The 57,671-nt window shown below is 62.9% G+C and carries 51 protein-coding genes and 1 riboswitch (1 of these 52 only partly in view); of the genes, 29 read left to right on the top strand and 22 right to left on the bottom strand.

The window, feature by feature from the left end; translation table 11 throughout:
* Both EOB36_RS02520 and EOB36_RS02515 read right to left on the bottom strand, forming a co-directional pair.
* Positions 1–1,071 carry the 5' portion of an efflux RND transporter periplasmic adaptor subunit gene (locus tag EOB36_RS02520; protein WP_164897429.1) on the bottom strand. It extends 90 nt beyond the left edge of the window, so the window shows 1,071 of its 1,161 coding nt (coding positions 1–1,071); the start codon lies at positions 1,069–1,071; its stop codon lies beyond the left edge, outside the window.
* Between the two features lie 53 nt (positions 1,072–1,124).
* Positions 1,125–1,733 carry a TetR family transcriptional regulator gene (locus tag EOB36_RS02515; protein WP_095483877.1) on the bottom strand — a complete coding sequence of 203 codons (609 nt, stop codon included), beginning with the start codon at positions 1,731–1,733 and terminating at the stop codon, positions 1,125–1,127.
* Positions 1,734–1,974: 241 nt separating this feature from the next.
* On the opposite strand from EOB36_RS02515, the gene EOB36_RS02510 reads away from it, so the two are divergent.
* On the top strand, positions 1,975–2,328 hold the full coding sequence (locus tag EOB36_RS02510) for a VOC family protein (RefSeq protein ID WP_128284221.1): 354 nt from the start codon (positions 1,975–1,977) through the stop codon (positions 2,326–2,328).
* A 25-nt stretch (positions 2,329–2,353) separates the two neighbouring features.
* Positions 2,354–3,250: a PhzF family phenazine biosynthesis protein gene (locus EOB36_RS02505; RefSeq protein WP_128284220.1), complete on the top strand. Its 897-nt coding sequence runs from the start codon at positions 2,354–2,356 to the stop codon at positions 3,248–3,250.
* 30 nt (positions 3,251–3,280) lie between these two features.
* On the opposite strand, the gene EOB36_RS02500 is transcribed toward EOB36_RS02505, so the two are convergent.
* From EOB36_RS02500 to EOB36_RS02490, 3 genes are all read right to left on the bottom strand, one after another.
* On the bottom strand, positions 3,281–3,799 hold the full coding sequence (locus tag EOB36_RS02500; protein ID WP_128284219.1) for a DUF417 family protein: 519 nt from the start codon (positions 3,797–3,799) through the stop codon (positions 3,281–3,283).
* A gap of 111 nt (positions 3,800–3,910) precedes the next feature.
* A complete protein-coding gene (locus EOB36_RS02495) occupies positions 3,911–4,321 on the bottom strand; it encodes a nuclear transport factor 2 family protein (protein WP_206072922.1) in 411 nt (136 codons plus the stop codon).
* A 108-nt stretch (positions 4,322–4,429) separates the two neighbouring features.
* The gene (locus tag EOB36_RS02490) at positions 4,430–6,070 is read right to left on the bottom strand and encodes an acyl-CoA synthetase (RefSeq protein ID WP_128284227.1); all 1,641 of its coding nucleotides are present in this window, start codon (positions 6,068–6,070) and stop codon (positions 4,430–4,432) included.
* Between the two features lie 190 nt (positions 6,071–6,260).
* Here EOB36_RS02490 and EOB36_RS02485 point away from each other — a divergent pair, with 190 nt between their 5' ends.
* Together EOB36_RS02485 and EOB36_RS02480 are read left to right on the top strand one after the other, a co-directional pair.
* Positions 6,261–7,226, top strand: a complete 966-nt coding sequence (locus EOB36_RS02485; RefSeq protein WP_128284218.1) for a sugar-binding transcriptional regulator — start codon at positions 6,261–6,263, stop codon at positions 7,224–7,226.
* An 88-nt stretch (positions 7,227–7,314) separates the two neighbouring features.
* Positions 7,315–9,369, top strand: a complete 2,055-nt coding sequence (locus tag EOB36_RS02480) for a bifunctional aldolase/short-chain dehydrogenase (protein WP_128284217.1) — start codon at positions 7,315–7,317, stop codon at positions 9,367–9,369.
* A 70-nt stretch (positions 9,370–9,439) separates the two neighbouring features.
* Here EOB36_RS02480 and EOB36_RS02475 read toward each other — a convergent pair whose 3' ends face one another.
* The 3 genes from EOB36_RS02475 to EOB36_RS02465 form a co-directional block, all read right to left on the bottom strand.
* On the bottom strand, positions 9,440–10,495 hold the full coding sequence (locus tag EOB36_RS02475; RefSeq protein WP_128284216.1) for a substrate-binding domain-containing protein: 1,056 nt from the start codon (positions 10,493–10,495) through the stop codon (positions 9,440–9,442).
* A gap of 61 nt (positions 10,496–10,556) precedes the next feature.
* Entirely contained in the window at positions 10,557–11,576 is a 1,020-nt protein-coding gene (locus tag EOB36_RS02470) for an ABC transporter permease (RefSeq protein WP_245461494.1), read from the bottom strand.
* 36 nt (positions 11,577–11,612) lie between these two features.
* The gene (locus EOB36_RS02465) at positions 11,613–13,139 is read right to left on the bottom strand and encodes a sugar ABC transporter ATP-binding protein (RefSeq protein ID WP_127289637.1); all 1,527 of its coding nucleotides are present in this window, start codon (positions 13,137–13,139) and stop codon (positions 11,613–11,615) included.
* 138 nt (positions 13,140–13,277) lie between these two features.
* Between EOB36_RS02465 and mtnK the strand changes: the two genes are divergently transcribed.
* From mtnK to EOB36_RS02420, 9 genes are all read left to right on the top strand, one after another.
* The gene (mtnK, locus tag EOB36_RS02460; protein ID WP_128284215.1) at positions 13,278–14,549 is read left to right on the top strand and encodes an S-methyl-5-thioribose kinase; all 1,272 of its coding nucleotides are present in this window, start codon (positions 13,278–13,280) and stop codon (positions 14,547–14,549) included.
* Positions 14,546–15,637 (top strand): S-methyl-5-thioribose-1-phosphate isomerase, encoded by a 1,092-nt coding sequence (gene mtnA, locus EOB36_RS02455; protein WP_128284214.1) that lies wholly within the window; start codon positions 14,546–14,548, stop codon positions 15,635–15,637. Before mtnK ends, mtnA begins: the two co-directional genes overlap by 4 nt.
* A gap of 350 nt (positions 15,638–15,987) precedes the next feature.
* Positions 15,988–16,815: a phosphogluconate dehydrogenase C-terminal domain-containing protein gene (locus EOB36_RS02450; RefSeq protein WP_127289631.1), complete on the top strand. Its 828-nt coding sequence runs from the start codon at positions 15,988–15,990 to the stop codon at positions 16,813–16,815.
* A gap of 300 nt (positions 16,816–17,115) precedes the next feature.
* A complete protein-coding gene (locus tag EOB36_RS02445) occupies positions 17,116–18,057 on the top strand; it encodes a D-ribose ABC transporter substrate-binding protein (RefSeq protein WP_095483864.1) in 942 nt (313 codons plus the stop codon).
* A 76-nt stretch (positions 18,058–18,133) separates the two neighbouring features.
* Positions 18,134–18,793, top strand: a complete 660-nt coding sequence (locus EOB36_RS02440) for a DUF2291 family protein (RefSeq protein WP_095483863.1) — start codon at positions 18,134–18,136, stop codon at positions 18,791–18,793.
* Positions 18,790–20,346, top strand: coding sequence for a sugar ABC transporter ATP-binding protein (locus EOB36_RS02435; RefSeq protein ID WP_128284213.1), 1,557 nt, complete (start codon positions 18,790–18,792; stop codon positions 20,344–20,346). Before EOB36_RS02440 ends, EOB36_RS02435 begins: the two co-directional genes overlap by 4 nt.
* Positions 20,339–21,403 carry an ABC transporter permease gene (locus EOB36_RS02430; protein ID WP_128284212.1) on the top strand — a complete coding sequence of 355 codons (1,065 nt, stop codon included), beginning with the start codon at positions 20,339–20,341 and terminating at the stop codon, positions 21,401–21,403. The genes EOB36_RS02435 and EOB36_RS02430 overlap by 8 nt, the downstream gene beginning before the upstream one ends.
* Positions 21,404–21,405: 2 nt before the next feature.
* Positions 21,406–22,440 (top strand): Gfo/Idh/MocA family oxidoreductase, encoded by a 1,035-nt coding sequence (locus EOB36_RS02425; RefSeq protein WP_128284211.1) that lies wholly within the window; start codon positions 21,406–21,408, stop codon positions 22,438–22,440.
* Positions 22,437–24,275, top strand: a complete 1,839-nt coding sequence (locus EOB36_RS02420) for a hypothetical protein (protein ID WP_128284210.1) — start codon at positions 22,437–22,439, stop codon at positions 24,273–24,275. The genes EOB36_RS02425 and EOB36_RS02420 overlap by 4 nt, the downstream gene beginning before the upstream one ends.
* On the opposite strand, the gene EOB36_RS02415 is transcribed toward EOB36_RS02420, so the two are convergent.
* Positions 24,276–24,989, bottom strand: a complete 714-nt coding sequence (locus tag EOB36_RS02415) for a transcriptional regulator NanR (protein WP_128284209.1) — start codon at positions 24,987–24,989, stop codon at positions 24,276–24,278.
* A gap of 141 nt (positions 24,990–25,130) precedes the next feature.
* On the opposite strand from EOB36_RS02415, the gene oiaX reads away from it, so the two are divergent.
* The 9 genes from oiaX (at position 25,131) to dhaL (ending at position 35,365) form a co-directional block, all read left to right on the top strand.
* Positions 25,131–26,381, top strand: coding sequence for a 3-oxo-isoapionate-4-phosphate decarboxylase OiaX (gene oiaX / locus EOB36_RS02410; RefSeq protein ID WP_095483857.1), 1,251 nt, complete (start codon positions 25,131–25,133; stop codon positions 26,379–26,381).
* A gap of 11 nt (positions 26,382–26,392) precedes the next feature.
* Complete coding sequence (locus tag EOB36_RS02405; protein WP_128284208.1) at positions 26,393–27,727, top strand: four-carbon acid sugar kinase family protein; 1,335 nt, start codon at positions 26,393–26,395, stop codon at positions 27,725–27,727.
* Positions 27,728–27,896: 169 nt separating this feature from the next.
* The gene (locus tag EOB36_RS02400; RefSeq protein WP_128284207.1) at positions 27,897–28,781 is read left to right on the top strand and encodes an AraC family transcriptional regulator; all 885 of its coding nucleotides are present in this window, start codon (positions 27,897–27,899) and stop codon (positions 28,779–28,781) included.
* Positions 28,782–28,871: 90 nt separating this feature from the next.
* Entirely contained in the window at positions 28,872–29,531 is a 660-nt protein-coding gene (locus tag EOB36_RS02395) for a 2Fe-2S iron-sulfur cluster-binding protein (RefSeq protein ID WP_128284206.1), read from the top strand.
* A 3-nt stretch (positions 29,532–29,534) separates the two neighbouring features.
* Positions 29,535–30,521, top strand: a complete 987-nt coding sequence (locus EOB36_RS02390; RefSeq protein ID WP_095483853.1) for a xanthine dehydrogenase family protein subunit M — start codon at positions 29,535–29,537, stop codon at positions 30,519–30,521.
* A gap of 9 nt (positions 30,522–30,530) precedes the next feature.
* Positions 30,531–32,819, top strand: a complete 2,289-nt coding sequence (locus tag EOB36_RS02385) for a xanthine dehydrogenase family protein molybdopterin-binding subunit (RefSeq protein ID WP_128284205.1) — start codon at positions 30,531–30,533, stop codon at positions 32,817–32,819.
* A 117-nt stretch (positions 32,820–32,936) separates the two neighbouring features.
* Positions 32,937–33,083: riboswitch (FMN riboswitch) on the top strand.
* A 75-nt stretch (positions 33,084–33,158) separates the two neighbouring features.
* The gene (locus EOB36_RS02380; protein ID WP_095483851.1) at positions 33,159–33,632 is read left to right on the top strand and encodes a 6,7-dimethyl-8-ribityllumazine synthase; all 474 of its coding nucleotides are present in this window, start codon (positions 33,159–33,161) and stop codon (positions 33,630–33,632) included.
* 75 nt (positions 33,633–33,707) lie between these two features.
* A complete protein-coding gene (locus EOB36_RS02375) occupies positions 33,708–34,715 on the top strand; it encodes a dihydroxyacetone kinase subunit DhaK (protein WP_128284204.1) in 1,008 nt (335 codons plus the stop codon).
* Positions 34,716–34,726: 11 nt separating this feature from the next.
* A complete protein-coding gene (gene dhaL, locus EOB36_RS02370) occupies positions 34,727–35,365 on the top strand; it encodes a dihydroxyacetone kinase subunit DhaL (RefSeq protein ID WP_128284203.1) in 639 nt (212 codons plus the stop codon).
* Between the two features lie 98 nt (positions 35,366–35,463).
* Here dhaL and EOB36_RS02365 read toward each other — a convergent pair whose 3' ends face one another.
* From EOB36_RS02365 to EOB36_RS02350, 3 genes are all read right to left on the bottom strand, one after another.
* Entirely contained in the window at positions 35,464–35,907 is a 444-nt protein-coding gene (locus EOB36_RS02365; protein ID WP_095483850.1) for an RpiB/LacA/LacB family sugar-phosphate isomerase, read from the bottom strand.
* A 38-nt stretch (positions 35,908–35,945) separates the two neighbouring features.
* On the bottom strand, positions 35,946–36,704 hold the full coding sequence (locus EOB36_RS02360) for a triose-phosphate isomerase (RefSeq protein ID WP_127203681.1): 759 nt from the start codon (positions 36,702–36,704) through the stop codon (positions 35,946–35,948).
* Positions 36,705–36,813: 109 nt separating this feature from the next.
* On the bottom strand, positions 36,814–37,581 hold the full coding sequence (locus EOB36_RS02350; RefSeq protein WP_127203680.1) for a DeoR/GlpR family DNA-binding transcription regulator: 768 nt from the start codon (positions 37,579–37,581) through the stop codon (positions 36,814–36,816).
* A gap of 291 nt (positions 37,582–37,872) precedes the next feature.
* On the opposite strand from EOB36_RS02350, the gene fba reads away from it, so the two are divergent.
* A complete protein-coding gene (fba, locus tag EOB36_RS02345; RefSeq protein WP_095483847.1) occupies positions 37,873–38,937 on the top strand; it encodes a class II fructose-bisphosphate aldolase in 1,065 nt (354 codons plus the stop codon).
* 43 nt (positions 38,938–38,980) lie between these two features.
* Here the strand turns inward: fba and EOB36_RS02340 are convergent, their stop codons facing one another.
* The 10 genes from EOB36_RS02340 to EOB36_RS02295 form a co-directional block, all read right to left on the bottom strand.
* Positions 38,981–39,922 carry a TIM barrel protein gene (locus tag EOB36_RS02340; RefSeq protein ID WP_127203679.1) on the bottom strand — a complete coding sequence of 314 codons (942 nt, stop codon included), beginning with the start codon at positions 39,920–39,922 and terminating at the stop codon, positions 38,981–38,983.
* Positions 39,922–41,439 carry a glycerol-3-phosphate dehydrogenase gene (locus EOB36_RS02335; RefSeq protein WP_127203678.1) on the bottom strand — a complete coding sequence of 506 codons (1,518 nt, stop codon included), beginning with the start codon at positions 41,437–41,439 and terminating at the stop codon, positions 39,922–39,924. The genes EOB36_RS02340 and EOB36_RS02335 overlap by 1 nt, the downstream gene beginning before the upstream one ends.
* A gap of 48 nt (positions 41,440–41,487) precedes the next feature.
* The gene (locus EOB36_RS02330) at positions 41,488–42,528 is read right to left on the bottom strand and encodes a 2-hydroxyacid dehydrogenase (protein WP_128284202.1); all 1,041 of its coding nucleotides are present in this window, start codon (positions 42,526–42,528) and stop codon (positions 41,488–41,490) included.
* A 10-nt stretch (positions 42,529–42,538) separates the two neighbouring features.
* Entirely contained in the window at positions 42,539–44,092 is a 1,554-nt protein-coding gene (locus EOB36_RS02325) for an FGGY-family carbohydrate kinase (RefSeq protein WP_128284201.1), read from the bottom strand.
* Complete coding sequence (locus EOB36_RS02320) at positions 44,092–45,216, bottom strand: ABC transporter ATP-binding protein (protein WP_126103398.1); 1,125 nt, start codon at positions 45,214–45,216, stop codon at positions 44,092–44,094. The genes EOB36_RS02325 and EOB36_RS02320 overlap by 1 nt, the downstream gene beginning before the upstream one ends.
* Positions 45,213–46,331 (bottom strand): ABC transporter ATP-binding protein, encoded by a 1,119-nt coding sequence (locus tag EOB36_RS02315; RefSeq protein WP_128284200.1) that lies wholly within the window; start codon positions 46,329–46,331, stop codon positions 45,213–45,215. Before EOB36_RS02315 ends, EOB36_RS02320 begins: the two co-directional genes overlap by 4 nt.
* Positions 46,332–46,336: 5 nt before the next feature.
* The gene (locus EOB36_RS02310; RefSeq protein WP_127203673.1) at positions 46,337–47,194 is read right to left on the bottom strand and encodes a carbohydrate ABC transporter permease; all 858 of its coding nucleotides are present in this window, start codon (positions 47,192–47,194) and stop codon (positions 46,337–46,339) included.
* Between the two features lie 9 nt (positions 47,195–47,203).
* Positions 47,204–48,127, bottom strand: a complete 924-nt coding sequence (locus tag EOB36_RS02305; RefSeq protein ID WP_126103401.1) for a sugar ABC transporter permease — start codon at positions 48,125–48,127, stop codon at positions 47,204–47,206.
* Between the two features lie 205 nt (positions 48,128–48,332).
* Positions 48,333–49,778: an extracellular solute-binding protein gene (locus EOB36_RS02300; RefSeq protein ID WP_126103402.1), complete on the bottom strand. Its 1,446-nt coding sequence runs from the start codon at positions 49,776–49,778 to the stop codon at positions 48,333–48,335.
* A gap of 44 nt (positions 49,779–49,822) precedes the next feature.
* Positions 49,823–50,797, bottom strand: coding sequence for a sugar-binding transcriptional regulator (locus EOB36_RS02295; protein ID WP_128284199.1), 975 nt, complete (start codon positions 50,795–50,797; stop codon positions 49,823–49,825).
* 218 nt (positions 50,798–51,015) lie between these two features.
* On the opposite strand from EOB36_RS02295, the gene EOB36_RS02290 reads away from it, so the two are divergent.
* The 6 genes from EOB36_RS02290 (at position 51,016) to EOB36_RS02265 (ending at position 57,539) form a co-directional block, all read left to right on the top strand.
* A complete protein-coding gene (locus EOB36_RS02290; protein ID WP_128284198.1) occupies positions 51,016–52,074 on the top strand; it encodes a substrate-binding domain-containing protein in 1,059 nt (352 codons plus the stop codon).
* A gap of 37 nt (positions 52,075–52,111) precedes the next feature.
* On the top strand, positions 52,112–53,377 hold the full coding sequence (locus EOB36_RS02285) for an ABC transporter substrate-binding protein (RefSeq protein WP_128284197.1): 1,266 nt from the start codon (positions 52,112–52,114) through the stop codon (positions 53,375–53,377).
* Between the two features lie 75 nt (positions 53,378–53,452).
* The gene (locus EOB36_RS02280; RefSeq protein WP_126103405.1) at positions 53,453–54,298 is read left to right on the top strand and encodes a sugar ABC transporter permease; all 846 of its coding nucleotides are present in this window, start codon (positions 53,453–53,455) and stop codon (positions 54,296–54,298) included.
* Positions 54,295–55,137, top strand: coding sequence for a carbohydrate ABC transporter permease (locus tag EOB36_RS02275; protein ID WP_126103406.1), 843 nt, complete (start codon positions 54,295–54,297; stop codon positions 55,135–55,137). The genes EOB36_RS02280 and EOB36_RS02275 overlap by 4 nt, the downstream gene beginning before the upstream one ends.
* A gap of 21 nt (positions 55,138–55,158) precedes the next feature.
* Positions 55,159–56,199: an ABC transporter ATP-binding protein gene (locus tag EOB36_RS02270; protein WP_128284196.1), complete on the top strand. Its 1,041-nt coding sequence runs from the start codon at positions 55,159–55,161 to the stop codon at positions 56,197–56,199.
* Positions 56,200–56,258: 59 nt separating this feature from the next.
* The gene (locus EOB36_RS02265; protein WP_128284195.1) at positions 56,259–57,539 is read left to right on the top strand and encodes a trehalase family glycosidase; all 1,281 of its coding nucleotides are present in this window, start codon (positions 56,259–56,261) and stop codon (positions 57,537–57,539) included.
* Positions 57,540–57,671: the final 132 nt, after the last annotated feature.

The raw sequence follows: 57,671 nt of genomic DNA, 5'->3' as shown, positions 1-57,671 counted from the left end.
GGTCATGAATTGTGTGCCCGCCGCAACGACGACGTCGCCGGGTTTCAATCCTTCGGCAACATGCACGCCGTCGGCGGTGAACTCGGCGACCTTGACCGGACGCGCGTGGACGGTCTCGCCGTTGCGATCCACGGTCCAGACGATCTGCTGGCCATCCTTTTGCGCCAGCGCGCTCAACGGGACCGATACGCTTTGTGGGCGGTTGTTGGCCGCCGAAGCTTCGATGTTCGCGGTCATGCCGAGAAGCACGCGCGGATCGTTGGGCAGGCTGACGCGGACGGCAAAGGTACGCGACTGCTGATCGGCGCTGCCGGCGACTTCGCGGACCTTGCCGTCGAGCGTCAGCGCATCGTCCGACCAGAAGCCTGCCTTGACGTCCTTGCCCGGCTTGAACTGGGCGATATCCATTTCCGGAACGGCGATCAGCACTTCCTTTTCGCCATCGACGGCAACGGTCACAACCGGTGTGCCGGAGCCGACCACCTGACCGACATCGGCGGCGACTGATGTGACGATGCCGTTCCTGTCCGCCTTGAGGTCGGTGTAGAGGACCTGGTTTTTCGCCTGGTCAAGCGTTGAGCGGGCGGAATTCCGGGTGGCGACCGCCTGGTCATAGCTGAGCGTTGCCTGTTCGAGCTGCGATTTCGACGCGAAGTTCTTGGCAAACAACTGTTCGGCACGACGACGGGCAAGGCCTGTTGTCTCGACCTGCCGCTCGGCGGCCTCGAGGCTGGCCTCGGCGCTGTTGACCGAAAGGTCATAGTCGGCGGGATCGATGCGGGCCAGAACGTCGCCCGGCTTCACGCGCTGGCCGATGTCGACCAGGCGCTCGGTGATCTTGCCGTTGATGCGGAACCCGAGATTCATCTCGGTGCGGGCGCGCACCGATCCGGAGTAGGAAAGCTCACGGGTATCGTTGGCCTTGGCGATCTCGACGACCTTGACCGGCCGAATGATGTCCTTGACTTCCACTTTTTCTTGCGAGCAGCCGGCGAGCCCGAACGCCGCGACGACGACCAGAGCCGGACCGACGGCCGACAGCCTGTTCATGATGGATTTGGACAAAGGCACTTGCGTACTCCCGAACTGAAGATGAATTGTCGAGGACCGACGGACGCCGCCGGTCATTTCTTCAAGGCCCTGATCGCAAACTCGATAAGATCGTCCGGCATTGCCCGGTTCTCTTTGGCAAGGCACTGGGCGACCATCTGCGGGTGACAGAGGGTGATGATAGCTGCGCCGAAGCACCGCGAAGCGACTTCCGGATCCTGGTCGGCAAACTCGCCGGCTGCGATCCCGTCGCTGATCACCTCCGCCACCAGGCTGCGGATCCGGTCGATGTGCTTCTCGATGACATGCCAATCGCGTTCGATGGCAACGACGACCATCTCGTGCACCTTCTCCTGGTCGAGCATGGTGTCGCGGGTCCACTGATAGTGAGTTTGCGCGTAGCGGCGAAGCTTTTCGCTGGCGGTTCCGGGACTATGGCAGGCGTCGTAGGTCAGTTGGTAGCAGGTAGCGAGCATACGGCCGCAAACGGCTTGGTGAATCTCGACCTTGGAGGCGAAGAAGCGGTAGATATTGGCCGTCGACATGCCGAGTTCACGCGCTATGTCGGCGACATTGGTCTTGCCGTAGCCGTAGTGGCGGAAAAGTCGCTCTGCGCAATCGAGGATGCGCGCGACATTCTCCTGTCGGACCAGGTCGGCCGTCGTATCGAGAGTATCATACATCTTGTTTCATCAGCTCATTACGAATGACGAATTTTGAATTTCGTCACTCGTAATTCGAAATCAACCGGATGTCAACACGTGACATTATCCGTCTTGGGCGACTGGTGACATCTGTTGACACCACTCGGCGTGAACAGCGTTAATGAAGCCTGCTGCGGGCAGTGCACGGGCCCCTCGCCATCTATGCTGAGCCCGCGGAACTATGCATTGTCATCCGATGCCGCGGAAAGGAGATCATGGGATGACCGTACTGCGCATCGTCACGAATATCGCAACAGACAGCATTCCGGATGTTCGGAAGTTCTATTCCGACCTGTTCGGGCTCGACGCCGTCATGGATCACGGGTGGCTGGTCACGCTGGCGTCCCGCGAAACAACCATCCCTCAGGTCAGCATCGCCAGCGAGGGCGGCTCAGGCACCCCCGTGCCCGATCTGTCGATCGAGGTCGACAATGTGGACGAGGTGTATCTTCGCGCAAAAGAGATCGGTTGCAGAGTGGTCTACGATTTGACCGACGAACCGTGGGGCGTGAGACGTTTCTTCATTGCCGACCCGACCGGAAAGCTGCTCAACGTGCTCACGCATCTTCGCTAGCCCAATTGCGGTCATCGGAGGAAACATGAGCAGAACAATCCCATTTCATTTCGTCGATGTCTTCGCGGTAGAGCCGCTGACGGGCAATTCACTGGCGGTGGTTGACGGCGGCGCCGAGTTGGCGCTTGAGCTCATGCAGAACATTGCACGTGAGTTCAACCAGTCCGAGACCACCTTTGTCTTACCGGCGACCCGGGCGAACGCCGACTGGAGGTTGCGCTCTTTCACGCCGAAGGGCGTAGAGGTTTTTGGTGCAGGCGGCCACAACACGTTAGGGGCTTGGTGGTGGCTCGCTGCAGCAGGGCGGCTCGATCTGGGCGATGGCCCAACATGGTTCCACCAACAGATCGGCGACTTGGTATATCCGTTGGCGATCTGGCAGAGCCAAGGACGGCTCGAAAAGATCATTATGCAGCAAGAGGCCCCACTGGCCGGCCGGCAGCTCTCAAACCTTGGCGCTCTTGCCACCGCACTCGGCCTTCGTACCGAAGAAATAGTGGCTGATATCGTGCCTTGCCAGATGATCTCGACTGGAGCCGCCCATCTCCTGGTGCCAATCCGCGATCGCGAAGCCGTCGACCGGATTTTGCCTGATGCTAAACAGCTTTTCGACCTGCTCGACGAGGTCGGCGGGGAAGGCTGCTACGTCTTCTCGCTCGATCCGCTACAACCCGGAACCACGGCGTATGCACGCTTTTTCAACCCGACCGTCGGCATTTCTGAGGATCCGGCAACCGGTACGGCGGCTGGTCCGCTCGCCGCACATCTCGTTGCACACGGTCTTGCACAGCCCGGTGTAGTCAAGATCGAGCAAGGCACGGCTCTCGGACGTACCAGCATCATTGAGGTCGATGTAGATGCCGGCTCAGTGAGCATTTCTGGGCGCGGCATTGTAGTGGCGAGCGGGGCATTTTCGATCTAGTCGACGCCACTCGTCTTCGACTGGATTCGCTTAGGTAGCCGATCTGTTTAATCTGTTCAGGCTTTCGCCCAGTATGACAAGCGCGATGCCGAGCAGCGCAATGTCCTTGATCAGGAACTGACCGGCGGGACCGAGCGCGGGAAAGCCCAGCGTAGGCTCCCAGATCGGCAGGGCAACCATGATCGAACAGGTGACCAGGAAAATCAGGGCGGCCAATGCCCCGCCGGCCACACCGGCGCGCACCGACCAGGGGGACGCAATCAGCAGAAGCGCGGTCGCAATCTCGACGACGCCAAGCACGTAAGAAGCACCGGCTTCACCAAATACCGGATACATCCAGGCGAGCCAAGGCGTGCCGCCGATCAGCGGCCTCAACGCCTCGATCTCAACAGCCGTGAACTTCATCCCGCCGATCATGAGAAGCGGCAGTATGACCCCGATGAGGGCGACGATCCGCCCGGCTGTCCTGACCGCGGCGGCTTTTCGCGCCCATGGTCGAGAAAGGGTCCCGTCTTGACCTTCAGGCTCTGATGTTCTGAGAACCGGCATGAGTTTCCTCCTCCAACTGCCAATTGCACCGCCCGCGTCGTAAATTTATCCCTTGCCCCTAGCGGCTGGCCAATCGCCGCTGTCACGGTCGCTCGATTAATCGATGCGCTGTCAGTCCGGCTTGTAAGGGTATGAGTGATGCTCGTGAGCGATGATCCAAAGGTCACCTTCCTTCCGCAGTCCGACGGTAAGCCGGAGGCGGGTTGCCGGGTCCCTTTCAAGCTCTTCCCTGGTGCCGCACCGCAGCAATGCGGTCGCAAAAGCGACCCGGTCTCCCGCCGTGACATCCAGCCACTCGATCGCGAAAACGCCGCCCTGCTTGAAGTGCTCGAAGAATGGACCCCAACTATCGCGGTAGGCCTCAATTCCACTGAGTTCGTTCGGCGGTGGGACATCGAACATCAGAAGGTCCGTCGCGTGGTCCGCAACGATTGTCTCCAGGTCTTGCTGCTGCACGGCGTTCGCCCAACGCTCGATCAGCGCCCGGATATATGCCTCGGCGTCACGCTCCATGTTCTCCATTAGAATTCTCCTCCTGCCAGATCCTCTTCTGTCGAGTTGGTTCTGTATCGAGGACGATCGGGAGGCACTCGATCCGACACTGAGTGATGTTTTTTGCTCTTCGCGTGGCTAGGCTCCCTTGGCCATCTCCCTCAGCCGGAACTTCTGGATCTTGCCGGTCGAGGTCTTCGGGATTTCGGCGAAGATCACCGCTTTCGGGATCTTGAAGCGGGCGAGCAGCGCGCGGCAGTGATCGATGATCTCGGCCCCGGTCGCCATTTCGCCCGGCTTCAGCTCGACATAGGCGACCGGCACCTCGCCCCATTTGTCGTCGGGCCTGGCAACGACGCCGCAGGAGGCGACGGCAGGGTGCTTGTAGAGCGCCTCCTCGACCTCGATAGAGGAGATGTTCTCGCCGCCGGAAATGATGATGTCCTTGGAGCGGTCCTTGAGCTGGATATAGCCGTCGGGCTGCATGACACCGAGGTCGCCCGAGTGGAACCAACCGCCGGCGAAGGCCTCGTCGCTCGCCTTGCGGTTCTTGAGATAGCCCTTCATGACGATGTTGCCGCGGAACATGACCTCGCCGATCGTCTCGCCGTCGGCCGGCGTCTCCTCCATCGTCTCGGGGTCCATCACCGTCAGGCCTTCGAGCGCGGCATAGCGCACGCCTTGCCTGGCCTTCCTCGCCGCCCTGAGACCCTTTTCGAGCCCGTCCCACTCGCCATGCCATTCGTTGACGACGGCCGGGCCATAGGTCTCGGTCAGGCCATATAGGTGGACGACCGCAAAGCCCGCATCAGCCATGCCCGACAGCACCGATTCCGGCGGTGGTGCCGCGGCCGTGTTGAAGGTGACCGTCTGCGGAAATTGCCGCTTGTCCTCCTCCCCAGCATTGATCAGCACCGACATGACGACCGGCGCGCCGCACAGATGAGTGACGCCGTGATCGGCGATGGCGTCGTAGATCGGCTTTGGCCGCACCCAGCGCAGGCAGACATGGGTGCCGGCCTGCAAGGCCAGCGTCCATGGAAAGCACCAGCCATTGCAGTGGAACATCGGCAGCGTCCAAAGATACACCGCATGCTTGCCCATGCCGGCATGGATGGTGTTGGCGTAGGCCATCAGTGCTGCACCGCGATGGTGATAGACGACGCCCTTCGGATTGCCTGTCGTGCCGGACGTGTAGTTGAGCGCAATAGCGTCCCATTCGTCGTCTGGCATCGACCAGGCGAAATCCTCGTCGCCGCCCGCGACAAAGTCCTCGTAGTCGAGCGTGCCGATCCGCTCGCCCTTGGGATAGGGGGCGTCAGTGGCGTATTCGGGATCGTCGTAGTCGATGACCAGCGGCTTTACCTTGGCCAGCGCCAGCGCCTCGCTGACGACGTTTGCGAATTCGCGATCGACGAAAAGCACCTTGGTTTCGGCATGATCGAGCTGAAAGGCGATGACCGCGGCATCGAGGCGGGTGTTGAGCGAATGCAGCACCGCCTTGGTCATCGGCACGCCGAAATGCGCTTCCAGCATCGCCGGCGTGTTGGACAGCATGACGGTGACGGTGTCGCCCTTGCCGATGCCGCGCTTGGCGAGCGCCGAGGCAAGTTTCAGCGACCGCCGCCAGAAATCGCGATAGGTCGTGCGCTGGCGGCCATGGATGATGGCGACATGGTCGGGAAAGGTCTTTGCCGCCCGCTCCAGATAGGTCAGCGGCGTCAGCGGCTGGTGGTTGGCCGGATTCTTGTCGAGATCCTGTTCGTAGGGATTGCCCATCCCGTCCTCCCGTAACGTCGTCATCGAGATCTTCTATCCATAGGCTTCCGCCCCGTCACCACCAACGATGCCATGATAGAGCGCATTTGGCACAAGGATGATCTAGATAAAGCAAACGAAAGAGCATCGTTTGCCCTTGCTCAATTTGACTTTTGTCGAGAGCCGTGAATAATGTCAGCAAGGAGATGGCATGGCGATCCGACCGGCAGAACAGCTTATTCACAAGGCCGCCTGGCTTTACTATGCCCACGGCCTGCGCCAGGACCAGGTGGCGAGCCAACTCAAGATTTCCCGGGCCTCGGTCGCCATGTATCTGCGCAAGGCGCGCGAGACCGGCATCGTCAACATCTCGACCTCGACCCAGCTTTTCACTGACGACGTCCTGGCACGCAAACTTGAAGACGCGTTGAAGCTCGATGCCGTCTGGATTGCGCCGGAAAACGGCCATGTCGCCGATCCTTCGACCGACATCGCTGTGCTGGCGGCGAGCGTCTTTCTCGAGCTGGTCAAGAAGGGTGACCGGATCGGCGTCGCCTGGGGGCGGACCGTCTATACGATCGCCGACATCATGTCATATGCCGATCTGCAGGATGTCACGGTGGTGCAGCTCTGCGGCAATCTTGGCGCCCCCTATTCCTACCGGCCCGACCAATGCACCATGGAAATCGCGCGCCGGCTCAACGCCCAGGGGCTCAACTTCTATGCGCCGCTGGTGCTGACCACGGAAGAACTGGCGCGGGGCCTGCGCGCCGAGCCGGTGATCCGCGAGCAATTGTCGGGCATCAGTGAATGCGACCTGGCGCTGTACTCGGTCGGCACCGTCGATGCCGACAGCCATGTCGTCAAATGCGGCGCGCTGACTGCCAGCGAAATGGACGTGCTGCGCCGTGCCGGCGCTGCCGGCGTCATCGCCGGACAGATCATCGACGCGCAAGGCAAGGCGCTCGACTGCAGCTACAACCGGCGGGTCATTTCGGCAGAGCTGTCATCGCTGCGCAAGATTGAAAAGCGCCTCGTGGTGGTGCAGGAGGACAGCAAGTTCGGACCGCTGATGGCGGCGATCGCGGGTGGGCTGTGCACGCATCTGGTGGTCGGCGCGCGGATGGCGCGACGGCTGCTCGACGATGCCGGATCGGCAGCGGAAAAGGTCGCCTAGATACGCAAAACTCCGCCGCGGGCGCATTGTCATCAAAGCGTCGCGGCGTTCCTGTTCACAACAAAAAGAGAAATCGGACGAAGCGAACATGAAGAACCTATGGAATGACGGCGACGCGGAGAAGCTGGTTGCCGACTATGCAAAGAAGGGTGTAGCCCGCGACCTGGCGCTGCGCGTCTATACGACCAGGCTTCTGGGCGGCGAACCGCGGCTTGTCCTGCATGGCGGCGGCAACACCTCCTGCAAGACAAAGGCCACCGACCTCGTCGGCGACGAATGGGACGTGCTCTGCGTCAAGGGCAGCGGCTGGGACATGGGCGTGATCGAGCCGCAGGGCCTGCCGGCGGTCAAGCTCGGCGCCCTGCTCAAGGCGCGGTCGCTCAAAAAGCTCTCCGACGAAGACATGGTCGCGCTGCAGCGGGCGAACCTCATCGATCCGTCTTCGCCGAACCCTTCGGTCGAGACACTGCTGCACGCCTTCCTGCCGCACAAATTCGTCGACCACACGCACTCGACCGCCATTCTGGCCATCGTCGACCAGGACGACAGCAAGGCGCTGAGCAAGAAGGTCTTTGGCAGCAAGATGGGTTACGTGCCCTATATCATGCCGGGCTTTGATCTGGCGAAGGCGGCTGCCGATGTCTTCGACGCCGACCCGACTGTCGAAGGCCTGATCCTCGACAAGCATGGCATTTTCACTTTCGGCGACGATGCCAAACAGGCCTACGACCGGATGATCCATTATGTGAACGTCGCCGAGGATTTCATCGCCAGGAATGGCAAGCCGCCTGCCGAAAAATCGGCCTTGCCAGCCAGGCTGGCCAAGCCCGCGGACATTGCGCCGATGCTGCGCGGCGCGGTGGCCGTAGCGCGCGGCGAAGGCCGCTTCGACCGCATGATCAGCGACTTCCGCACCTCGGACGCGATCGTCGATTTCATCAATTCGGCCAGGATTGCCGACTATGCCGGGCGCGGCGTATCGACACCCGACCTGTCGATCCGCATCAAGACCGGACCGATGGCGCTGCCGGCACCCGACGCGGACAAGATCAGCGACTACAAATCCGCCATCCGCCAGCATGTCGAAAAATTCGCCAAGGACTATCGCGCCTACTTCGAAACCAACGACGCGCTCGACGATGTGAAGCGCACGATGCTCGACCAGATGCCGCGGCTGACGCTGGTGCCGGGCCTCGGCATGTTCGGCCACGGTCGCACGCTGAAGGATGCGAAGATTGCATCCGACGTCGGCGAGATGTGGATCGAGGCGGTGCGTGGAGCCGAAGCAGTCGGCGATTTCCGTCCACTGTCCAAAGCCGACCTGTTCCCGCTCGAATACTGGTCGCTGGAACAGGCCAAACTCGCCTCCAACAAGCCGAAGCCGCTGACCGGCCAAGTTATGCTGGTCACCGGCGGCGCCGGCGCGATCGGCGCCGCCACCGCAAAGCTGTTCGCCGATAATGGCGCCCATGCCGTCGTCGTCGATCTCGACGCGTCAAGGGCTACTGAGGCGGCAAAAAAGGCCGGCAACAGTTCTATCGGCATCGGCGCCGACATCACCGATCCGGCACAGATGCGCGCTGCGTTCGACAAGGCGGTCGCCGTCTTCGGCGGCCTCGACATCCTGGTTTCCAACGCGGGTGCTGCTTGGGAAGGCAGGATCGGCGAGCTCGACGACGCCACTTTGCGCAAGAGCTTCGAGCTCAATTTCTTCGCCCATCAGTCGGCGGCCCAGAACGCAGTGCGCATCATGCTCGAACAGGGCACCGGCGGCGTGCTCCTGTTCAACACCTCCAAGCAGGCGATCAATCCGGGTCCGAAGTTCGGCGCCTATGGCATCCCCAAGGCGGCGACGCTTTTCCTCTCCAGGCAATATGCGCTCGACTACGGCGCGCATGGCATCCGCTCCAATGCCGTCAATGCCGATCGTATTCGTTCGGGGTTGCTGACCGACGCCATGATCGCCAGCCGCTCGGGCGCGCGCGGCGTATCGGAGAAGGAGTACATGGCGGGCAACCTGCTTGGGCAGGAAGTGACGGCCGAAGACGTGGCCCAAGCGTTCCTGCATCATGCGTTGGCCGAGCGAACCACCGCCGATGTGACGACGGTGGATGGCGGCAACATCGCGGCGGCGTTGAGGTAGGCTCAAGAACAGTCCAGACGCAAAAAGAGCGGCCCGAAAGCCGCTCTTTTCTTTTGCCTGCGATAAAAAGCTACTTGGCGTTCGGGTTCGGCATCCAGGCCGGCATCGCGACATCGGCATGGGCGAACTGCGGCAGCTTGGCCGAAAGGTCTTCCATGTTCTTGATGTCCTTGTCGATCAGCTCCTTTTGGGTGATCAGTGTCGGCGGCACGATGACATTATGGCCGGGGTCTTCGCCGGCCAAAAGCTGCGCCAGCGCGCGCACCGAAACCTGGCCGACGACGGCCGGATTGGTGGCGGCGGTTGCCGCCCAGGCGCTGTCGGGCTCGCGCATCGCGGCGATGTCGGAGGTCGAGATGTCGGCCGAATAGATCTTGATGTCCTTGTTGAATCCCGCCTCGTCGACGGCGATCTTCACGCCCTTGGCGAATTCATCATAGGGCGCAAACATCACCTTGATGTCGGGGTTGGCCGACAGCACCGAGCGAGCCTGGTTGGCGACGGAATTCGCGATCGGATTGTCGAGCGTGCCGAACATCGCCGCCTCGTTGATGCCCGCATATTTCTTCTTGAAATCGAGCCAGGTCTCGTTGCGGCGGTCGAGCGGCGCGATGCCGGCGACATAGACGTAGCCGGCCTTCCAGCTCTCGCCATTGTCCTTGATCGCCTGTTCGAGCGCGAGGCGCGCCAGATCGCGGTCGGACTGCTCGATCTGCGGGATTTTGGGGTTTTCGACATTGACGTCGAACGCGACCACCTTGATGCCTGCATCGACCGCGCGCTGGGCGGCTTCCTTCATCGATTCCGTCAGTCCGTGCTGGATGATGATGCCCTGGACGCCCAGCGCAATGGCCTGGTCGACCATGTCTGCCTGAAGGGCGGCATCCTGACGGCTGTCGAGGACGCGCAGATCGACGCCAAGCGCCTTGGCTTGCGATTCGACACCGGACAGATAGGCCTGGAAGAAGTCACCAGTCGAGAGATAGCGGACCAGCGCGATCTTGACGGCGCCGGGCTTATCGAACGGCGCCGGCTTGTCCTGCGCCATCGCCGGCACCTGCATAAGCAGCGCGGCGCCGGCAAGCCCAAGCGCTGCCGCCCCCAATAGTCTTCTTGTGATCTTCATGTTTCTTCCTCCACTTGTTGAACTCAAATTTCAGCCGGTCGAAATCCTATCTGTCGAAATCCTACCTCTTGCCCCTGCCGGAAAGGGCGAAGGTGAAGACAAGGGCAACCACGAGAACGACGCCCTTGATGAAATCCTGCGTGTAGTAGGGCGCGTTCATCATCGTCAGGCCCTGCAGCAGCACGCCGACAAACACCGCACCGACGGCCGTGCCGAAAGCGTTCGGCTTGGCGGCCCCAAGGACCGCGTAGCCGATGAGCGCCGCGGCGACAGCGTCGAGCAGGAGATTATTACCCGAGGCAATATCACCGCGTCCAAGCCGGGCAGCGAGCAAAATGCCGCCGATCGAAGCAAAAACTCCTGAAATAACGTAGGCCCAGATTTTGTATGCCTTGACAGGCGCGCCAGCGAGCTCGGCAGCCCGCTCGTTGCTGCCGACCGCGTACATCATGCGGCCGAAACGGGTGTATTCGAGAAAGAACCAGATCAGCACTGCAAGCACGAGCAGGACCACCACCGAAACCGGGATGAGGTTCGGGATGAAGAAATCAAAACGGTGGCGGCCAAGTGCCAGGAAAGCGGCGCTGAACGTGCCGTTGGCCACCGAGCCATCGGGCATCGTCATGCCGGTGGCGATCGAGCGGCCTTCGGTCGGGATGCGCTGCAGGCCGACGAGCAGGAACATCATGCCGAGCGTCGCCAGAAGGTCCGGCACGCGCATATAGACGATCAGCCAGCCATTGATGAGGCCGACGATGACACCGATCGCGAGACAGGCGATGACCGCGACGACGGCGTTCTGCTCCAGCACCACCATGACATAGGCTGCCGCCATCATGGCGCTGGTAGCGACCGAGCCGATCGACAGGTCGAAGCCGCCGACGACCAGAGTGGCGGTGACGCCAAGCGCCAGCACGCCGGTGATGGCGACCGACTGGAAGATGAAGACGGCACTTTGCGGCGAGACGAAGCCGCCGGCGGCGATCGCGAAATAGGCGATCAACCCGAACAGCAAAACGATGAACCCGTAGCGGATGGCAAGGTCGCGCGCGGCTGCCATCTCAATCCAACCCGAACTCATGCCCTCTCCATTCCAATTCTCACCATCTGCCCGCTCTCAGGCCGCGCTCTGCGACGGCCCGCCCGCCACTTCGGCCAGCAGACGCTCGAGGTCGATGTCGGCGTTGCGGTGCTCGCCGACGATCGTCTGCTCCGACATCACCAGGATGCGGTCGGCGGTCTCCAGCGCTTCGTCAAGTTCAGTGACGAACAGCAGCGTCGCACGGCCGTTCGCGCTCGCCCGCAGCTTGGCCGCGATATCGCGCCTGGCCGAAATGTCGACGCCCTGGAACGGCTCGTCCAGAATGAACAGTCTTGCGGCCTGCGACATCCAGCGGGCGACCATCACCTTCTGCTGGTTGCCGCCGGACAGGGCGGACATCTCGTCCTTCTCCGAGCGGCAGACGATGCCCAACTCCTGGATTTGCTGGCGGGCGGTGGCGCGCTCGATGCGGCGCTTGAGTACGCCGAGACGCGACATCCGCTTGTGGAACGGGAGACTAATATTTTCCTGGATGTTGAAGTCGCCGACGATGCCGTTTTCGCCCCGGTCCTTGGCGACAAGAAACACGCCGGCGGCGATCGCCTCGCCCGTCGAACCCGGTGCGTAAGGTTTCCCGTTCAGCACCATGGTCCCGGACAGCGGCTTGCGCACGCCAAACAGCGTCTCAGCGAGCGCCGTCTTGCCGACGCCGACGAGGCCGGTGATGGCAACGACCTCACCGTCGCCGAGCGTCAGCGAGATCGGCCTGGAACCGTCTACAATGCGCAATCTGTCGATCGTCAGGACAGGCTTGGCCGAGTTCCTGGCGACGATCCGGTCGAGGTGGATCTTGCGGCCGAGCATGGCGTTGACCGCGCCCTCATAGTCGAGTGGCTTGCGGTCGAAAACACCTGAGATGACGCCGTCGCGCATCGAGACGATCCGGTCGGCAAGCCGCCTGATGTCGGACATGCGGTGCGAGATGTAGAGGATCGCGACACCGTGCTCGCGAAGCCTGTCGAGCAGCGCGAAAAGCCGGTCGGCCTCGGCGCTGGACAAAGAGGAGGTCGGCTCGTCGAGGATCAGCACTTTCGGCTGGTGCGCCATGGCGCGGGCAATCGCCACCATCTGGCGGTCGGCCAGCGAGAGATCGCTGATCCTGGCTTTCAGGTCGATCGTCAGTCCCATGCGGTCGGCGACCGCTTTTGCCTCGCGGCGCACCCGGCCCGGATTGAACAGGGTCGGCGCGCCGCTGCCGCTCAGCCTGTCAAGCGTCAAATTGGTAGCGACGTCGAGATCGGCGACGACACCGTCATTGATGTTTTGATGAACGGTGACGACACCGGCGCGGATCGCCTCCGCCGGCGTTTTTGGCGCGAAGTCTTGCAGCGCGAAGTCCTGGCCGGCGAGGCTCATCGTGCCGCCGCCGCGCTCGTAGACGCCGCTGATGATCTTGACCAGGGTGGATTTTCCGGCACCGTTAGCGCCCATCAGCACGGTTACTTCGCCGGCATGCAAATCGAGCGAGACGCCGCCAAGCACCTCGATATGGCCGAAGGACTTCCTCAGGCCGTCCACGCGGAACACGGCATCATTGCCCATTCGTTCCTCCCTGACCGTGACGCTAGGGGCTGTCCCGGCAATTGTCAACACGATTGACAATTGCCAGAGAGCTTCCTAGCTTGGACCAACCGCCATGGCTTCACTATGATGGGAGTCACCTAAGCGGGAGGGGTGAGGATGACTGCGAAATTGCCATTCGAAGCACTGTCGGTCGAGACATTGGCGGCACGCCTCGGCGCCAACGAGGCCCTGTGTTCGCATATCGGCAAGGATACGGCCCGTTGGAAGGTCCGCGAGGTCGGCGACGGCAATCTGAACCTGGTCTTTATCGTCGAGGGCGCCACGGGTGCTGCCGTCGTCAAGCAGGCCCTGCCCTATGTCCGCTTGGTCGGTGACAGCTGGCCGCTGCCGTTGAAGCGCTCCTTCTTCGAATATCATGCGCTGACACGACAACAGGCGAGAGCGCCCGGTTCGGTGCCGGCGATCCATCACTTCGACGAAGGCCAGGCGCTAATCATCATGGAATATCTGTCGCCGCACATCATCCTGCGGCGCGCGCTGATCGAAGGCCGGCAGTTGCCGAAGATCGCCAGAGACATCGGCCTGTTCATGGCCCGCACCCTGTTTCGCGGCTCCGACCTGCATATGGCGACCAAGGACCGCAAAGCCGATCTGGCGCTGTTCGCCGACAATGTCGAGCTTTGCGACATCACCGAGAACCTGGTTTTCTCGGACCCCTATTTCGATGCCAAGATGAACCGGCATACGAGCCCACAGCTCGACCGCATCGTCGCCGAGCTGCGCGCCGACCGCGACCTCAAGGTCGAGGCGCAGCGGCTGAAGCACATCTTCGCGGCCAATGCAGAGACGCTGCTGCATGGCGACCTGCATTCCGGGTCGATCATGGTCACTGACACCGAAACGCGGATGATCGATCCCGAATTCGCCTTTTACGGCCCGATCGCGTTCGATGTCGGCATGCTGCTTGCCAATTTCTGGATGGCGTTCTTCTCGCAGCGCGGCCACGAGCAAAATGGAATGCGCGACACCATGCGCGCCTATCTGCTCGACGTCACGGTCGAGACATGGTCGGTGTTCCGCACCGAGTTCTCGCATCTGTGGCGGACCGAGCGCACGGGCATGCTCTACCAGAAGAGCCTCTTCGAGGATCAGGGCGACAGGCTCGGCGCTGAACAGGCGCTCGACCACATGCTGCATCAGGTCTGGACCGACATGCTGGGCTTTGCCGGCGTCGAGGTGCACCGGCGCATTCTGGGCCTCGCGCACAACGCCGATTTCGAGACCATTGCCGACGAGGATCTGCGCGCCACATGTGAGGCGAAGGCGCTGAAGTTCGGCCGTCACATCGCCGTCAACCGGCGCCAGATTCACAGCATCGATGAGGTCAACAAATTGGCCGCGCTGATCGAACGGGAGAACAGGATTTGAACGTCGGCGACCGCCACTATCGCACCATCTGGCTGAGCGACGACGGGCGTTCGGTGGAGATCATCGACCAGCGCTGGCTGCCGCATGATTTCCGCGTGGAGAAAGTCAGCACCGTTGCCGGCATCGCCACCGCGATCCGCGACATGTGGGTGCGCGGCGCACCGCTGATCGGCGTCACCGCTGCCTATGGCGTCGCCATTCAGATGGCCGACGACCCTTCGGATGCCGCACTCGACAGCGTTTGGGAGGTCTTGCACGAAACACGCCCGACGGCGATCAATCTGCGCTGGGCGCTCGACGAGATGCGCAATTTCCTGCGGCCGCTTCCATCTGGACAACGCGCCGAGGCTGCTTACCAGCGCGCAGGCGAAATCGCCGACGAGGATGTCGGCCTCAACCGCGCCATCGGCGCCAATGGGCTTGAAATAATCAAGGAAATCGCGGCGCGCAAGCAGCCGGGCGAGCCGGTCAACATCCTGACCCACTGCAATGCCGGCTGGCTGGCCACCGTCGACTACGGCACCGCCACGGCGCCGATTTATTTGGCAACGGAAGCGGGCATTCCCGTTCACGTCTATGTCGACGAAACGCGCCCACGCAACCAGGGCGCCCAGCTGACAGCATGGGAAATGGCCGGCCACGGCGTGCCGCACACGCTGATCGTCGACAATGCCGGCGGCCATCTGATGCAGCGCGGCGAGATCGACATGGTCATCGTCGGCACCGACCGCACCACCGCCGACGGCGATGTCTGCAACAAGATCGGCACCTATTTGAAGGCGCTGGCCGCGGCGGATAACGACGTGCCGTTCTACGTCGCGCTGCCCTCGCCGACCATCGACTGGACGGTCGGCGACGGGCTGGCCGAAATCCCGATCGAGCAGCGCTCCAGCGACGAGGTCTCGCTGGTCTGGGGCAAGACCGCGAGTGGCGAGATTGCGCAGGTCCGCATCTCGCCGGAGACGACGCCCGCGGCAAACCCGGCCTTCGACGTGACGCCGGCGCGACTGGTCACCGGATTGATCACGGAACGCGGCGTCGCCAAGGCGTCGCGGGAAGGCTTGAAGGCGATGTTCCCCGGACGCTGATTCGGCTTCATTGACTTTCGAAAGCGGCATCAGCGGATAAGCGAGGCCAGCTGTCCATATCCGTGGCAGGGGCGCTGCTTGGGTGCATCCAGATTAGCTCATTTTCTGACAGCCGGCATTTTGACGGCGGACGATTCTGCCTGACATCCTGATACTCGCCTCGCCGGCAGCCGGCTAAGGCGAGGCGATCGTCCATCGATGCGATAACAACCAAAGGCACTGACGAAGGGGCCGGCCGAAACTGGCCGCATCCGATTCCTATCCGGTTGCCAAAATATGGTAGGGTGATTATACCAGCTACTAAGATGACGATCGGCAGGGCCATCGTTGGAGATCAGGAGTACGGCTAGATGACAACGATTGCGCTGTTTGGCGCCGGCGGCAAAATGGGTTACCGCCTGTCGACCAATTTTCGCGGCTCTCCCTATACGATACGCCATGTCGAGGTCAGCGATGCCGGCTGCGAGCGACTAAAGACGGGGCTGGGCATCGACGCGGTCAGCGCCGATGAAGCCCTGAATGGCGCCGAGGTGGTGATCCTGGCGGTTCCCGACACCCATATCGGCAAGGTCGCGGCCAGCATCGAGAGCAAGCTTGCTGCCGGCACGATGGTGGTCGTGCTCGACGCCGCAGCACCTTTCGCCGGCCATTTGCCGAAGCGGCCGGACCTGACCTATTTCGTCACCCATCCCTGCCATCCGCCGATCTTCAACGACGAGACCGATATGGCGGCCAAGAAGGACTATTTCGGCGGCGTCAAGGCTAAGCAGCATATGGTCAGCGCACTGATGCAGGGGCCGGAGGAAGATTTCGCCAAGGGCGAAGCGATCGCCAAGATCATATGGGCTCCGGTCATGCGGTCGCATCGCGTCACGGTCGACCAGATGGCGCTGCTCGAGCCGGGCCTTTCGGAGACTGTCTGCGCCTCGCTGCTCGTCGTCATGAAGGAAGCGGTCGACGAGGTCGTCGCGCGCGGGGTTGACCAGCAGGCGGCGCTCGACTTCCTGCTTGGCCACATGAACGTGCTCGGCGCCGTCATCTTCGGTGAAACCAAGGGCGTGTTCTCCGACGCCTGCAACAAGGCCATCGAGTTCGGCAAGCCGGTCTTGATGCGCGACGACTGGAAGCGGGTCTTCGAGCCGGAAGAGATTGCGGCAAGCATTCAGCGGATTACCTGAGATGACCTTTTCCTTCTCCCCGAGGGGAGAAGGAAAGTCGCGGGCGTGCCGACACATGTCATCTGAATTAGTGATTGACTCATTATACCAGTTGGCTTAGCTGTACGGTGGCTAGGACCATCAGGCTTCGAAGCAAATTCGGGCCTGGGGTGGAGGATGGCTGGGGAGCGACGTTCCGTTGAGATGAACCGGCAAACGGCTTTGAACCCAGTCTATCCGCGCCCGAGCCATCTAAATGAATTGCATGCAGACAGCAGCCTTGGGTTGATCAAGGCATAGTTTTCAAAACGGGAGGAAATCATGAAACTCACTCGCAGAATGACGCTTGCGGCTTTTGCCGGCATGCTGGCGCTCGGCACGGCCGCACCTGCTTATGCGGCGGATCTCATTGCCATCATCACGCCTTCGCACGACAATCCGTTCTTCAAGGCCGAAGCCGTCGGCGCTGAAGCCAAGGCCAAGGAACTCGGTTACGAAGCGCTGGTGCTCGTCCATGACGACGACGCCAACAAGCAGTCCGAGCTGATCGACACGGCGATCGGCCGCGGCGCCAAGGCGATCATCCTCGACAATGCCGGCGCCGACGCCACCGTCGCCGCCGTGCAGAAAGCCAAGGACGCCGGCGTTCCGTCCTTCCTGATCGACCGCGAGATCAACGCCACCGGCGTCGCCGTCGCGCAGATCGTCTCGAACAACTACCAGGGCGCCCAGCTCGGCGCGCAGGAGTTCGTCAAGCTGATGGGCGAGAAGGGCAATTTCGTCGAGCTGGTCGGCAAGGAATCCGACACCAATGCCGGCATCCGCTCCAAGGGTTATCACGACGTCATCGACGACTATCCGGACCTGAAGATGGTGGCGCAGCAGTCGGCCAACTGGAGCCAGACCGAGGCCTATTCCAAAATGGAATCGATCCTCCAGGCCAATCCTGACATCAAGGGCGTGATCTCCGGCAACGACACGATGGCGATGGGCGCCTATGCCGCGCTTGCCGCCGCCGGACGCAAAGACGTCATCGTCGTCGGCTTCGACGGGTCGAACGACGTGCGCGACTCGATCGCCTCAGGCGGCATCAAGGCCACCGTCCTGCAGCCGGCCTATGCGCAGGCGCAGATGGCAGTCGAGCAGGCCAACGACTTCATCAAGAACAAGAAGTCTCCGGCCGAGGAAAAGCAGTTGATGGACTGCGTCCTGATCAACGGCGACAATGCCGCCAAGCTGGAAACTTTTGCGCTCACCAACTGAGCCGGCGTAACATCAATCGCAAGGGACGAGCTTCCGGCTCGTCCCTTGCTTCCATTTCCTGGGTGCCCTGACCGCCATGCCGAACAAGCCGACATGTTCGATCCTCGCCGCGCCGATCCTTGTCGCGATGGTCGGCATCAGCCTGACCGCCTGCAAGATCTTGCCGACACCGTCCGGGGAAAACGGCGGCAATGCGCCAGCCTTCAATGCGGACAAGATGGTCGGTGATATCTGGGCTGCCAAGGTCGTGCCCTATCTCCAGCAGAAGGCCGGATCGTTTCCCGAGGTTCACGCCCTGGCGAAAGCCGATCCAGCGGCTGCCGGCGCCAAATACGGCAATCCAAAGAAGCAGGCGAATTCGCCGTGGACCTTCGCGGTTCGTCTTGAAGGCAAGGTGGTCGCCGCAAACACGCAATCGCGCGCGGCGACCATGGACGTTGATGCCGACGGCGACGGCAAGGCCGATGCACGGGTGCAGATCGGACCCGCGATGCGTGGCACCGCGCTGCGCGACAGTCTCGATTTCATCCAGTTCAACGATTTCACCAACCAGATCGACTTCGCCCAGTTCGGCAAGGCGTTTAACATCCATGCCGACAAGACAGTGCTTTCCAAGCTGCCGCGCGAAGCGCTGGAAGGCCGGAGCGTTAGGATTGTCGGCGCCTATGTCATGGGCAGCGGCCAGGACCTGCCGCTGGTGACGCCGGCGGAGGCAGAGATCGGGCCGAAGCCATGAATGCCGCCATCGATCATGATGTCATCCTGAAGCTGGAAGACGTCTCGAAGGTCTATTCGGGCACCGTCGCGGTCAAGCGCGCGAATTTCGAGGTGCGCAAGGGCGCGGTCAACGTGCTGGTCGGCGAGAACGGCGCCGGCAAATCGACGCTGATGAAGATCATCGCCGGCGTCGAACAGCCGACGCTCGGCCGCATACTCCTGGAGGGCGAGGAGGTTTTCTTCTCGTCATCCGGCGACGCGGTGAACCGCGGCATCGGCATGGTGTTCCAGGAGCTTAACCTGTTCGGCAACCTGACGGTCGCCGAAAACATTTTCGCCACCCGCGAGATCACCAACCGGTTCCGCAAGATCGACAGCAGAGAACAGGAGCGCCGCGCGGCGGAATTCCTCGAGCGCCTGGAAGCCGGCATCCGGCCCGACATGCTGGTCGAGGACCTGCGCATCGGCCAGCAGCAGCTGGTCGAGATCGCCAAGGCGGTTTCGCTTGATGCGCGCATCCTGATCATGGACGAACCGACCTCGGCACTGAGTGCGGCGGAAGTCGAGATCCTGTTCAAGGTGATTGCCGATCTAAAGGCGCGCGGCGTTGCAATCGTCTACATCTCGCATCGGCTCGAGGAACTGATCCGCATCGGCGACTACATCACCGTGCTGCGTGACGGGCGCATCACCGGCCAGGAGAAGATGAAAAACGTCGACACGCGATGGATCGTGCGGCAGATGATCGGCTCGGACGCCAAGGACTTCGCCAAGGCCGACGGCCATGTTCCGGGCGAAGAGATATTCCGCGCCGAGGACATCTGCCTGCCGCGCGTGACCGGCGGGCTTGCCGTCGATCATGTCTCGCTGTCGCTGCGTGCCGGCGAGATCCTCGGCATCTATGGGCTGATGGGTGCCGGACGCAGCGAGCTGTTCGACTGCATCATGGGTCGCCACGGCCATGCCACCGGGGCGATCTTCATTGCCGGCAAGAAAGTGAAAGAACGTGATACGACGCGTCGCATCCGGCGCGGACTGGCGCTGATCCCCGAGGACCGCCAGCGCGAAGGGCTGGTGTCGATACTCTCCGTCGCCAGCAACCTGACGCTGGCCAGCCTGTCGCGGTTTGTGCGCCTGTTCCATATCAGCGGCGCCAAGGAAAACCAGGCGGTGACGCAGATGGTGCGGGAGCTGGCGATCAAGGTCGCCAATCCGGCGCAAGAGGTCTCGTCGCTGTCGGGCGGCAATCAGCAGAAGGTGGTGATCGGCAAGGCGCTGCTCACCGGACCGAAGGTGCTGCTGATGGACGAGCCGAGCCGCGGCATCGACGTTGGCGCCAAGGCCGACGTCTTTCGCACCATGCGCAAACTGTCCCGCGACGGACTGGGCATACTGTTCGCCACCTCCGATCTCGACGAGGTGATGGCGCTGTCCGACCGGATCGCGGTGATGAGCAATGGAAAACTGACCGGCATGTTCGATCGCGCCGAGGCGACGGAGGCGGCACTCGTCGCCGCATCGGCGCTTGGCCACGGACCGGTCCCGCACACGGAGAGCCCCGCCCATGACTGACATCCCGGCCAAGGCGGCTGTTGCCTCCGCCTCGAACGGCTCCGTCCTGCTGACGCTGATGAAGGCGAGGACGTTCATCGCATTGATCGCCGTCCTGATCTTCTTCTCGATCGCAGCACCCAATTTCCTGTCGGGGGCCAATCTGATCCTGATGTCGAAGCACGTGGCGCTGAACGCGTTCCTGGCCATGGGCATGACCTTCGTCATCATCACCGGAGGCATCGACCTGTCGGTCGGCTCGATCGTCGGTCTTTGCGGCATGGTCGCCGGCTATCTCGTGCTCAACGGCATCGACCTGCAGGTCGGCTACACGATCTATTTCAACGTCTTCGAGATCGCGCTGATCACGCTGGCGGTCGGCATATTGATCGGCGCCGTCAATGGATTGCTGATCACCAGGCTGAACGTCGCGCCGTTCATCGCCACGCTCGGCGTGCTCTATGTCGCGCGCGGCCTGGCGCTGCTGTCGTCCGACGGCCGCACTTTCCCGAACCTCGTCGGCAAGCCCGATCTGGGCACGACGGGCTTCGGCTTCCTCGGCGCCGGCCGGCTGCTCGGCCTGCCGGTCTCGATATGGATTCTTGTCGTCGTAGCACTTGGGGCGGCCTATCTCGCCAAATACACCCCGCTCGGCCGCCACATCTTTGCCGTCGGCGGCAACGAGCGGGCGGCACGGATTTCGGGCGTCCGGGTCAATATGGTGAAGATGTTCGTCTACATGTTCTCCGGTTTCTGCGCGGCGATCGTCGGCCTGATCATCTCGTCCGAACTGATGGCCTCGCACCCGGCGACCGGCGAAAGTTTCGAGCTCAACGCCATCGCAGCGGCGGTGCTCGGCGGCACCTCGATGTCGGGTGGCCGCGGCACGATCGGCGGCACCATCGTCGGCGCCTTCGTCATCGGCATCCTCTCCGACGGACTGGTCATGATGGGCGTAAGCTCGTTCTGGCAGATGGTCATCAAGGGCCTCGTCATCATCGTCGCCGTCGTCGTCGACCAGGCGCAGCGCCGGCTGCAACAGCGCGTTACACTGATGCAGATGGCAAAGGCGGGCTGAGCATGGCGGAGCTGCGGGGAGCCCTGATCGGCTGCGGCTTCTTCGCCGTCAACCAGATGCACGCCTGGCGCGACATCGCCGGTGCGTCGATCATCGCCATTTGCGACCGAGATCCGGAACGGCTCAAGGTCGTCGGCGACCAATTCGGCATCACGCGGCGCTACACCGACGCGGCGGCACTTTTTGCCGGCGAAAGCCTCGATTTCGTCGATATTGCCACCACCGCGCCGAGCCACCGTCCGCTTGTCGAGATGGCTGCGCGGCACCGCGTTCCGGCAATCTGCCAAAAACCGTTCGCGCCGACGCTTGCCGACGCCAAGGCCATGGTGAAGGCCTGCATTGACGCAGGCGTGCCGCTGATGGTGCATGAAAATTTTCGCTGGCAATCACCGATCCAGGCGGTGCGTGCTGCGTTAGACAGCGGTGAAATCGGCACACCCTTCTTCGGACGGATCTCGTTCCGCTCGGCCTATGACGTGTTTTCCGGCCAGCCATATCTGGCAACGGGAAAGCGCTTCATCATCGAGGACCTCGGCATCCACAGTCTCGACATTGCCCGCTTTCTGCTGGGCGACGTTTCGACGATCACGACACGCACCGCTCGCATTAATCCTGAGATCGCCGGCGAGGACGTCGCTACCATGCTGATGGACCACAAGAGCGGCGCAACGTCTGTGGTCGATTGCAGCTATGCGACCAAGCTCGCGACCGAGCCGTTTCCGCAGACGCTGGTCGAGATCGACGGCAGCGACGGCACGATCCGGCTCGAGCAGGGTTACCGCCTCACCGTCACCGGCAGGAACGGAACGGCGGTCAGCGACGTCTCGCCGCCGCTGCTGCCCTGGGCATCGCGGCCGTGGCACAACATCCAGGAAAGCGTCGTCGCCATTCAAAAGCACTGGGTCGATTGTCTGGCGAAGGGAACCGAGCCGGCAACCTCGGGTGCGGACAATCTTAGGACTTTGGCACTGGTCGAGGCTGCCTATACGGGTGCTGCGAGCCGTGAACCGGTGCAGCTCGACGCTTTGCTGAGATGACCGCCGACGCCTTCCTCCTCTACGGCACACGCGCGGTCGAGGCCGACCCTGTCAGGCTGCGCGCCGGCGCGCTCACCGCCGACTTCGTCAACGGCAATCTACGCACCATCCGCCATGGCGGCATCGAAGTGCTGCGCGCTATCGCCTATATCGTCAGGGATCGCGACTGGGGCACCTACGAGCCGGCGCTCACGGATTTAGTCATCGACCAGGGCTCCGATACTTTCACTGTCAGCTATTCGGCAAGTTGCGTCGGACCAAAGGGGAGCCGGCTCGACTTTCGCGCGACGATCGAGGCTTCCGCCGACGGCCAGTTGGTTTTCGACGTGAGCGCGCTTCCCGAAAACGATTTCGAGACCAATCGCTGTGGCTTCTGCATCCTGCATCCGATCGCCGGCCTGGCCGGCAGCCCGGTCACGGTCGAGCACACTGACGGCAGCGTCGTCGCAACGAAACTTCCTGACCTGATCGACCCTTGGCAGCCTTTCAAGGATTTGCGGGCGATCACCCATGAGGTCCGGCCCGGCGTCACCGCCGAATGCCGGATGGAAGGCGACGCGTTCGAGATGGAGGACCAGCGCAACTGGTCGGATGCGTCCTACAAGACCTATGTCCGGCCGCTCGCGCTGCCATGGCCCTACATACTGCCTGCCGGCGAGATGCTGCGCCAGACGGTCAGCCTGCGTGTGTCCGGCGACGGGAAAGTGCCGGCTGCCGCCGCAACCGCCGAACCAATCCGCGTCGAGCTCGGCGAAGCCGGACCGGCGCTGCCGGATATCGGCGTGATCATCTACCCGGACGAGGTCGAGACGGCGCTTGCAAACCTGCCGATACTGTCGGCGCTTGGCCCGCAACAGTTGATGTTCCATTATGATCCGACGCGCGGCCACGGCCTCGACGTTTTGCAGTACTACGCCAAGCTCGCCGCAGCCTATCCGGCCAAGACGACGCTCGAATGCGTCGTGTCATGCGTCGGCGATCTCGACGCCGAGCTTTCAGGCGTCGCCGACATGGTGCGCCAGGCCGGGCTGAAGCTCTCGGCCATTGCCGTCTCGCCTTCGGTCGACCGGCAGTCGACGCCACCGGGCAGCGCATGGCCTGAATGCCCGCCGCTCGAAGATGTCTATGCCGCGGCGCGCCGCGCCTTTCCCGATATCCGCCTCGGCGGCGGCATGTTCAGTTATTTCACCGAACTCAACCGCAAGCGCGTTCCCGCCGACTTGCTCGATTTCGTCACCCACTGCACCTGCCCGATCGTGCATGCCGCCGACGATCTCAGCGTCATGCAATCGCTGGAAGCGCTGCCTTTCATCACCGCATCGGTGCGGGCGATCTTCGGTGCAAAGCCGTACCGGATCGGTCCGTCGACCATCGCCATGCGTCAAAATCCCTATGGCGGCGCGACCAAGGACAACCCTGGTGGCCAGCGCATTGCCATGGCCGACCGCGATCCACGCCACGCAGGCCAGTTCGCGGCGGCATGGACGATCGGCTATGCTGCGCGCGTGGCGCCTGCTGGACTGGAACAGCTCACGCTGTCCGCCTTCACTGGACCGTTCGGCGTTCTGGCCGCGCCTGGCGAACCCGTTGCAGAAGGCAAACCCCGGCCGATCTTCGGGGCGATCAAGGGGCTGTGTGAACTGGCCGGCTTCAGACACGTGGCGGCGAGGACGAGCGATGAGACGCGGGTGCTCACGCTGGCCGGCCGTTCTGCCTCGGGCAAGACCGTCATATGGCTAGCGAACCTGACGGCGCGCGAAGTATCGGTTGATATTTCCGGGTTCGAACGACGCCACCTAGTGATGACGCCCTACGCGATCACCCGGATCGGGTGATCAGTTGCCGGAATTCATCACATAGAGCGCGCGCGAGCGTTCGAGGTGCTTGATCATCGCCTTCTCGGCGCCGTCCGCATCCTTCTGCTCGATGCGGCCGATGATTTCTTCATGCTCGGTCAGCGTGAACTTTTCCTTGCCGGTCCAGATCAGCATTTCGGTATGATATTCCTTCAGCCAGCCCAGCATCGCTTCGCTGACCGCAACATAGATCGGGTTGCCGGATATTGCCGCGATCTGGGTATGAAACTTCATGTCGGCCGATATGAAGGCCTCGGAATCGCCGCGAAAGCTCCGCTGTTCGGCAACGGTTGCCCGCAACCGCGGAACGTCCTCGGCAGTGGCTTTTTCTGCGGCTTCCCTGACCATGCCGCGCTCGAAGAAGATGCGCGCGTTCTTGAGGTGCTCCAGCGTGTCCTTCGACGACGACAGGATGATCTTGGCCGCGCCGTCGACCTGTTTGATGATCGACTTGGCGGTCAGCTGAAGCACTTTCGCCCGCTCGCCATGCGAGATCGCCACGAGACCCATATTGCTCAACGCCTGCATCGCTTCGCGGATCGCCGGCCTGCCGACCTCGAAGCGCTCCATCAGCTCGCGCTCCGACGGCATGTCATCGCCCGGCTGCAATTCGCCGCTGGTGATCAAGCGCTTCAGTCTCAAAAATACTTCGTCGGAAAGCTTGCGCCGGACGATCGGCTCCGAACGGTTCATCGTCGCGAATCACTCCTTTGACCGGTGTCTGTTTAGCATTGTCGCCACGATTCCCGGAATGCCTGCCCAAGCGGATATCGCTTGCAATACTTATGTACTCATTATACCAGATCTCAAAGATCAGGGAACTTTTTTCGAACTATGATCACCCTCACCTATCGCATCGAGACCTCGGCTAGCATCGAGGCGTTGGCGGCCAAGATCGCCAGCGACCAGTCGACCGGAACCTTCGTCGCGCTGGCCGGCGAGACTGAAGAGCTCAAGGCGCGGGTAGCGGCGCGCGTCCTGGCGATACGGCCTCTGCCGGACGGCGATCGCCCGTCCCTTCCCGAGGCCAGCGACGGACCCTTCAAGCGCGCCGATGTCGACATCGCGTTTCCGCTCGATGCCATCGGCACCGACCTTTCGGCGCTGATGACCATCGCCATCGGCGGCGCCTTTTCGATCAAGGGGCTGTCCGGCATTCGCATCGTCGATCTGAAGCTGCCGGAGGAATACAGGGGCGCGCATCCAGGTCCGCAATTCGGCGTCAAAGGCAGCCGCCGGCTGACCGGTGTCACCGATCGCCCGATCATCGGGACGATCGTCAAGCCGGCGCTTGGATTGCGCCCGCACGAGACGGCCTCAATGGTGGATGAGCTGATCGCCGCCGGCGTCGATTTCATCAAGGACGACGAGAAGCTGATGAGCCCGGCCTATTCGCCTCTGTCGGAACGGGTCAAGGCAATCATGCCGCTGGTCCTCGACCACGAGCAGAAGACCGGCAAAAAGGTCATGTATGCCTTCGGCATCTCGCATGCCGACCCCGACGAGATGATGCGAAACCACGATCTGGTGGCGAAGGCCGGCGGCAATTGCGCCGTGGTCAACATCAACTCCGTCGGCTTCGGCGGCATGGCCTTCCTCAGAAAGCGCTCCAGCCTGGTGATCCACGCCCACCGCAACGGCTGGGACATTCTCACCCGCCACCCCGGCCTCGGCATGGACTTCAAGGTCTGGCAGCAATTCTGGCGGCTGCTCGGCGTCGATCAGTTCCAGATCAATGGCATCGCCTCGAAATACTGGGAGCCGGACTGGTCCTTCGTCGAGTCCTTCAGGGCGGTGACCACCCCGATCTTTTCGCCTGATGATTGCGCGCTACCGGTGGCCGGCTCCGGCCAGTGGGGCGGACAGGCCCCCGAAACCTTTGAGCGAACCGGCCGAACGGTCGATCTTCTCTATCTCTGCGGCGGCGGCATCGTCAGCCATCCAGACGGGCCGGGTGCCGGCGTCCGCGCCGTGCAGCAAGCCTGGCAGGCGGCGGTCGATGGCATCCCGCTGGCGGAGTTCGCCCTGACCCATCCCGAATTGGCGCGGTCGATCGAGAAATTCGGCGACGGCAAAGCGGCCTGAGCAGCGACGCTATGCAAAACCTGCTTCTCAGTTATTATGGCGACGACCTCACCGGCTCGACCGACGTCATGGAGGCGCTTGAGCTCGGCGGTATGCCGACCGTGCTGTTCATGCACCAGCCGGACGAGGCCCTGCTTTCGCAGTTCAGGCATTGCCGTGCCATCGGCCTCGCCGGCACCAGCCGAAGCGAGACGCCGCAGTGGATGGACACGCATCTGCGGGGCGCCTTCGCCTGGCTGAAGACCCTGAACGCCGATATCTGCCACTACAAGGTCTGCTCGACCTTCGATTCCAGCCCGGCGATCGGCAGCATCGGCCGGGCCATCGAGATCGGCCGCTCGGTTTTCAGCCAAGCCAGCGTGCCGCTGGTGGTCGGCGCGCCGCAGCTCAAGCGCTACACCGCCTTCGGCCATCTGTTTGCGGCCTACCGCGAAAAATATTTCCGTATCGATCGCCATCCCGTGATGAGCCGCCACCCGACCACGCCGATGGATGAGTCGGACCTGCTGATCCATCTGTCGCGCCAGACGGATCTCAGCTCGGGCCTGGTCGACCTAGCGACGCTGCAGTCGGCGTTCCGCTCGGAAGCGTTCGATCGCCTGATCGAGAATGGCAGCGATATCGTGCTCTTGGATGTCGACAGCCGCGAGACTCAGGCGCTTGCGGGCAAGGAGATATGGCGCGTTCGCAGGCCTGGCGGCACTTTCGTCGTCGGCTCTTCGGGCATCGAATATGCGCTGCTGGCTGAATGGGCGTCTGACGGGATTGTCCGTGCCGAGCCCGGCTTTTCGCCCCCGGGTGCGGCCGACCGGATCGCGGTGGTCTCGGGCAGTTGCTCGCCGACAACGGAGCGGCAGATACGGCATGCTTTGACGGACGGTTTCGACGGGATCGAGGTGGATCCCGTCGAGCTGGTTTCTGAGGCCTCCGGCGACGCGATTGCGCGCGCGGTCTTCACCGGACGCGCCAGCTTGGAAGCCGGACGCAGCGTCGTCCTCTACACGGCGCTTGGACCAGCAGCCGACCGGGGCGCTGAAATCGACCGGCAGGAAGGCGCCCGCCACAAGCTTGGTCGCGGCCTCGGCGAGCTTCTTCGCGAGCTGACGATCGAGCAGAAATTGCAGCGCGTGGTCATCGCCGGCGGCGATACGTCGAGCCACGCACTCGGCCAGATGGGCGTCGATGCGCTGACGGTGCGGATGCCGCTGCCCGCCTCGCCGGGCTCGCCGCTTTGCGTCGCCCACTCGCGCGTCAAGGCAATCGAAGGACTGGAGGTCGCGCTCAAGGGCGGGCAGGTCGGAACCGATCGCTATTTCTGCGCCATCCGCGATGGGCTCGGCGGTTGACAGAAGGCGCGCTGGATTTGACCGATCTCACGATTTCTTGAACACTGCCCGGTTACCAACGCGCGATGCCTGTCCCACATAAACCGCCGTATGCGTAGCGGCGGGGCAGCGCACAACGCTCAATCCGGGGCTGGCCACGGCTCCGCGAGTGAACCAGCGGGATGCCGCGATGTCATTCAGACCGCTGCTTGGTGACGGACGGATTCGGAGCCAGGAGGAGAAGTCGGAGCCCCTGCAAACCGCGTCATGGGGTAGCTCCTCGATCGTTTTCGACAATCGGCGATGGGCGTGCCGGGAGGCGGAGCTCCGCTGGACAGCCCCTCATCATCTGATCGTGCTGACCGAAGAAGGCGGAACGTCCCACACATCTATCCGGCACGAGGCAAGATCCCTCTACGACGGGATGGACCGGCCCGGAGCCCTCACCTTCGTCCCCGCAGGCGCGGAGCGGCTCGGCTTTTATCGCGAGGTAAACCTCTCCTATTCAGCCTTGTGGATCGATCCCGATATCGGGCTTCCAGGATGCGAACGCCTGAGAGACCTGCCGATCCTGGTGAACAAGAAAGACATAGTCGTCGCCACGCTCCTGAGTTCGCTTCGCGACGAGATGGCACTCGGCCACAAGCCGGACACTGCCTATGTCGAGCATCTGGTCGCCCTCGTCAGCCTCCGCGTGGCCAACCTGAACCGGGAGCAACACCCGTCCATACGTCACGGCTGTCTCAGCCGTCGGGCGCTTGGTCGAGTTCGGGCTTACATCGATGCACATATGAATTCCGACATTTCGCTAAGCGAGCTGGCAGCCGTCGCGGGAATGGCCGTCGACAGTTTTGCGCGCCGATTCAAGGCGACGACCGGCCTTGCGCCCTATGCCTATGTGATCGAGGAACGGGTGCGGCGAGCGGAGATACTGCTGCGCGAAACGGGTTTGTCGATCGGTACCATTGCCTTTCGCCTCGGCTTTTCAAGCCAGAGCCACTTCACCACGACCTTCCGGCGCCTCAGAGGCATGACGCCTCGGCTCTATCGGGTGAATTCTTCTCCGGAATTCTGACATTGCCGCCGGTTTCTTGAAAGAAAGCCGCCGCGCGCATCCCCAGCTCCAGTGTCGACGAGTGACAGAACTGCGACTGGGAGATCATGCATGGCCAAAACAGACATCAGGAGCGGGCCGACGCGTCGAACGGTGCTGGAGGGCGGGGTGGCGACCGGCGTGCTCCTGGCTACCGGTATACCGGCAGCCGCAGAGCCGGCCGGCACCGTCACGGCGGCCGCCTCGCCCACGCCGTTACCGACGATGCCGATGTCCCTGCGGATCAACGCGAAGGATTTTGCCGTCGAGCTCGACCCGCGGACGACGCTGCTCGATGCTCTGCGCAACCATCTCGGCCTCACCGGCTCGAAGAAAGGCTGCGACCACGGCCAGTGCGGCGCATGCACGGTGCTCGTCGATGGGCGCCGGATCAATTCCTGCCTGACGCTTGCCGCAATGCATGAAGGCGACGAGATCACCACGATCGAGGGCCTTGCCGAGGATGACCGGCTGCATCCGGTGCAGGCCGCCTTCGTCGCCCGCGATGGTTTCCAGTGCGGCTACTGCACGCCGGGCCAGATCTGCTCCGCTGTCGGCATGCTGGGCGAGGCCAAGGCCGGCTGGCCGAGCCATGCGAGCGCCGACGTAGCGGCGGCTTCCGTCGCTCTCACCGATGCCGAGATCCGCGAGCGGATGAGCGGCAACATCTGCCGTTGTGCCGCTTATCCGAACATTGTCGCTGCAATCCGCGACGCGGCAGAGGAGGCGTGAGCAATGCAATCCTTCACTTATGAACGTGCGGCAAGTGCCGAGCAGGCAGCCGCCGCGGTTGCGGCCCGACCGGACGCCAAGTTCATCAGCGGCGGCACCAACCTGCTCGACCTGATGAAGCTCGAGATCGAGCGCCCAGCGCATCTCGTCGACATCAGCCGGCTGCCGCTCGATCGGATCGAGGAGACGGCGGAAGGCGGACTTCGGGTCGGCGCCCAGGTCCGCAACAGCGATCTCGCCGCCGATCCGCGGGTGAGATCACGCTACCCGATGCTCACGCAAGCGCTGCTGGCGGGAGCGTCCGGCCAGATACGCAACAAGGCCTCGACCAGCGGCAATCTCCTGCAGCGCACGCGCTGCCCTTATTTCTACGACCGCAACATGCCTTGCAACAAGCGCGAGCAGGGCTCAGGCTGCGCGGCGCTTCAGGGCTTCAACCGTATGCATGCCGTGCTCGGCGCGAGCGAAGCCTGCATCGCGGTGCATTCCTCGGATATGGCGGTCGCCATGTCCGGGCTCGACGCCAGGATCGAGACCATATCGCCCGGCGGCGAGACCCGCACGATCCCGATCGGTGATTTCCATCGATTGCCCGAGGCGACGCCCCATGTCGAGACCGTGCTCGGCCACGGCGAGATGATCGCCGCGGTCACCCTGCCGTCCCCGCCGCCCGGCCGACAGGTTTACCGCAAGGTGCGCGACCGTGCCTCCTACGCCTTCGCGCTGGTGTCGGTGGCGGCAATCGTCGAGACGAGCGGCGATCGTATCCGAAGCGCGCGAATCGCCATGGGCGGCGTGGCCGCGAAGCCCTGGCGCGCGACGGAGGCGGAGCGGACGCTCGCAGGAGCGGCGGCGTCCGACGGCGCCTTTACCGACGCAGCCGAAGCCGCGCTCGCCGGAGCCGTCGGGCATGGCGGTAATGATTTCAAGATCCCGCTGGCGAAACGGACGATGCGGCACACGCTCGCTGCTGCCGCCGAGAGTGCGTGAGGTGACACGATGACAGAGACGAAGACCAGCGAGAACCGTCCTTCCGAACCACGCAATGGCGTCATCGGGCGCCCGATCGACCGCATCGACGGTCCGCTCAAGGTGACGGGCGATGCCACCTACGCCTACGAGAATGCGCTGGATGGTACAGCCTATGGCTATATTCTCGGCGCCGCCGTCGCCAAGGGGCGCATCGCCGAGATCGACACGGCCGAAGCCGAACGGGCGCCGGCAGTGCTGCTGGTCATGACGCACCGGAATGCGCCGGCCCAGCCGGATTTCGGCCCGGCGGTCACGCCGACCGTGCCGGAGGTCTTCACACGCGCCCGGCCCGCGCTCAACAGCGAGCGGGTGCGATATTACGACGAGCCCGTCGCGCTTGTTGTCGCGGAGACGTTCGAGGCGGCCCGCGCTGCTGCGGGCCTCATCAAAGTGCGCTACGACGAGGCGCCGGGCGTCTATGATTTACCGGGACATAAGGCCGACGCCTACGCACCAAAACGGACCAATGCCGGCTTCGAGACCGACAGCGTGGTCGGCGATTTCGAGAGCGCCTTTGCGGCGGCTCCGGTCAAGATCGATGCCACTTACCGGACCCCCTTCGAACATCACAATCCGATGGAGCCCCATGCGACGCTCGCCGCCTGGTCAGGCAACGAACTGACGATCCATACATCGGCGCAGACTTTAGCGAATTTCCGGGCGGGAGTCGCCAGCACGCTTCGCATCCCGCCCGAGCGTGTGCGCATCGTGAGCCCCTTCATCGGCGGAGGCTTCGGCTCCAAGCTGATTGCCCATGCCGATACGATCCTGGCCGCGCTTGCAGCGCAGTTTCTGCAGCGCCCGGTGAAGATTGCGCTGACGCGACAACAGATGTTCGCCAATGCCGGTCACCGCGCAGAGATGATCCAACAGGTGCGTCTCGGCGCGGACACCAACGGGCGGCTCACCGGGATTGCGCACGATGTCTGGTCCGCAACGTCCAGCTTCGAGGAATACTGCGAGCAAACCGCAGTTTTTGCCCGCTCGCTCTATGCGGCGCCGGACCGGGTCACCCGTCATCGCCTGGTTCCGCTGGATATCAACCGCGGCGAATGGATGCGCTCGCCCGGTGAAGCGCCCGGCATGCTGGCTTTCGAATGCGCCATGGATGAGCTCGCCGAGCGGCTCGGCCTGGACCCGATCGAACTCAGAATCCGCAACGAACCGGCACAGGATCCCGAGCGCGGAGTGCCGTTCTCCACCCGCAATCTCGTCGCCTGCATGGAGGAAGGCGCCCGCCGTTTCGGTTGGGTGCGGAGAGAACCGACGCCGGGCCGCACCCGAGAGGGCCGGAAGCTCATCGGCTACGGCATGGCGGCGGCGATCCGTCCGAACTACATTGGCGCGGCGACGGCGCGGGTTGCGATCGACCGGGACGGTCGGGTGACGGCGCGGCTCGACATGACCGATATTGGAACCGGCACTTATACGATCCTGACCCAGATTGCTGCGGAGAGCCTCGGCGTGCCGATCTCGTCCGTCAAAGTGGAGCTCGGCGACAGTCGCTTCCCGCGTACCGCCGGCTCCGGCGGGTCCTGGGGCGCGGCGAGCGCGGGTTCGGCGCTGCATAACGCGTGCAATGCTCTCAAGCAACGGATCCTGGAGGCGGCGCAGTCGAGCGAAGCCTCGCCGTTGCGCGGCGCGAACGCCACCGAGGCGAGCTTTGCCGACAGCGAGGTCAGGGTCGGCCAGCAGTCGGCAGGCCTGGCCGATCTCATCCGGAGGATCGCTCCCGCGGGGTTCGAGGCCGAAGGCTCCGTGGCCCCAGGCGCTACCACCGAGTCATACAAGGCTTACTCGCAGCATTCCTATGGAGCGCATTTCGCCGAGGTCGCTGTCGATTGCGATACCGGTGAGATCCGCATGCGCCGGATGCTGGCTGTGATGGGCGCGGGCCGTATCCTCAATGCCAAGACCGCGCGCTCGCAAATCATCGGCGGCATGACGTGGGGGATCGGCGCGGCGCTGATGGAGCAGACGGTGCTCGACCCGCGCTACGGCCACTTCGTCAATCACGATCTTGCCGAGTATCACGTCCCGATCAACGGCGACGTCCCCGAGATGGAGGTCGTCTTCCTCGAGGAACATGATGACAAGGCCAATCCACTTGGCGCGAAGGGTCTGGGCGAGCTCGGCGTCTGCGGTGCGGGGGCTGCTGTCGCCAACGCCATTTACAACGCGACCGGCGTGCGAGTGCGTGAATTTCCCATCACCTTGGACAAGGTTCTGCCTGCCTTGCCCGTGATCGCCATTTGACGCTGCAGGTTGCCCGCGCCTCTCTTGCCCTCATGCGGAACCGATCGATATTTCTGCGCCATCCGCGATGGACTCGGCGGTTGACAGCATCGCCCTCCCCTTCCATACAAACTCCGTCAATGTTCTCAGGGCGGGGTGAAAGTCCCCACCGGCGGTAAGGGTTTCGGCCCAAGCCCGCGAGCGCTTTCCGGTTAGCCGGAGGGGTCAGCAGATCCGGTGTGATTCCGGAGCCGACGGTCACAGTCCGGATGGAAGAGAACGAACGGAAGACGGTCCGCTTTCGCGGTCGGATTCCGTATCGTGCGTCCTGATTCTGGTTCGAAACGGAAGGATGGACCCATGAATCAGCATTCCCAGAAAGACTATGAAACGATCCGCGTTGCCGTCATTCGCGCGCGCTGGCACGCCGACATCGTCGACCAGTGCGTCGAGGCGTTCCAGGCCGAACTTGCGGTTCTTGGAGAGAAACGCTTTGCCGTCGATGTCTTCGATGTGCCGGGCGCCTATGAGATTCCGCTGCATGCCAAGACGCTTGCCGAGACCGGTCGCTATGCAGCGATCCTCGGCGCGGCATTTGTCGTCAATGGCGGCATCTACCGGCATGAATTCGTGGCGGGCGCGGTCATCGACGGCATAATGAACGTGCAACTGTCCACCGGGGTGCCGGTGCTTTCGGCGGTGCTCACCCCGCACAACTACCATGACAGTGCGGACCACCACCGCTTCTTCTTCGAGCACTTCCAGGTCAAGGGCAAAGAGGCAGCCAATGCCTGCGTTCAGATCTTGGCCGCGCGGGAACGTATCGCCGCGTGAAATGTCAGTCCCCGGGTGGAAATCCCGGTAACACGCTGTACTATCTGCGAAAATACCGAAATCGGGAGGATGCAGGTGCAGACCAAGAAGATCATCAATGACGGCAACCGCACCGTCGACGAGATGCTGGAAGGCATCCTGGCCGCGCATCCCCGCCATCTCACAAGCGCTGAGGGAAGTCCGCGCTCCATCATCGCCCGCGATGGGCCGCGGGACGGCAAGGTCGGCCTCGTCATCGGCGGCGGCTCGGGCCACGAGCCGACCTTCCTCGGTTTCGTCGGCAAGGGGCTGGCCGACGCGGCCGCGATCGGCAATGTTTTCGCCTCGCCGCCGCCGGACCCGATCCTCGAATGCGCCAAGGCGGCCAGCGGCGGTGCCGGCGTGCTGTTCATGTATGGCAACTATGCCGGCGACGTGATGAATTTCGACATGGCCGCAGAGATGGCGGCGATGGATGACATCGAGGTGCGCACCGTGCTGACCACTGACGACGTGGCATCGGCGCCGCGTGACCAGCGGCACAAGCGGCGCGGCGTTGCCGGCAATTTCTTCATCTTCAAGGCTGCCGGTGCCGCCTGCGACCGGATGCTCTCATTCGATGAATGCGAGCGCATCGCCCGGAAGGCGAACGACCATACTTTCACCATGGGGGTGGCGCTGTCGCCCTGTTCGCTGCCGCAGACCCGCCGGCCGAATTTCGAGATCGGGCCGGACGAGATGGAGATCGGCATGGGCATTCATGGCGAGCCGGGCATTGCGCGGGGAAAACTGAAAACAGCCGACGAGATCACCGACGAGATGCTGGACAAGATCGTCGACGAGATGGCGCCGGCGCGTGGCGACAAGGTCGCCGTGCTCGTCAACTCGCTCGGCTCGACGCCGCTGATGGAACTCTACATCATGAACCGGCGCGTGAAGCGTCGGCTGGATGACATCGGCGTGTCAGTTCACGCGACCTGGGTCGGCAATTATTGCACCTCGCTCGAAATGGCCGGCGCCTCGGTGACGCTGATGCATCTCGACGACGAATTGCAGACGATGCTCGACCATCCTTGCGACTGCGCCATGTTCCGCGCCGGCTGAAAGCAGCATTCATGACATCCATCGACACAGCCGGCTTGAAAACTATGTTCGATGCGATCGCGGTGGCGATCGAAGCCGACAAGGACAGGCTCTGCCAATTAGACGGTGTCATCGGCGACGCCGATCATGGCATCGCCATGGCGCTCGGCTTTGGCGCAGTGCGCGATGCGCTCGCTTTGCTGGACCTCGCGGCGACCGAGCCGACAGCTCTCCTCAACACCGCGGCGAAATCGTTCCTCAACGCCGTCGGCGCTTCGTCAGGTCCGCTCTATGCGACGGCCTTCATGCGTGGTGCGGCTGCCGTCAAGGGCAAGACGACCTTGGCGGGTGCCGATTTCATCGCCCTGTTCCAGGCGATGGCGCAAGGCATCCAGGATCGCGGCAAGGCCGAGATCGGCGAGAAGACGATGGTCGACGCCTGGCTGCCGGCGGCGCAAGCAGTGGCGGCCGCGCATGCCTCAGGCAAGACCCTGTCCGAAAGTCTCGCAGCGGCGCTTCAAGCAGCCGAACGGGGCGCCGAGGCGACCAAGGAGATGATCGCCGCGAAGGGCCGCTCGTCGCGGCTCGGCGAGCGATCGCTCGGGCATATGGACCCCGGCGCCGCATCGGCCGTCACCGTGATTGGCGCGATGCGGAAAAGCCTGGGTTAGAGCAATTCCAGGAAAAGTGTGAAACGGTTTTCCGTCCGGAATTGCGCAAAAACAAAGAGATAGAGCGGTTCGGCGTTTCCGTGAAACGATGAAGCGCTCTAGCCCAGCTTCGCTGCGTCGAGCCTGTCGATCGCCTGGACATTGCCGGCCGATGGTCCCTTTTCGTCGAACTCCGATGCGAGCCAGGCGTCGACGATCGACTTGGCCAGTTCCGGGCCGATGACGCGGGCGCCCATGGTGATGATCTGGGCATTGTTGGATTTCGCCGCGCGCTCGGCGGAGTAGGTGTCGTGGGTGAGTGCTGCGCGAATGCCGGGCACCTTGTTGGCCGAGATGGAAACGCCGATGCCGGTGCCGCAAAACAGGATGCCGCGATCGTTCTCGCCGTCGAGGATGGTCTGGGCGAGCTTCTGCGACAGGTCGGCATAGTAGCCGGCCTGGCTGAGGTCGCTGACGGCGAGGCCGGGTTTGGTGGCGAGATGCGCGGCAATGACGTCGAGCAGCGGCTTGCCGGCGCTGTCGGCTCCAATGGCTATTTTCATGGTCGTGTCCTTTCCTGACTGAATGCTTTTAGATTGGTTCAGATCGCCGCCGAGGCGCGTCCGAGGATGTCGATATAGCCTTCCGCCTGCCAGGCGGAGCGGCCGATGAAAAGCCCGTCGATATGGGGTTGGCCGATTAGTTCGGCGGCATTTTGCGGATTGACGCTGCCGCCATAAAGCACCGGCGGTATGGCCGGCAGAAGATCGCTGGCGATCTTCTTGATCAGCGCCTGCTGCCGGCCGGCATAGTCAGAGCTTGCCGGAATGCCTTTGTCGCCGATCGCCCAGACCGGCTCGTAAGCAAACAGGATTTTTTCTCCCCTTGCCTCGCCTTCGAGGAATTGCAATGCGCCTTGCACCTGCGCGGTCAGCACTGCATTGGCCCGCCCGTCTTCGCGCTCGGCAAGCGTCTCGCCGACGCAGATCAGCGGTATCAAACCATGCTTCACCGCCGCTGCGGTCTTGAGGCCGACCGCATTGTCGGTCTCGCCGAAATGTTCGCGCCGTTCGCTATGGCCGAGCTCGACGAGGTCGAGCCCGCAATCCGTCAGCATCACCGGCGAGATCTCCCCGGTCCAGGCTCCGGCGTCAGCCCAGTGCATGTTCTGGGCACCGACCTTGACCCGCGTTGTCGCCAACGCCTTCTTGACCTCGCGGACCGCCGTGAAGGGCGGGATGACGAAGGGTTGGATGCGGTCGTCGAAACCGGGGACGAACCCCGCCAGCGCCTTGGCGAATTCAGTCGCCTCGGCAAGCGTCTTGTTCATTTTCCAGCTTGTGCCGACCCAGTAAACCATGCGTCCTCCTTCTAGAGCCTGTTCCATCCCGCGTAGCGGATGGGGCTCTATCTTCTTCTTTGACCATGATCTTTTCCGAAAACCGGTTCCCACTTTTCGGGATCATGGTCTAGTCCTTCTCGACTAGTGTTAGCGAAACGCCGGCGCCATCCAACACCTCGCGCATCTGGGGTTCCAGTTCGCGACCTGTGAAGACGGCGTCGAACGCCTTGAGATCGGTCAGGAAATGCAGCGCCGTGCGGCCGAACTTACCGTGATCGACCAGCAGATATTTACGCGCGGCGGCGGCCATCATCAGCCGCTTGGTATGGACCACTTCCTGGTCCTGGTGGAAGGCGGAAGCGCCGTGGATAGCCGACGACGACAGGAAGGCCACATCGGCGCGCAACGATCTCAACGTGTCCTCGGCAAGCAGGCCGAAGAAACCGTGAAACTTCTTGCTGTACTGGCCACCGAGCGCGATCAGGGTGATCCCGCCAACGCCTGCCAGATCCTGTATGACGGCCAGATTGTTTGAGATCACCGTCAGCGGGCGGAGATCCGCAAGGTGGCGCGCAATGCCGCCGGCGGTCGAGCCGTCGTCGATGATCACCGTCTGGCCCGGCTCGATCATCGCCACCGCGGCAGCCGCCAGGCGCTGCTTCTCCTCACCGGCCTGCTTCTGACGGTAGCGGAAATCGCTTTCGAACAGGCCGCTCGGCTGGATCGAGGCACCGCCGCGCACCTTGCGCAGGAAGCCGCTTTCCTCGAGTTCGTCGAGGTCGCGATGGACGGTCATCTTCGATACACCGAAGCGCGTGGCAAGGTCATCGACGCTGGCCGTGCCAGTATCCATCAGAAAATCCATGATGCCTTGCCGCCGGCCGTCGCTCTTCATTGTCCAGCCTGTTCCCTGAATCCGGCTCGTTGCGAGTCCACCGTGGCGGAAACGGCGAGCCACAGCCATTATAACAGAGTAAATCGCATATGCGTCAAATTTTTTGTGATGATGTTACATTTCTTTGGGATATTACTCGCTTCTGATTGCTGTCCTGTAACAAGAATTGCTCCCGGCGCCTTGGCCAAAGGTTGCGGTTCTCTGGAAATCCGGCCAGAAGCATCAGTGGGCTGAACGACGACCGGACGGCTCGCAACCATAGGCTTGAAACCAAATACGGGAGACTATTGGGTGGCTCGCATCACATTGAGACAATTGCTCGACCATGCCGCCGAACACGGCTATGGCGTGCCTGCGTTCAACATGAACAATATGGAACAGGGCCTCGCCATCATGGAGGCCGCCGAGGAGACCAAATCGCCTGTCATCCTGCAGGCGAGCCGCGGCGCCCGCGCATATGCCAACGATGTCGTGCTGGCCAAGCTGATCGACGCGCTGGTCGAAATCCATCCCGATATCCCGGTCTGCATGCATCTCGACCACGGCAACAACGAGGCGACCTGCGTGACCGCGATCCAGTACGGCTTCACCTCAGTGATGATGGACGGGTCGCTGAAGGAAGACGGCAAGACGCCGGCCGATTACGATTATAATTCGGGCATCACGCGGCGCGTCGTCGACATGGCGCACTGGGGCGGCGTGTCGGTGGAAGGCGAGATCGGCGTTCTCGGGTCCCTGGAGATGGGCGGCGGCGAACAGGAAGACGGCCACGGCGTCGAAGGCGCCGTCAGCCACGACCAGTTGCTGACCGATCCGGAGCAGGCGGTGCAGTTCGTCAAGGACACGCATGTCGATGCGCTGGCCGTCGCCATGGGCACCAGCCACGGCGCCTACAAGTTCTCGCGCAAGCCGGACGGCGCGGTTCTGGCCATGAACGTGATCGAGGAGATCCATCGCCGGCTGCCGAACATGCACTTGGTCATGCACGGCTCGTCGTCGGTGCCGGAAGAGCTGCAGGAGATCATCAACAAATATGGCGGCCAGATGAAGCCGACCTGGGGCGTGCCGGTCGAGGAGATCCAGCGCGGCATCAAGCACGGCGTGCGCAAGATCAACATCGACACCGACAACCGCATGGCGCTGACCGGCGCGATCCGCAAGGTGCTGACTGAGAACCCGAGCGAATTCGACCCGCGCAAATATCTGACGCCGGCAATGGCCGCGATGAGGAAGCTGTGCAAGGAGCGCTTCGAGCAGTTCGGCACTGCCGGCAACGCTCCCAAGATCAAGCCGCTGCCGGTCTCGGAAATGGCCAAGCGCTACAAGTCGGGCAGCCTCGATCCGAAATTCGGCTGACGTATTCTGGTTCTGAACAGGAGCCGCATCGGCTCCTGTTCATCTATCCTGCTCGCGGCAGGAGAGCGGCTCTGCCGGTCTCGATAAACGGCGCCCAGTAGTCGACCGACTCGCGGATCATGGCGACGACCTGATGGTCGACCGGCTCGCGTTCGCGAAACGACAATTCCAGGCAGATCTCGTTGTCGACGCCGCCGCCGCGGCGAACCGTCTCCAGGAATTTTTCCGGTGTGATGCGGCCGTCCTTGTTGTAGGCGGCAATGAACGGCCAATGACCGCCCTTATTCATCGAGGACTGCTTGATGTGGATGATCGGCGATACTTTGGGAAACGCTTCGGCCCAGGCATAGGGATCGATGTCTTCCGGATTGCTCGACGTGACGTCGCCATGGTCGATATCGACCATCATCTCCATCGGGATGGCCATGCCGGCTGCTTCGATCTCGCTCTGCAGGGCCCGGCAGCTCTCGATCGTGTGGCCGAATTCACGGCCGACCGACATCGGCTCCCAGAAGAGGTAGCTCAAACCGGCCGCCTTGGCATGCTCGGCAACCTCGCGCCAGCATTCCAGCGCGATGTCGAAAAGCCGCGCGCGACGCTCCGGATTGTCGAAATCCCTGTGCGTGAAGATCGCAAACTGCGTGCCCATGCCGCTGGCGCCGAGCTCGGCGGAAATATCGGCAAAGGTCTTGAACCAATCGACATAGTAGCGGCGCACATCGGCGTCAGGGTGGCCGAAATGATTGAGCCTGCCGTAGGGGCCGGTCATCCCCGACGTCACGCGCACACCGGTGCGGTCGAGCGCGGCGCGGAACAGGTGGAGGAATTTCGAGATCGTCGCCGCCGGCCAGCCGGGATTGACGAATTCATGCGTCAGCTGCACGTCTCTGATGCCGATGTCGTAAGCGATCGCATCGATCAGATCGTCCGGTTCGGCAAAGCGATTGACCAGCGGATTGGTGTTGAGGGAAAGCGTAAAGGCCATCAGCTTGCTTTCACCAGCCGGCTCGCGCACCAGTCCTCGAAAGTGGTTCTTTCTGCGGCGGACAGATGCAGCGCATGCTTGGTGCGCCGTTCGAGAATATCGGCTGATGTCAGCGCCCATTCGTGCTCGAACAAATAATTGGCTTCGCGTTCGAAGAAATCCTTACCGAAGCACCGCCCCAGGTCGGTGAGCGACTGGGCCGCACCGACCAGAACCCGCGTCCTGGTGCCGTAGAGCCGGCCATAGTGCTTGACCAGCGACGCCGGCATCCAGGGATATTCGCGGCCGAGATCGCCGAGAAACTGCTCGAAGTCGGCGTTGGTGATATCGCCACCCGGCAGATAGCTTTTCGACGTCCATGGCTTGCCCATTTTCGGAAAGAACGGGGCGATCTTGTCCAGCGCGTGCTCGGCCAATTTGCGGAAGGTGGTGATCTTGCCGCCGAAGACGGAGAGCAGCGGCGCCTGCCCGGCCGATGCGTCAAGCTCGAAAATATAGTCGCGCGTCACCGCGCTCGGATTGTCGGCGTTGTCGTCATAGAGCGGCCTGACGCCCGAAAACGAGTAAATGACATCGCTGCGGGCAAGCCCGCGTTTGAAGTAGCGGTTGACCACCTTGATCAGGTAGTCGACCTCGCTGGCATCCGCCGCTACGTCTTCCGGCCGCCCATCATAGGGAATGTCGGTGGTGCCGATCAGCGCCAGATCGTTCTGGTAAGGATTGATGAAGATAACGCGCTTGTCGCTGTTCTGGACGAGATAGGCCTGCCGCCCTTCCCAGAATTTCGGCACGACGATGTGGCTGCCCTTGACCAGGCGCACGTTCCGCTTGGAATTCTGGCCGGCCACGCGGTTGATGATATCATTGACCCACGGCCCGGCGGCGTTGATCAGCGCCCGCGCCCGAACCGTGGTCCTGACGCCGGTTCGGCTGTCGCGCATCTCGACCGACCACAGGTCGTTTTCACGGCGGGCGGCGGTGCAGGCGGTTCGCGTAAAGACCTTGGCTCCGCGCTCCGCCGCATCGAGCGCATTGATGATGACGAGACGGGCGTCGTCGACCCAGCAGTCGGAATATTCGAAACCGCGCTTGAACGCGTCCTTGATCGGCGCGCCTTCGGGCGCGGTGCGCAGGTTGAGCGTTCGGGTGCCCGGCAGCCGCTTGCGGCCGCCGAGATGATCGTAGAGGAACAGGCCGAGCCGGACCAGCCAGGCCGGCCGGTCGTCAGGGCTGTGCGGCAGCACGAAGCGCATCGGCCAGATGATGTGGGGAGCGGATTCGAGCAGCACTTCGCGCTCGATCAACGCCTCGCGCACCAGCCGGAACTCGTAATATTCGAGATAGCGCAGGCCGCCATGGACGAGCTTTCCGGATCGCGAACTGGTGCCTTCGGCAAGATCGTCTTTTTCGCACAGAATGACAGAAAGGCCGCGGCCGGCTGCGTCGCGCGCGATGCCGGCGCCGTTGACACCGCCGCCGATGACGAAGAGGTCGACGATTTCAGTGGCGCCGCTCATCTCGCCGGATCCTCTATGCGTAACAGGTACTTCATGGCTGCTGCGCTTTCAGCATGGATTGATAGGCGGGAGACCGGCGATAAAGCGACGCACCTCTTCGGCGGCCTGCTCGGCGGCATAGGTCACCGTGCGCACGGAGGCACCGGCGATATGCGGCGTCAACGTGACGTTCGGAAGCTGCAGCAGCGGCCAGTCGGCAGGCACCGGCTCGACCGCGAACGTCTCCAGCATGGCGCTGCCGATGTGTCCCGAGACGAGAGCATCGTATAGCGCGTCGTAGTCGACCAGCGGCCCACGCGCGGTGTTGATGAAGATCGCCCCGGGTTTCATCCGCGCGATGGTGTCCTTGTTGATCAGTCCGCGGGTCTCTTCGGTTACTCGGGAATGAAGCGTGACCACATCGGAGCGGGACAGGAGATCGTCGAGCGCGACTAACTCGACGCCGGCATTGCGGTCTTCGGCGCTCAGTTGCACATAGGGATCGGAGACCAGGATGCGGCATCCGAAGGCGCGCAGCAGGCGGACCAGCCTGGTGCCGATGTTGCCATAGCCGATGACGCCGACAGTCATTTCGTTGAGCTCGCGGCCGGTGCGGTCGGCCCGGTAGAGATCGCCGCGCCATTCCCCCTTGCGTAGGGCTTCGTGCCCGACCCGGATCAGTCGCGTCTCGGCAAGGATAGCGCCTATGGTGAACTCGGCCACAGCACTCGCATTGCGTCCCGGCACGTTGACGACGGTGATGCCGTGGGCCTTGGCGGCGGCCATGTCGATGTTGATCGGGCCGCCGCGCGATACCGCAACCAGCTTCAGCGTGGGCAGGCGTTGCATCATGGTCTCGGAGAGCGGCGCAAGCTGGGTGACGAATATCTCGGCATCCCCGATGAAATCGACAACCTCGTCCGGATCGCCAAAATATTCCTTGACCTTGTCGAGGCCGAGCGCCGCATTGCCGAATTCCATCGGCTCGTCGGGCCATGCCGCCTCAAGCGTACGGATGTCGAGATTGTCGCCGCAGGCCTTCTCGATTTTCTCGCGAAACACTTCGGGAAGCATGAAGCGGTCGCCAATGATTGCAATCTTCTTACGCATGCTCGACTTCTCAGTTTGCCCTGGATGCGGCCATCGACCGCCAGACCGGCCGCAGCGCCTCATGCGCCAATGTGTAGGACGGAACCGCCCGCTCGTAGATCGCGGCAAGTTCTCGGTCGCTCGGCTCCGCCGCGCCAAGCAGCGGCGTGACCCATTCGCCGACGCATTCATCCATCGACTTGTATTGGCCGACGCAGACCGCAGCGATCATCGCGGCGCCCGCAGCACCGGCTTCCTCGCGTTGGCTGGTGCGAATGGCCGCGCCGACGACAGCACCCAGGATCTTGCGCAGAGCCGGGCTTCTGGCTGCACCGCCGGTCAGCCGGATTTCGCTCGGCAGCGGCCCCATGGCGGCATAGCAATCGCGCGACGCGAAGGCCAGTCCCTCGAAAACCGCGCGGACCATGTCGGCGTAGCCGTGCCGTGACGAAATGCCGACGAAGCCGGCCCTTGCATTGGCGTCGACGAACGGCCCCCGCTCGCCGGCCTCCGACACATAGGGCTGATAGAGCAGCGACGCCGGCTCGGATGACGATATCCATTCATCGACCAGCGCGATCATCTCGCCATTGGTGCGCGTTATGCCTTGCGAGGCGAGTATGCCGGAGGCGAGGCTAAGGACCCAATCGATGTTGAGTGTCGCCGCCATGTTCGACTGCATCTGCGCAAAGACGCCGGGCACCGGCATCGTCATCGTGTAGCCGGTCGCGGCTTCGTTGAGCAGCACCTCGTCCGGCGTCTGCGCAAGCCGCATATGCATGCCGGTGGAGCCGATGATGGAGCAGCCGGGCTTGCGCTCGCGGTCGAGCAGGCCGGCGCCGAGCGCGGTGCAGGCCACGTCGACATAGGCCAGCACCACCGGCGTGCCGGAAAGCAGCCCGGTCGCTTCGGCAGCCGCCGCCGACAGGCCGGCGCTGTGCCTGGTGCCGTCGACGATCGGCGGCAGCAGATGCCTGAGATCAGTGACGCCGAGCACCTCAAGCACATCGTCGCTGTAACCGCGCGTGCGGAAGTCACCGAAGGTGAAGGTCCCTTCCGACGGGTCGGTGGCGCGCTCGCCGGTCAGCTTGTAATAGAGCCAATCCTTGCAGTGGAACGCCGTCGCCGCCTTGCCAAGCATTTCGGGCATGTTGCGCTTCATGAAGGCGAACTGCGGTCCCTGCTGGCAGGCGGCCAGACCGCTGCCGGTCTTTTCGAAGCGCAGCCGATCCTCCGGTCGCGCCCGGATCTCCTCTACGACCCCTGCAGCGCGCGCGTCGAGCCACAGCCAGCCCTTCGAGACCGGCTCACCGTCCTTGTCGATCAGCCAGGTGCCATCACCTTGTCCGGTCACGGCGATCGCGATGGTGCGGCTGGCGAGGTCCGGCACCTTGTCGGCAAGCTGGCGCAAGGTGGTCGCGGTATCGGCCCAGGTGCGCGCCAGATCCTGCTCGGCGCCGCCGCCCGGCAACGTCTCATACCGGTTCGGCACCGCCGCGGCCGCGAGCTGCCGGCCCGCCGTGTCGAAGGCGACCGATTTGATGACAGACGTGCCGGCGTCGATGCCGATCAGCACATCCCGCATCAGGCAAGCTCCATGCCGTGCGAAATGGCCATGCCGCTGGACTGATCGAAGACGTGCAGGTTTTTCGGATCGATGCTGATATTGATCGGCGCGCCAAGCTCCAGCCGGGTCCGGTCATGCTCGACCAGGACGAGCGAGCCGCCGGCGAAATCCGCCGCTATATGCGTCTGGTCGCCGAGCCACTGGTTGGCCGAAACCGTGGCCGGCACGCCGTCCTTCGAGCGGCGAACCGCGTAGGGCCTGATGCCGATGACGACCCGCTCCCGCTTGAGCAATTCGTCGCGAACCGAGCCGCTGAACGCGTCCTTGTCATAGTCGAGCGAAAGTCCGTCGGGCAGCCGCAGGTTGATCTTGTCGGCAGCCGTGCCGACATAGGCCTCGAAGACATTCATCGGCGGCTCGCCGACGAAAGTGCCGGTGAACAGGTTGGCCGGCCGCTGCTTGAGCATGTCGGGCGTGTCGAACTGCTGCAGCACGCCGCCTTCCATCACCGCGATCCGGTCAGCAAGCGCGTTGGCCTCGGTCTGGTCGTGGGTGACGAGGATCGCGGTCAAACCGCGCTCCTTGATGAAGTGCTTGATGCGGCCGCGCAGGACGGCGCGAAGTTGCGGCTCGAGCTGGCCCATCGGTTCGTCCAGCAAATGCAGATCGGCCTGCCGGATCAGCGCCCGGCCGAGGCTGGCGCGCTGCTGCTGGCCGCCGGAGATGGAGCTCGGATAGCGCTCAAGAATATCCTCGATCTCGAGCAGCTTGGCGATGCTGGCAACCTTCGCATCAACCTCACTCTTCGGCAGCTTGGCCGCCTTCAGCGCAAACGCCATGTTCTCGCGCACGGTCAGCGGCGGATAGAGCGAATAGCCCTCGAATGCCATCGCCACATTGCGCTTGACCGGCGCCAGCGTGTGCACCTTGCGGCCGGCAACCGAGATGGTGCCGCGCGAGACCTCTTCGAAGCCGGCGATCATGCGCAAAGTCGAGGTCTTGCCGCAACCGGACGAGCCGAGCAGAGCGACGATCTCGCCCTTGTCGATTTCGATCGTCAGATTCTGGACGGCATGCACGCCCCTATCGATCGGACCGTAGAACTTGTCGACGCCTGAAATGGCGAGTGCGCTCTGGCTCATGCCGCTTCTCCGCTGCGCAAATTGACGACGTTCTTCGAGCCGATACGGTCGCCACTGGCACGATCGAACAAAAGGGCGCTTTTGCCGTCGACGGCGATGTGGGCCCTGCCTTCGCTCTGACCCGGTGTTCCGGCCGGCCGGGAGACCAGGATCTCGCGGCCGCGCACGGTGCGCACCAGCGTGACGATCTTTTCGTTGAGCGGCGTCTCGGCCTCGACCGTCACCGGTATGGCGGCCGGCGTGCTTTCATCGACGAAGCTCAGCGCTTCCGGCCGCAAGCCGATCACGCAATCGCGGCCGACCGTCGCGTCATAGGCGCCTGTCAGATGGACCTGGACGTTCGACAGGCCGACATAGATGCCCTTGGCATCGCGCGACGGCTTGACGTCGAGCAGGTTGATGGTTGGATCGCCAAACAGCCGCGCGATCTCGATGTTCGCCGGCTCACGATAGATCTGCTCGGGCGTGCCGAGCTGCTTGATGACGCCTTGCGACATCACCGCGATGCGATCGCCGAGCGCCATGGCCTCCTTATAGTCCTGGGTGACGTAGACGACCGTCGCGCCGCGGTCGGCCAGCAGCCTCGGCAGTTCGAGCCGCATTTCGAAGCGCAGCTTGGCATCGACGTTGCGCAGGGGATCGTCGAGCAGGAGAACCGGCGGCGAGCCGACCAGAGCGCGGGCGAGCGCGGTGCGCTGCTTCTGGCCGTTGGACAGCGCCCGTGGCTTATGGCTGAGCACATGGCCGATCTTGAGCAGCTTGGCGACGCTTTGGACGCCCGCCTTGATCGCACTTTGCGACGAACGGCTGGCTTCCAGCGGTGTCGCAATATTGTCGAAGGCGGTCATGTGCGGAAACAGCGCGAAATTCTGGAACGCCATGCCGACGCCACGGAACTCGGCATCGAGGTCGGTCATGTCTTCGCCGCCGATGAAGATCTTTCCTTCATCGGGGTCGATGACGCCGGCGACCAGCCGCAACAGCACTGTCTTGCCGGCGCCGGACGGTCCGAACAGGACCAGGGTTTCGCCGTCGGCGACGGTCAGTGACAGATTGTCGAGAACAGTCTGGCTCTTGTAGCGCTTGACGACGTTTCGCAGTTCGAGGCTGGCCATGAGAACTATCCCTTTACCGCGCCGAGCGACAGGCCTTCGACGAGATAGCGCTGCGCATAGAGGGCGAGCGCCAGCGTCGGCGTGATCGACAGCACGATCGCCGCCGAGATCTGGCCATACTGGATGCCGGAGGAAGTGATGAAAGCCAGGGCGCCAACCGTCACCGGCTGCTTGTCGGCCGAGGCGAGCACCAGCGCGAAGACGAAATTGTTCCAGGCGAAGATGAAAGCGAGCAGGCCGGCGGCCGCAATGCCCGGGCCGGCGAGCGGCAGCGCGATCTTGCGGAAGGTCGCGAACCAGGAATGACCGGCAATGCGATAGGCGTATTCGATATCGGCCGGGATGTCCTCGAAATAGCCGCGCACGATCCACAGGATCAACGGCAGGCAGATCAGCTGATAGACCCAGATCAGCCCGATATAGGTGTTGGCCAGTCCAAGCTTCTGGAAATAGAGGGTCAGCGGCAGGAGCACCAGCAGAGCCGGCGCAAACCTGAACGACAGCAGCGTGAAGGCGATGTCTTCCGAGCCGCGAAACTTATGCCGCGCAAAGGCGTAGGCCGCGGGAACGCCGAGCAGCAGCGCGACAGCGACCGAGGTGACCGACAGGAACACCGAATTCCAGAGGTTGCGCATGAAGGCGATGTCGAGCGTGCCGGCCGCCGTCGTCAGCTTTCCGGTGATGAGCGCAGTGTAGTTGGCCAGCGTCGGCTTGAAGACAAGCTGCGGCGGAATCCGCAGGATGGTCTCGTTGGTCTGGAACGACATCATGAAGATCCAGACGATCGGGAACATGAAGAAGATCACGACCAGCGTCAGTGCTATGCCGCGCAGGATGCGTTCGAGAAGCGAGGTGTGTTCCATCTCAGCCTCCTATGCCTGGCCGCGGGCGCGTTCGCGCAGGCGCAGCCAGTTCTTGATGAAAATATTCGACAGGAAATAGGTGATCGCCCACAGGATGATCATCAGCGCCGCCGAGCGGCCGACATTGGTAGATTGGAAGAAGTTGAGATACGCCTCGACCTGGAAGACGGTCAGCGTGTCGCCCGGACCGCCCTGGGTCATGGCATAGATGATGTCGAACTGCTGGATGGAATCCAGCAGGCGGAACAATGTCGCCGTCAGGATGTAGGGCGTCAGCATCGGCAAGGTAATGCGGAAGAACACGAAACTCCTCGGCACGCCGTCAAGCGCTGCCGCCTCGAAGGGCTGCGTCGGCAGGCTGCGCAGGCCGGCAAGCAGCAGGATCATGATGAAGGGCGTGTAGACCCAGATGTCGACGAGGACCACGGTGAAAAGTGCGGTCGACGGCGACGAGGCCCAGCGGAAATCCTGCAGTCCGATCAGGCTGGCGAGATAGCTCAGCACGCCGAAGCCGGGATTGGTCATCAGCTTCCACATCAGCGCGGCGAGCGCCGGCGCCGTCATCAGCGGCATCAACAGCATGATCGAGATGAAGTTGTTCAGCGTCGAGCGCTTCTGCAGCAGCAGGGCGATGCCGAGACCGAGGAGCAGTTCGAGCAGGACGGTGATACCGGCATAGAGCAGCGATATCTCCAGCGTGTTCCAGAACCTCGGGTCAGTGAAAAAGGAGATATAATTGTCGCCCCAGTTGAACTGCCGCGCCCAGGGCTGGCTCAGCCGGTAGCGCTGGAACGAATAGACGACCGATGTGAAGAACGGGATCAGGATGCCGATGCAGACGAGCAAGGCTGGCAGGCTGAGCACATAGGGCAGCACCCTCTTGCTGATCCTGAAGCCGGAAGGTCTGTTTCTTTGCATTGTCGCCGCAGTCATCGTGGCTCACCCGTCATCTCTGTTGCTTCGCCCTGCCGGCCGCCCAGGGAGCTAGGCGGCCGGTTGGGCGAGTGGCGGCACCGCCAGTGGTTGAGCATCGGATTTTCCCAAAACCGGTTTCCACTTTTGGGTCCGATGCTCCAGGCGCCGCTTCGCAGTGGAATGGCCGGCTGACCCGCAAAGCGGGCCAGCCGTTCGCCAGGCCTCAGCCGAGCCCGGCTTCCTTGAGCTGGCCGTCGACGCTGGTGGCCAGCATGTCGAGGCCTTCGTCGACCGGCACTTCCTTGGCCACCATCTTCTGCAGCGTCGCCGCCCATTCGGTGGTCAGATCGAAGAACAGCGGCTGCGGGGTGAACTTGATGCTGGCGCCTGGCGCCGAGACGTCGAACATCTCGACATAGCCCGGATAGCTCTTGTTCAGCTTCTCACGGAACATCTCGTCCTTCCAGACCGACTGACGGACCGGATTGACGAAATCCATCTTGGTCGCGCCGAACAGCGCATGCTCGGGTCCGGATGCCCATTGCATGAAGTACCAGGTGGCGTCCTTGTCCTTCGAGAAATTGGACATCGACAGCGACCAGATCCAGATGTTGGGCGTCGGCGCCGTGGCGGCGGGATTGGCCTTGAAGGCGGAAAAGGCGAGCTTGCCGGCCATCTTGTTGTCGCCGCCGTTCATGAAGTAGCCGAGGATGTCGGCGTCGAAGATCATTGCCGAGGCGCCCGCACCGAGATCGGTGCCGACCTGATACCAGGTGTAGGTCGACCAGTCCTTGGGGCCGCTCTCCTGGATCATCTGGACCCACTGCTTGTGGAAGGCCTTGGATTCGGCGGTGTTCATCGCGGCCGACAATTTGCCGTCAGCCGAGACATTCAGGTCCTTCTGGTCAAAGTTGGCGTAAGCCGACAGGAAGCCGGGATGGATCGTCGCCCAGGAGCGCGAGCCGCGCACGCCGATGCCGTAGACGCCGCCACCAACATCCTTGGTGAGCTTCGCCGCCGTAGCGACCATCTCGTCCATATTGCCGGGAACGCTGACGCCGACCTTGTCAAACATACCCTTGTTATAGGTGATGTTGTTCTGTTCGAAGCCCCACGGAATGCACCACTGCTTGGCGTCGTCGGAGCCGAGCACGCCGCCAGGCTGGCCGTTCCAGGCGCAGGACTTCCTGACACCGGGCAGAAAGTCGTCCCAGGCATAGTTCACGTTGGTCTTGGTCGGATCCTTGATCCACTCGTTGAGGTCGGTGATCCAGCCGGCCGGGCCGTAGGTCCAGGTCATGTAGGCGCCGGTCATGAAGGCATCGTATTCAGGCGAGCTGGCCGACAGCGCAGCGGTGACCTTGTCGAAATAGACGTCTTCTGGAAACACGTCATAGACGACTTCCATGCCGGTCAACTTCTTGAAGTTTTCGAGGTTGGCGATCATCGCATCCGCATAAGGATGCTTGTTGAGCAAGAGCTTGATGGTCTTGCCCTTGTGCGCCTGCCAGTCGAAATCCGCGGCGAGCGCGCGGGTCTGCCCCATATTGAGCAGCGTGCCGGCCGTGCCGGCGGCAAGGCCCATTGCGCCAAGGCCCTTGATCAGCCCACGACGATCGACTTGTCCGCGCAGGAACGCATCGATCAGGTCTTTTTCTTTCTCATGCATTTGTCTTCTCCTCCACAGGGTAGTTTCAATCGAATGGTTGCCGGCTACCCGACCGGCGTCTGCTCCACGAGTGATCGCGCCGTCCGCTCATCGGTGACCAGGCCCTTGAGATAGCGGCCCTCCAACACCGATTTGATGGCACGAACCTTCACCTTGCCGCCGGCAACGGCGACAATCCTGCGATTGCTGATATCTTCTCGCGCCAGCGCCAGCGCCCGGTTGGAAAGCGTCGTCTCGACCGCTTTTCCAGCATCGTCGAAGAAATGGCCGAGTAATTCGCCAACGCCCCCCTTGCGACGGATCTCCTCCATTTCGCCCTTCTCGATCATGCCGGTGGCGACCAGCGACGCCTCGCGCTCGGCAGTGCCGATACCGGCAATGAGCAGGTCGGCGGCCTTGCCGAGATCGAAGACCTCGCTGATGCCCTTCTGCCCGAGCAGCACGGTTCGATCCTCGACCGTGTTGGCGAACATCGGCACTGGCATCACATAGGCTTCCGCGCCGGTCCGTTCGGCCAGGCGGTGAATGACATCGTGAGGATTGGCCGAGAACTTGCGCGTTAGGCCGCCAAGCAGCGAGACGAAGCGGGTCTTTTCGGCCGATATGCGCGGCAGATACTCCACGCAGGCGGCGAGCGTGCGGCCATGACCGACGCCGATCAGCGTGTCCTCGCCGCGTTCGATCTCTCGCTTGAGAAACTGCGCGCCGGCGATACCGAGCGCCTTGAGGGGCAAGTCTTCGCCATCGAAGTCGGGAACGACCTCGCAATAGTCGAGGCCGTAGCGGCTGGACAAATCGTCTTCAAGCGCCACGCATTCCGACACTTCGCCGTCGATATAGACTTTGACCAGCCCTTCCTGATTGGCCTTGGTGATGAGGCGATGCGCCTTGAGGCTGGTCAAGCCAAGCCGCTTGGCGACCTCCGACTGGGTCAGCCCGCCAGCATAATGAAGCCAGGCGGCACGCGTCGCCATGCTGGTTTCATCGTCGCGCAGGAGGCCGTTTCCAAAACCAACCATTTCCGCCCTAAGATATTTTTATCAGTTGATGCAAAATTTTTCATATGGCGTCGTCGGAGTCAAGCGCCACGTGGTTCAAATCACGCTAACAGGGCCAAAAACCGGCCATTGGCTGCCGTGAAGCGAAAGACCCTCATTGACGCGACCCGGATTTAAAACGTTTGCAATCTGATCGAAACGCATTACAAACGCTTCAAACACTTCGATCTGGAGGAACGGTGCCGGCCCGCGTCACCACGCTCAAGGAACTTGCAGCGCAGCTCGACCTGTCGATCACCACGGTGTCGCGGGCTCTTGCCGGCCATCAGCAGATCGCCTTGAAGACGCGCGAGCGCGTCACTGAAGCCGCGCGTCAGGCGGGCTACGTGCCCAACACGGCGGCTCGCACGCTGGTCTCCGGCCGCAGCGGCTTTGTCGGCATGGTGCTGCCGATCCGCGGCGCGAATCTGGTCGATTCCTTCCTCGGCGAATTCGTCACCGGGCTTGGCGAAGGGCTGGTTTCGCATGGCACCGACCTGATCCTCGCCGCCGTGGCGCAAGGCCAGTCGGAACTTTCCGTGCTTCGCCATGTTGTCGAATCCGGACGTGCCGATGGCGTCGTCGTCACCCGCATCGCCGAGGTCGACGAACGGCTCGACTATCTGCGCCAACGCAATTTCCCGTTCGTCGCCCATGGCCGGCTGCTTGACACCGACTTCGCCTACAACTGGCTCGACACCGATGGCGCGCACGCCTTCGGTGAAGCCTTCGATATGCTCTACGATCTCGGGCACCGCCATTTCGGCCTGGTGACGATCGCCGAGCCGATGACGTTTCGCCATCTGCGGCAAGACGGGCTCGCCGCGGCGATCGCGCGCCGAGGCGATCCGTCAGTCAGGCTCGATGTGGCGACGGCGCCGCGCTTCGATCGCGGCACCCGCATCCAGGCCATCAACCGGTTGCTGCACGCTGCCGAGCGGCCGACGGCCATCGTCGCGCTGTTCGACGAACTGGCGCTCAGCGTCATGGAAGAGGCGGCCCGCGCCGGCCTGACCATCCCTCGCGACCTTTCCGTCATCGGCTTCGACAACATCGCCGCCTCGGCCTATGCGCCGCCGGGCCTCACCACATTCGATGCCTCGATCCGCCAATGCGCGCGCGAGATCGGCGAGATGCTGTTGACCGTCATCGGCGACAGGCCCGCCGCGCCGCTGACGCGGCTGATCCGGCCGACATTGGTTTCGCGGGCAAGCCATGGGCCAGTACCCACAGGACCGGCACTCACAGGAAAAAACTGACGCCCGGGGCGGCGCACAACTAGGGAGGAAGACCACGATGAATGCGTTGAAGACATTGGCCGGCGCCGCACTCGCACTGTCGATCGCGATCGGCGGCGCGCAAGCCCAGGTGCTGTTCTGGTCGACGCAGGCGCGGCCTGTGGAGGAGACACAGAAAATGCGCAGCGAAGTGCTGAAGGCATTTGACGGACAGGTCGACTACCAAGTCGCCGAGGACGGGCCCTGGCTCACCCGCCTCCAGGCCGAGCTGCAGGCCGGCTCCGGAACCATCGGCGTGCTCGGCGGCCTGCACGGAGACTTCTCCACAGTCGGCGCGGACCTTGTCGATCTGTCCGGCGTCGATGTCGGCGGTGTCAAGCTCAATGAAGACTACAAGAAGCTCGGCATGCTCGGCACAGGTGAACAGAAATATATGCCGTGGATGCAGGCCACCTTCCTGATGGCGGCCAACAAGCAGGCGCTGCAATATCTGCCGGCAGGCGTCGATCTCAACACCATCACCTATGACCAGTTGATCGAATGGGCGAAGAACATCGCCGAGAAGACCGGCTCGCCGAAATTCGGCTTCCCGGCCGGACCGAAGGGGCTGAAGCACCGTTTCTTCGAAGGCTTCCTTTATCCGTCCTACACCGGCTCGATGGTGACCAAGTTCCGCTCGGCGGAGGCCGAGACCGCGTGGAACAAGTTCAAGGAATTGTGGCAGTACACCAACCCGAATTCAACCAACTATGCCTTCATGCAGGAGCCGCTGCTGACCGGCGAAGTGTGGGTGGCGTTCGACCACGTGGCGCGGCTTGCCGATGCGTTCAACCAGAAGGCCGACGAGTTTGTTGCCTTCCCGGCGCCGGCCGGCCCTGCGGGTCGCGGCTACATGCCGGTGGTCGCCGGCGTCGCCATTCCGAAGACCTCGCCGGACGTGGACAAGGCCAAGGCACTGGTCGCCTACATGCTGAAGCCGGAAACACAGATCGCGACGCTCAAGGCCACCAACTTCTTCCCCGTGGTCGACGTCAAGCTGCCCGACGACATGCCGGCCTCTGTGAAAGCCTTTGGCCCGGTGATAGCCACCATGACCGGCGCTCCGGATGCGCTGCCGGCGCTGCTGCCAATGGGGCTCGGCGATCTCGGCGGCAAGTTCAACCAGGTCTATGTCGATAGTTTCGAGCGCATTGTGCTCGGTGGCCAGGATGTGCGTGGCGTGCTCGATGAACAGGCGACGGCGCTCAAGGCGCTCATCGACCAGTCCAAGGCACCGTGCTGGGCGCCTGATAAGCCATCCGAAGGCGCCTGCCCGGTCGACTAGAATCCTCCCGAGGGCGTCCGGAACCTGTTGCGCTCCGGGCGCCCACCCTTTCATACGCCGCACAGAGAACACACCATGCACGGCAAGGCCCTGCCCTATCTGCTGCTGATGCCGGCGACGCTGTTCCTCTGCGTCTTCTTCCTCTACCCGTTCGCGCTGGTCGCCTTTGAGGCTTTCACCCGCGATGGCGGCTTCACGCTGGACAATTTTCGCACCATGACCGGCAACTGGAAATTCCCGGTCGCATTCTGGAACACAATCCTGCTGGCAGCCATCGTCGTGCCGATCCAGTTGGTCATGGCGTTGTTGATGGCCACGGTGGTGTCCAGGCTCGAAACCGGGCGCGGCGCGGCGCTCTACATCTTCGCCATTCCGCTCGGCATCTCCGATCTCGCCGCCGGGCTGATCTGGCTGGCCATCTTCGACCAGTCGGGCTTCCTCAACACGCTGCTGTCGAACCTTGGCCTCGTCGACAGGCCTGTCATGTTTCTCGGCTACCAGAGCAAGCTGACCATCTTCGTCGCCGTGGTGCTGGCCGAGATCTGGCGCGCGACCGCAATCATGATGGTCATCCTGGTCGCTGGCATGGGGCTCATCCCGCGGGAATATCACGAGGCAGCCGAGGTCTTTGGCGCGAGCCCGTGGAAGCGCTTCGTCAAGATCACGCTCCCCTTGCTGCGTCCCAGCCTGCAGACGGCGATCATCCTGCGTGTCATCCTCGCCTTCGAGGTTTTCGCCGTGGTGGCGGCGCTCGGCGGCACCAATTTTCCGGTGCTGATGGGTGAGACCTACAACTGGCAATTCTCGTTGCAGGACCGCAACGTTGCCGCCGCTTTCGCGCTGCTCATCCTCGCCATCTCGGTCGGGCTCACGCTGTTCTTCCTGCGAGTGCTGCGCGTGCCGAAGGAAGCACGCATATGAGCGCCGTCGCAGAGATGCCAATCGCCGCGCCCGCAGCCCGTAAGGCCGGCAACTGGCTGCTGGTCGCCACCGTCATCCTGCTCTCCGTCTGGGTGCTGCTGCCGATCTATCTTCTGATAGTCAACGCCTTGTCGTCGCCGGAAGAGGTCACTGCCTTTCCGAAACGCTTCTTCCCTTCCTTCGATTTCGGCAGCCTGTCTTTCTTCATCAATTTCGCCGGCGTCGGCAGGGCGCTGTGGAACTCGGTCCTCGTCGCCACGCTGACGATGATCCTCTCGATCGGCTTCGGCGCGCCCGCCGGCTACGCGCTGTCGCGCTTCGATTTTCCGGGCAAGGGCACGTTCCGTTTCCTGGTGCTGATGACCCGCGCCTTTCCGCTGCCGCTGCTGGCGCTGCCACTTGCGGTGATGTTCATCCGCACCGGCCTCGACGACACCGCCATCGGGCTGGCGCTGGTTCACACCACGCTGGCGCTGCCCTTCGCGGTGCTGATCACCTTTTCACTGTTCTCAGGCATTCCGGTAGAGCTCGAGGAAGCGGCTTGGACGCTCGGCTGCACCCGCCTACAGGCTTTTCGCAAAGTCATCCTGCCGCTGGCACTGCCCGGCATCGCGGCCTCGGCGGTCTTTGCCTTCACCATCTCCTGGAACGAGGTGTTTGCCGCCGCCGTGCTCACAATAGAGAACCGGACGCTGACCGCCTTCCTGCTGCAGAGCCTCGGCGAGTCGCCGCTCTATCTCAAATTCGCCGGTGGGGCGGCACTGGTCATCCCAGCGCTGATCTTCATCTTCGCCGTCCGCAAGTACCTTTTCGCCATGTGGGGGATCGCCAACCGATGACGCGCGATAGGGAGAAAGCCGATGGCTGAGATCGCCATAAAACAGGTGGCCAGACGCTTCGGCGGCTTCACCGCGCTGCATTCGATAGACCTCACCATCGCCGACCAGGAATTCATGGTGCTGCTCGGCGCCTCGGGCTGCGGCAAGACGACATTGCTCAGGATCGTCGCCGGATTGGAAACGCCGAGCCAGGGCGAGATCTGGATCGGCGGCCGTCGCGTCGATCACCTGCCGCCGCGCGACCGCGGCATCGCCATGGTGTTCCAGAACTATGCGGTCTTCCCGCATCTGACCGTATTCGAGAACATCGCTTTCGGTTTGCGCATGAAGAGATTGCCGCAGCAAGAGGTCGAACGCCGCGTCACTCGCACCGCCGAGCTCATGCATATCGAGCAATTGCTGAAACGCTATTCGGGCCAGCTCTCCGGCGGCCAGCGCCAGCGCGTGGCGGTGGCCCGCGCGCTCGCCATGGAGCCCGACGTCATCCTGATGGACGAGCCGCTGTCCAACCTCGACGCGCTGCTCCGGCTCGAAATGCGCGCCGAACTCAAGGGCGTGCTCGCTGCATCCAAAACCACTACCATCTACGTCACCCATGACCAGGTCGAGGCGATGAGCCTCGCCGACCGCATCGCCGTCATGCATCAGGGCCGTATCGTCCAGGCCGCCTCGCCGGTCGAGGTCTATCGCAATCCGGCCGCACGCTTCGTCGGTTCCTTCATCGGCAATCCACCGATGAATTTCATCCCCGCGACGAAGACTGCGAACGGCAGCTGGACCGTCGCCGGGCTGACGCTGCCCGGCCCTAAATCGGACAAGCACAAAATTGAATTCGCCATTCGCCCCGAAGATGTCGACGCAGGTGACGAGGGGCTGCATGCCACCGTGCGCGTCGTCGAGCCGCTCGGTCCGCATACGCTGGTCACCTGCGATGTCGAGGGTGGGCTGTTTCGCGCCATCCTCGAATCGAGCGCTGCGATCGCCGTCGGCGACCACCTGCGACTTGCGCCCAAAGCCGATCGCATCCGCTGGTTCGACCCTGAAACCACCAACGCCCTTTGATCCCGCCAACGCCCTTCAATCTGCCAACGCCCTTCAATCCCGAAAGTACGAACGCTTCAATGATCTCTCTTGCCGTCAACGAAACCATCGCCCGTGCCGTCGAGGTGCTCAGGGAAAACGACCACGGCGACTACACCATCCCGACCAAGGGCCTCTATCCGTTCCAGTGGAATTGGGATTCCTGCCTGACCGCTCTCGGTCTTGCCCACTATGACGAGGCGCGCGCCTGGACCGAGATCGAGACGCTGTTCGCCCATCAATGGCCGGACGGCATGGTGCCGCATATCGTGTTCCATGTCCTGAACGACAGCTATTTCCCCGGGCCGGAGGTCTGGAGAACCAACCGCCCGACTGCCACCTCCGGCATCACCCAGCCGGCGGTGGCGGGCTTTGCCGTGCGCCGTCTGTTCGACCGGGCCAAGGATAAGAAACTGGCGGCCGAGCGCGCCCGCGCGCTGCTGCCGAAGATCGACGCCTGGCATCGCTGGTTCTACGAAAACCGCGATCCAAGGGGCGAAGGACTGGTCGCCATTATCCATCCTTGGGAGTCCGGCCGCGACAATTCCATCGACTGGGACGACGCCTTCGAGCGCGTGCCGACCGAAGGCGTCGAGCCTTACACGCGCCGCGACACCCTGCATGCCGACCCGGCGCACCGGCCGACCAAGGCGCAATATGACCGCTACCTCTGGCTGCTGCAGCATTTTCGCGCACTTGGCTGGGACAATGCAAAGCTGCACGATGCCTCACCCTTCCAGATCGTCGATCCCGGCTTCAACGCCATCCTGATCCGCTCAGCGGCCGACCTTGCCGATCTCGCCGAGACGCTTGGCGAAATGGAGATCGCAAAAGCCAATCGCGCCCGCGCCGAAAAAGGGCTTTTGGCGATGGAGCGGCTGTGGAGCGATGCGCACGGCCAATATCTCTGCCTCGACCGCGTCATCGGAAAGCTCGTCGACAGCGCTTCGGTGGGCGGCATCCTGCCGGTCTTCTCGGCCATCCCGAAACCCCGTATCGCTGCAATCGCCGCCACCATCGAGCGTATCGCCGGCAAGGCACGCTATATCGTCCCGTCGCACGACCTCGATGATCCGCGCTTCGACGCCAAGCGCTATTGGCGCGGGCCGGTCTGGCTGGTGGTCAACTACATGATCGCCGACGGCCTTGCCGCCTCTGGCCACACGCAGGTTGCGCAGCGGATCACGCGGTCGAGCGTCGACCTGATCGCCGAGAGCGGCTTTGCCGAATATTACGATCCGCTCAGCGGCGAACCGCTCGGCGGCGGCCGTTTCACCTGGACGGCGGCAATGGTGATCGAGTTCCTGAAGAGTGAGAGATGAGTTAAATGGGGTTCTTGCCAAAGACCCCATTTCAGCGTGCCGTCCAGAATGGTCGAGCGGATGTTGTCGCCGACCTGCATTGCGGCCCCCATAGGTTTGACAAATAGCAGGCCGCGCCTATGGTCGACCTGT

The sequence above is a fragment of the Mesorhizobium sp. M6A.T.Cr.TU.017.01.1.1 genome (assembly GCF_004023115.1).
Taxonomy (GTDB): Bacteria; Pseudomonadota; Alphaproteobacteria; order Rhizobiales; family Rhizobiaceae; genus Mesorhizobium; species Mesorhizobium mediterraneum.
This window is presented reverse-complemented; position numbering and strand designations above follow the sequence as displayed.

Bases quoted from the DNA above. Each gene is read 5' to 3' on its own strand.
- EOB36_RS02515 (WP_095483877.1), bottom strand. From the start codon at position 1,733: ATGTATGATACTCTCGATACGACGGCCGACCTGGTCCGACAGGAGAAT.
- EOB36_RS02510 (WP_128284221.1), top strand. From the start codon at position 1,975: ATGACCGTACTGCGCATCGTCACGAATATCGCAACAGACAGCATTCCG.
- EOB36_RS02505 (WP_128284220.1), top strand. From the start codon at position 2,354: ATGAGCAGAACAATCCCATTTCATTTCGTCGATGTCTTCGCGGTAGAG.
- EOB36_RS02500 (WP_128284219.1), bottom strand. From the start codon at position 3,799: ATGCCGGTTCTCAGAACATCAGAGCCTGAAGGTCAAGACGGGACCCTT.
- EOB36_RS02495 (WP_206072922.1), bottom strand. From the start codon at position 4,321: ATGGAGAACATGGAGCGTGACGCCGAGGCATATATCCGGGCGCTGATC.
- EOB36_RS02490 (WP_128284227.1), bottom strand. From the start codon at position 6,070: ATGGGCAATCCCTACGAACAGGATCTCGACAAGAATCCGGCCAACCAC.
- EOB36_RS02485 (WP_128284218.1), top strand. From the start codon at position 6,261: ATGGCGATCCGACCGGCAGAACAGCTTATTCACAAGGCCGCCTGGCTT.
- EOB36_RS02480 (WP_128284217.1), top strand. From the start codon at position 7,315: ATGAAGAACCTATGGAATGACGGCGACGCGGAGAAGCTGGTTGCCGAC.
- EOB36_RS02475 (WP_128284216.1), bottom strand. From the start codon at position 10,495: ATGAAGATCACAAGAAGACTATTGGGGGCGGCAGCGCTTGGGCTTGCC.
- EOB36_RS02470 (WP_245461494.1), bottom strand. From the start codon at position 11,576: ATGAGTTCGGGTTGGATTGAGATGGCAGCCGCGCGCGACCTTGCCATC.
- EOB36_RS02465 (WP_127289637.1), bottom strand. From the start codon at position 13,139: ATGGGCAATGATGCCGTGTTCCGCGTGGACGGCCTGAGGAAGTCCTTC.
- mtnK (WP_128284215.1), top strand. From the start codon at position 13,278: ATGACTGCGAAATTGCCATTCGAAGCACTGTCGGTCGAGACATTGGCG.
- EOB36_RS02450 (WP_127289631.1), top strand. From the start codon at position 15,988: ATGACAACGATTGCGCTGTTTGGCGCCGGCGGCAAAATGGGTTACCGC.
- EOB36_RS02445 (WP_095483864.1), top strand. From the start codon at position 17,116: ATGAAACTCACTCGCAGAATGACGCTTGCGGCTTTTGCCGGCATGCTG.
- EOB36_RS02440 (WP_095483863.1), top strand. From the start codon at position 18,134: ATGCCGAACAAGCCGACATGTTCGATCCTCGCCGCGCCGATCCTTGTC.
- EOB36_RS02435 (WP_128284213.1), top strand. From the start codon at position 18,790: ATGAATGCCGCCATCGATCATGATGTCATCCTGAAGCTGGAAGACGTC.
- EOB36_RS02430 (WP_128284212.1), top strand. From the start codon at position 20,339: ATGACTGACATCCCGGCCAAGGCGGCTGTTGCCTCCGCCTCGAACGGC.
- EOB36_RS02425 (WP_128284211.1), top strand. From the start codon at position 21,406: ATGGCGGAGCTGCGGGGAGCCCTGATCGGCTGCGGCTTCTTCGCCGTC.
- EOB36_RS02420 (WP_128284210.1), top strand. From the start codon at position 22,437: ATGACCGCCGACGCCTTCCTCCTCTACGGCACACGCGCGGTCGAGGCC.
- EOB36_RS02415 (WP_128284209.1), bottom strand. From the start codon at position 24,989: ATGAACCGTTCGGAGCCGATCGTCCGGCGCAAGCTTTCCGACGAAGTA.
- oiaX (WP_095483857.1), top strand. From the start codon at position 25,131: ATGATCACCCTCACCTATCGCATCGAGACCTCGGCTAGCATCGAGGCG.
- EOB36_RS02405 (WP_128284208.1), top strand. From the start codon at position 26,393: ATGCAAAACCTGCTTCTCAGTTATTATGGCGACGACCTCACCGGCTCG.
- EOB36_RS02400 (WP_128284207.1), top strand. From the start codon at position 27,897: ATGTCATTCAGACCGCTGCTTGGTGACGGACGGATTCGGAGCCAGGAG.
- EOB36_RS02395 (WP_128284206.1), top strand. From the start codon at position 28,872: ATGGCCAAAACAGACATCAGGAGCGGGCCGACGCGTCGAACGGTGCTG.
- EOB36_RS02390 (WP_095483853.1), top strand. From the start codon at position 29,535: ATGCAATCCTTCACTTATGAACGTGCGGCAAGTGCCGAGCAGGCAGCC.
- EOB36_RS02385 (WP_128284205.1), top strand. From the start codon at position 30,531: ATGACAGAGACGAAGACCAGCGAGAACCGTCCTTCCGAACCACGCAAT.
- EOB36_RS02380 (WP_095483851.1), top strand. From the start codon at position 33,159: ATGAATCAGCATTCCCAGAAAGACTATGAAACGATCCGCGTTGCCGTC.
- dhaL (WP_128284203.1), top strand. From the start codon at position 34,727: ATGACATCCATCGACACAGCCGGCTTGAAAACTATGTTCGATGCGATC.
- EOB36_RS02365 (WP_095483850.1), bottom strand. From the start codon at position 35,907: ATGAAAATAGCCATTGGAGCCGACAGCGCCGGCAAGCCGCTGCTCGAC.
- EOB36_RS02360 (WP_127203681.1), bottom strand. From the start codon at position 36,704: ATGGTTTACTGGGTCGGCACAAGCTGGAAAATGAACAAGACGCTTGCC.
- EOB36_RS02350 (WP_127203680.1), bottom strand. From the start codon at position 37,581: ATGAAGAGCGACGGCCGGCGGCAAGGCATCATGGATTTTCTGATGGAT.
- EOB36_RS02340 (WP_127203679.1), bottom strand. From the start codon at position 39,922: ATGGCCTTTACGCTTTCCCTCAACACCAATCCGCTGGTCAATCGCTTT.
- EOB36_RS02335 (WP_127203678.1), bottom strand. From the start codon at position 41,439: ATGAGCGGCGCCACTGAAATCGTCGACCTCTTCGTCATCGGCGGCGGT.
- EOB36_RS02330 (WP_128284202.1), bottom strand. From the start codon at position 42,528: ATGCGTAAGAAGATTGCAATCATTGGCGACCGCTTCATGCTTCCCGAA.
- EOB36_RS02325 (WP_128284201.1), bottom strand. From the start codon at position 44,092: ATGCGGGATGTGCTGATCGGCATCGACGCCGGCACGTCTGTCATCAAA.
- EOB36_RS02320 (WP_126103398.1), bottom strand. From the start codon at position 45,216: ATGAGCCAGAGCGCACTCGCCATTTCAGGCGTCGACAAGTTCTACGGT.
- EOB36_RS02315 (WP_128284200.1), bottom strand. From the start codon at position 46,331: ATGGCCAGCCTCGAACTGCGAAACGTCGTCAAGCGCTACAAGAGCCAG.
- EOB36_RS02310 (WP_127203673.1), bottom strand. From the start codon at position 47,194: ATGGAACACACCTCGCTTCTCGAACGCATCCTGCGCGGCATAGCACTG.
- EOB36_RS02305 (WP_126103401.1), bottom strand. From the start codon at position 48,127: ATGACTGCGGCGACAATGCAAAGAAACAGACCTTCCGGCTTCAGGATC.
- EOB36_RS02300 (WP_126103402.1), bottom strand. From the start codon at position 49,778: ATGCATGAGAAAGAAAAAGACCTGATCGATGCGTTCCTGCGCGGACAA.
- EOB36_RS02295 (WP_128284199.1), bottom strand. From the start codon at position 50,797: ATGGTTGGTTTTGGAAACGGCCTCCTGCGCGACGATGAAACCAGCATG.
- EOB36_RS02285 (WP_128284197.1), top strand. From the start codon at position 52,112: ATGAATGCGTTGAAGACATTGGCCGGCGCCGCACTCGCACTGTCGATC.
- EOB36_RS02280 (WP_126103405.1), top strand. From the start codon at position 53,453: ATGCACGGCAAGGCCCTGCCCTATCTGCTGCTGATGCCGGCGACGCTG.
- EOB36_RS02275 (WP_126103406.1), top strand. From the start codon at position 54,295: ATGAGCGCCGTCGCAGAGATGCCAATCGCCGCGCCCGCAGCCCGTAAG.
- EOB36_RS02270 (WP_128284196.1), top strand. From the start codon at position 55,159: ATGGCTGAGATCGCCATAAAACAGGTGGCCAGACGCTTCGGCGGCTTC.
- EOB36_RS02265 (WP_128284195.1), top strand. From the start codon at position 56,259: ATGATCTCTCTTGCCGTCAACGAAACCATCGCCCGTGCCGTCGAGGTG.